Origin of the sequence: Membranihabitans marinus, from assembly GCF_021729155.1 — a bacterium.
GTDB lineage: Bacteria > Bacteroidota > Bacteroidia > Chitinophagales > Saprospiraceae > Membranihabitans > Membranihabitans marinus.
This window is the reverse complement of record NZ_JAJQYA010000012.1, coordinates 57,672-115,342: the sequence shown is the minus strand read 5'-3', so window position 1 is coordinate 115,342 and position 57,671 is coordinate 57,672. Positions and strand designations below refer to the sequence as shown.

Here is a 57,671-nt window from a genome sequence, read left to right as displayed (position 1 = left end):
AACGAAGAAGATGGTAGAAGTATGTTGGTCAACGCATTCGCTTTCGACGTTACCGAAAAAATAGAAAATCTTGAAATAAAAGATTTACTTAATGAGGCGATTTCACAAACCATGTTGGGTAAAGCCTTGTTGGTCTAGAAGATTGGTGTAGGTTTTTTTAGAGTAAGTGACAGACTGTTGTGATAAATTGACACAATGGGAATTAGAAAATTGGAAAGATGGAAAAATTGAAAAGTATAGATATTCCCTTTGATATTCATAAAATACGCGCTGAATTTCCCATTCTTCAAACGGAAGTTCACGGCCACCCTTTGGTTTATCTTGACAACGCTGCTACCACTCAAAAACCTCAGGTAGTAATAGATAGCCTAGTTGAATATTACACCCAATACAACAGTAATGTGCATCGCGGTGTCCATCATTTGAGCCAATTGGCTACTGATGGATTTGAAGCGGCACGACGAACAGCTCAACAATATATTAATGCAGGCTCTGAGTCTGAAATAATTTTCACTAAAGGGACAACAGATGGTATCAATCTAGTAGCTCAATCCTTTGCCAAGGCATTCTTAAAACCCGGCGATAGCATTATTATATCAGCTATGGAACACCACTCCAACATTGTACCTTGGCAGATCGTATGTCAACAATACGGTGCGGAGTTGAAAGTTATTCCAATGGACGAAAATGGAGAATTAATACTCTCCGAATACGATAAATTATTGAACGACAGGGTTCGACTGGTTTCATTGCCCTATGTGTCCAATTCCTTAGGCACCGTCAATCCCGTTGATTTAATCATAGAAAAAGCTCATAAATCAGACATTCCTGTATTGCTCGACAGTGCGCAAGCGATACAACATCTTCCGATCGATGTACAAAAGTTGGATGTTGACTTTCTCGTTTTTTCAAGTCACAAAGTTTTCGGCCCTACGGGAATGGGAATTTTATATGGTAAGGAAAAATGGTTAGACCTCATGCCTCCATATCAAGGGGGAGGTGAAATGATAAAGACAGTAACCTTTGAAAAAACAACGTACAATGAGTTACCGTTTAAATTTGAAGCAGGGACTCCTCATATTGAAGGAGCTATTGGTCTCGATGCCGCATTGAAATACACACAGAGCATTGGTTTGGAAAATATTCAAAAATACGAAGCCCTACTATACCAATACGCTATTGAACAATTGTCCACCATTGATTCACTTCGATTTATTGGACAAGCCAAACACAGAGCTGGTGCTGTCTCTATGATGGTAGGTGATATCCATCCTTTTGACATGGGCGAAATACTCGACAAACTGGGAATAGCTGTTCGTACTGGCCATCACTGTACCGAGCCAGTAATGAATTTTTTCAAAATACCAGGAACAATTCGAGCCTCATTTTCATTTTATAATACATTTGAGGAAGTAGACCGATTGGTTACTGGGATTAAAAGAGCCAAAGCAATGCTTTCGTAAATCGACATAAGACATGAATATTGATCAAACACAAGCAGAAATAGTTGACGACTTTTCTTTTTTCGAAGATTGGATGGATAAATACGAATACATCATTCAACTCGGTAAAGAATTGCCCATCATCGATGCCGCATATAAGACCCCAGAGCATTTAATCAAAGGCTGTCAATCTCAAGTATGGATGCACGCTGAAGAAAAAGACGGCAAAGTCTACTTCACTGCAGACAGCGATGCATTAATTACAAAAGGATTGGTAAGTTTAGTGATCAAAGTTTTATCCGGTCATCCTGCTGCGGAAATAGCTCAATCAGAATTGACATTTATCGAAAAGATTGGACTTAAAAGCCACCTGTCTCCTACCCGATCCAATGGATTGCTGTCCATGGTCAAGCAAATGAAATTATATGCCTATACTTATATGGCACAACAACAGTTAAAATCTCAATAATTATGTCTAGCATTAGAGACCTCGTCATAGAACAACTTCAAACTGTATTTGACCCTGAACTTCCCGTAAACATCTATGAATTGGGATTGGTTTATGAAGTCAATGTAAGAGAAAACAATGAGGTATATATAGTGATGACTTTGACTGCACCGGCCTGTCCTGTGGCTGGAGAAATAGTATTTGATGTAGAAACCAAGGCTAAATCAGTGCCAGGGGTATCTGCTGTGCACGTAGACTTAACCTTTGATCCTCCTTGGACCAAAGACATGATGAGTGATGAAGCAAGATTGGAGTTAGATATGTTCTAAACTTTTACATTTAAATGTCAAAGTTTGGAATTTTTTCAACTTTTTCAAAAGTTAGGTGTACTTATAATGGTATCTAACCGTTTCTATTAATAGGAATTACAAATAAATATGAAATACTCACTATTACTACTCTCTCTGTTGGCTATATTTTCATGTGTGGGCACAGACTATACCGAAGAAGCTCTTATATTGAATCAAGCCTCAGTAAAACTAAGTCCCGAAATATTTAATATAACCATAGGTCAAGACTTTCAAATTAGCGCAGAAGTAAAAAATATTAAAGGAGAAGTAATTACTACTGAAGTTGACTGGACTTCGACCCAACCCACAGTAGCTACTGTTAATGAAAGCGGTTTAGTTACTGCAGTGGCAGAGGGTACGACATTTATTATTGCCCAATACGAAGACGAACTCAATGGCCTTCAAATCGACAGTAGCCAGATTACCGTCATTCAAGACAATAACAATCAAGGACCTATTATCGGGGGAATTGCTATTACCAGTGAAATAGCCACCCTAATTCCCGGGGGTACAGCTTTGTTTAAAGCCATAGTACGGTCTACAACCGGAATAGTACTCAATGAAACCGTGGTTTGGAAATCCTCTGATCCCGCAGTTGCCAGTATCGATAACAATGGGAAGGCTACGGCTCATGCAGCAGGGGAAACAAAAATTACTGCTGAAATAGATGGTATTGTCTCCAATGAATTTCCGTTGGCAGTTAAAGAAAACCTCGGATATAGCGGAAGTTTTGTCGGCAAAACTGGACACAGAGTTTCTGGCTCTGTTGTAGTATCAGCCGACTCTAAAACGCTGACATTGCAAGAAGATTTTTCTACACAATCCGGCCCTGGGCTTCAAATATATTTAAGTAAGTCTGCCGATTCTGGATCGGGAGGAATTGACTTGGGTGCAATAAAATCAAATTCGGGTACTCAAACTTATACCATTCCCGACGGAGTAAAAGTAAGTGATTACAAATTTGTCCTAGTCTATTGTAAACCTTTTAGCGTAGTCTTTGGTGCAGCAGAACTTAAATAAAAAAGTAATAAAATGAAAAAATATTCCCTCCTCACCTCGCTATATATATTGCTGGCCATAATTACCGTCAACTCTGCATATGCAGGCGGTGGATGGCCACAACCCAAAGGAAAAGGTTATTTTAAACTGGGTCAAAGTTTTCTTATCAGTGACCAGTATTTTGGACCAGATGGAAAGAAAATCCCCATTACAACTACCGGATACTACTCCACTTCACTTTACGGAGAATACGGTATAACCGATCGATGGACCATCACAGGTCACATTCCTCTGTTTGCTAGAAATACCTTGAATAATTTAGAATCTAGGTCGACTGGATACATACAAGAAGGCGATGAATTGAATGGTTTTGGTGATGTAGATTTAGGGATTAAGTACGGATTGATAACTGAAGGCAGCTGGGTAGTCAGCGCTTCCTTTGTGCTGGGATTACCTACGGGCAACAATGTAGGTGGACACACTGAGTTGATGCAGACTGGGGACGGGGAATTTAATCAAATGTTGGCTCTGGAAGCTTCTACCAGTATAGGTATTGGATATATTAGTTTATTGGCGGCCTATAATCATAGAGGAGAATCAACATATGGATATCTTTCTGGAGATGTAGTTACCGACTTTTCTGACGAAATCCGATTTGGTGCTGAAATTGGTACTACGATAAATGACCAATGGTTTCTAGCTCTGAATCTCTTAAATGTTTCTCCAGTAACCACTAATAATCCCAATACAGAAAGCAATGGCATCTTTGGCAACAATGTAGCCTATCTCTCTATAACACCCAAAATAGCCTATTCTATTAATGATCAATGGGGTATAGAAGTTTCAACCTCGTTAGCGGCTTACGGTAAAAATATTTTGGCCGCACCCAATAGTCAAGTCGGAATTTTCTTTAAACTCTAATGTTATTTTTATAGAAAATAATAATACTATCCAAATATTACACTAATTTGTTACCAAATGTCAGTATCTTGTTGTCGTCTCATTTCAGTAGAAACAAATGAGGACAGCCAAAATAAAGTATCTTATTTAGCATGGTCTTTATTGTTTTGAACATGGATATTGAGATATCTTTATCTTAATCGATGAGGAATGGCTAGAAAAGTGTTAAATCTTTAACTCTTTGAAGACCATATTTTTATTTTTATCGTTTGAATCAAGACATTAAAATTTTGAAATGAAAATTGTTAATGCACCTAGATACAAAAGGAAGTTTTTGTATTATTATCTTTAATTTAACCAAGTCATATATGGGATTTCCACTAAAACGAGCCAGCACAAAGCAAATTATATTTGGATGCATTCTATTAGTTACTATTACTTTTGGTGCCAAGCAAGAAGGTTTCTTTCCTTCATCTAATCAAAACAGTATATTGGTATCTACTTCACTACCCATTACTATTCCCAAGTACGAATTCAATATCAACACATCGGGCTACAATATTGAAGAAGCTGTTATAAAAAACGGCGAGGTATTATCTGAAATTTTTGCAAATATTGGGGTAGACAATAGTACATTATTATCGATTTTGGATGCCAACAAAGATGTATTTGATGTACGCACACTTAGAGCCGGTAAAAAATATAAAATCTTAAAGGATTTAGATACCGATGAAGCCAAGTATTTTATCTACGAACCAGATAAGATCAATTACTTGGTATTCGATCTCGAGGGAAAATCCGAAATTAAACCGGGACAACGAGCAGTAGATACGGTAAGAAAAGAATTTGTAGGAGAAATCAATTCTTCTTTGTGGAATGCTTTTTCGGATTACGATATCGAATCGGAACAAATACCTGTCCTCACCGCGAAAATGGAGGACGCTTTAGCTTGGTCAGTGGATTTTCACCACATTCAACCCAAGGATCAGTTTAAACTCATCTATGAAGAATTATATGTTGAAGGGGAACTGGTAAGTATTGGTCAAATGGAAGCCGCATGGTTTTCGGCTAGCGGCAAAGAATACTACGCTATAGGATTTGACAATGGTCAGTACGACGGATATTATAACCTTGAGGGTCGACCTATGAAAAAAGCCTTTTTAAAGGCCCCAGTAAAGTTTTCTAGAATATCTTCCCGTTACAACATGAATCGATTCCATCCCGTTCTCAAGACCAGAAGACCCCATCTCGGAACTGATTATGCGGCACCATACAACACTGAAATATATGCGACGGCCAACGGCGTTATTGAAAGAATTGGACGAACAGGTGGAAATGGAAACTACATAAAGATCAAACACGACAAAACCTACTCTACTCAATATTTACACATGAACAAATTTGCCAAGGGTATGAAAAAAGGCGTTCATGTAAAACAAGGCGAAGTCATCGGTTATGTAGGATCTACTGGCTTGGCTACCGGACCTCATGTATGCTATAGATTCTGGAAAAATGGCAAGCAGGTTGATCCTTTAAGAGAAAACCTCCCAGAACCTGCCGTTATGGACGATAGCTATATGCCAGCCTTTAACAAGGTTAAGGAAGAATACAAAAAACAATTGGACAATATTTCATTAGACAGATTGCCTTCTTAAGATAGGTTATATATGATAGTATCTATACTGTCGTTGGGATTTAAATACCAATTGCGGTAATAGTTGTCGGTTACATTTATCGGTTATTTTTCCAACTATTTGAAGATTATACATCGAAAGATGACCGAATGAAGTTGCTCAATAGAGCAACCATTGATCCTAAATATGACTGAACGTAGTTGCCCTTTAGGGCAACCAAAGGTCGTAAATCGACCTTTGGTGAAGATGACCGAATGTAGTTGCTCTATAGAGCAACCCGATGGACTAAATGTCCATCGGATGAGGGAACCGAGGCCACTGTGCTCCGGCGTGACTGCAACATAAATCCTATGGAAAATTCCACTGTGTCGAGGCGTGATTACACCGTCCATCGACAGCAAACATAATTTTTCTATCAAAATCACAGATTTATGTGAATTGATTGATACCATGAATGGTTATGCTCATGGATTTGTCACACTTTTTGCCGAAATAATCATATTATATCTAGTATCATTGAATTAAAACAATGATTATCTGTCCAAGAAAGCCTATAGAGCAAAAAGTCCGCCAAATCAACATTGTTTGATGCCAATACCGTGGGTTTCACCCACGGCTATTAGACTACGTCCTTTCAGGACTTATTTATAAAGATGTCTGGGTATGACTGAGTATTCTATGATAGAACCTAATTAATTAAGCTGTTCATTTTACAAAAGGTTCATCTCGATTGATTACTGCATAAAGACGTAGTTGCTTGGTCGCTTACCTTTTAATTCATTTTGAGGACATGACCGAATGAAGCTCGAAGAGCCAAATGCCTTAAATAGGCATTTGATGAGGGAACCGAGGCTAGATGCCGAGGGTGGGTTGGCCGTGCGTCTCATATATTATTTTTGGAGACGCAAGGCATTGCGTCTCTACGTTAAGGCGTGACTGCAACGTAATTCGATAGGTTTTTGGCCAATGTTCCCGGCGTGATTGATCTATAATTCATCATTATATGGTCTAAAGTACTGAAAAAATTTTCACATGGATTTGTCACACTTTTTGCTCAATTTGTCCTCCTATATAATTACAAAAATTGAAAATATTATCTCTTCAAGTCAGAAGATTGACAATGCAAAAAGTCCGCCAAATCAATGTTGATTAATCTCCAATACCGTGGGTTTCACCCACGGCTATTAGACTACGTCCTTTCAGGACTTATTTATAAAGATGTCTGGGTATGACTGAGTATTCTATGATAGAACCTAATTAATTAAGCTGTTCATTTTACAAAAGGTTCATCTCGATTGATTACTGCATAAAGACGTAGTTGCTTGGTCGCTTACATTGTCAGTTATAAACGCATTTTACATTAGATACACTAAAAAAGCCCCAAAGAATAACTCTTTGAGGCTTTTCAATATATTTTAATTTGATATTACAACTCTTGTACTACCAAATCTTTCCATCTTACTTTAATACCACCACCACTGTGGATTTGAAGGGCAATTCTACCTGAAGCGGAACCGATTAAGTCATCCTTTAAGGATGTCATCAATTCTCCATTTAACCAAGTATTTACTTCGTCACCCTGAACTTTAATCCTCATGGTATTCCATTCTCCCATCTTCAAGAATCCCTCCTTGTCTTCAGGAATTTGATGCAACCATCCTCTTCCGTATGATTCGTAGATACCACCGCTATCGTGTCCCGGAGGAGCTACTTCCACCTGCCATCCAGAAATCTTAACTTTGTCCTCGATAAATGATCTAAAGAAAATTCCACTATTGCCATTGGCTTCTTGTAAAAACTTTACGCTTAAATCAAAGTCATTGAAATAACGCTGTGTTGCAAGATAACCATAAGCTTCATCAGGTCCACTTTCGCATACCAACTCTCCATCAGCTACATACCATTTTTCAGTACCGTAAACTTCCCATCCACTGAGATCTTTCCCATTGAACAAGTCAAATTTTTGTGGTTTACGGGGCAATTCTTTCACCTTCATATTGCGATACCAAGTTTTGGCACCGTGATCTTGAATTGAGAAATGACCTCTGTGAGCCAATCCATATTCACGAGCATTCTCCCATTTTCCAGAATTCTTACGCTCAAACCAATCTTTAGTCCACGCTTCGAACTCTACAATTTTTTCGCCGTTTAACCAGTGCTCTACATGGCCGTTATCAAATACAATTTTAGAAGTATTCCATTTTCCTACTGGCATCAATTTCTTTTTCTCGGGATCGGCAACATGCATGGCATAATCTGCACCAGTCAACTGCCAATCTTCCAATTCAGCTGGAAAGCCAACATCGTCTAATACTTGGTATTCAGGTCCTGTAACATAAGGGACTTTATATTGCGGTCTCTCTAAGGCATGATAAATAACTCCACTGTTGCCACCTTCTGATATCTTCCAGTCAAAAGTCAATATAAAATTTTCGTATTCATCTTCTGTAACCAAGTAACCGTTGCCATCACTCCCTTTGCCCAATGCGATGAGTTGACCATCTTCAACCGTCCAAGGTCCACTTACACCTTCTCCTTGATAGTCTCTCCAGCCATCCAATGATGTACCATCAAACAATAATTTCCATCCTTCTTGTTGCTCCGCTTCTGTCAATTGATTTGGCGCTGGTTCGCTACAGGCGAAAAACATTCCACTTATAGCTATAAGGAGAAAAAATAATCCTCGCGTTCGTTTCATAAGTTAAATTCTTTTTAAAGGTTACAATTAAATTATTTTTAAAAGTAATTAATTTCTTAGTTATGTTGGCAGAAATCGTTAAAAAAACTAGACATAACCTTGTCTATAACTACTTCTTCTGCATTTTGGACCACGAATCTTTAAGAGTAATTGTTCTATTAAAAATCAAATGATCATCGCTAGAGCTCGGGTCTAAAACAAAATATCCCTTTCTGAAAAACTGAAAATAATCACCGAGCTTAGCTTTGGCCAAGGCCGGTTCCACCAAAACATTTTCTACAATACTTAAAGAATCTGGATTGACAAATTCTAAAAAATCTCTATCACCGTGTCCATCAGGCACTGGATCCATAAACAATCTATCATAGGATCTTACTTCGACCTTTTGGGCATGTAAAGCGCTTACCCAGTGCAATGTTCCTTTGGCTTTGATGCCTGAGGTATCAGAACCACTTTTACTCTCGGGCACATAGGTACAATGCAATTCTTTTACCTCCCCACTCTCATCCAATATATAATCATCACAATGTAAAATATAGGCATTCTTCAACCTCGTATGTCTGCCCTTGGCCATTCTAAAATATTTTTTCGGTGGATCGATCATAAAATCGTCACGCTCAATAAATATTTCGCGACCAAAAGGAACCAATCGGCTACCGGCATTTTCATCCTCTGGATTGTTATCTGCTGGCAACCACTCTTCTTCTCCCTCAGGATAATTGGTAATCACCACTTTGAGAGGATCCATCACAGCCATGACACGAGTAGCTATGGCATTGAGATCGGCTCTCAAACAAAATTCAAGCAAGGAAATATCGATGGCATTGTCCCTTTTCGCTACCCCTACTTTCTTGGCAAATTCTCTAATAGAAGCTGGAGTAAATCCCCTCCTACGCATCCCGCTAATGGTAGGCATTCTCGGATCATCCCAACCTGAAACAATTCCCTCTTCCACCAATCGAAGCAATTTTCGCTTACTGGTAATCATATAATCGACATTCAACCTTGCAAATTCGATTTGTCGAGAAGGGAATACCCCGAGTTGTTCAATAAACCAATCGTATAACGGTCTATGATTCTCAAATTCCAAAGTACACAGTGAATGGGTAATGCCTTCTCGAGCATCAGACATACAATGCGCAAAATCGTACATTGGGTAGATATTCCAATCATTGCCCGTTCTGTGATGGGCCGTCTTTTTTATTCTATACATGACAGGATCCCTCATATTCATATTGGGACTAGTCATATCAATCTTGGCTCGCAAAACCTTACTTCCCTCATCGTAGACTCCGGTTTTCATTCCCTCAAATAATCTCAAGTTCTCTTCAACCGATCTATCTCTATAAGGACTATTCTTTCCAGGTATATTTACATCGCCTTTTTGTTCGGCCATTTCTTCTGAGGTAGAATCATCCACGTAGGCCAACCCTTTTTTAATGAGTTCTATAGCGTATTGGTACAAATCATTGAAATAGTCTGATGCGAAATACAAACGATCTTCCCAATCAAAACCCAACCATTGGATATCCTTTTTGATACTTTCTACGTATTCCGTGTCCTCAGTTGTTGGATTGGTATCATCAAATCTCAAATTCGTAATACCGTTGAATTCCTCTGCTATTCCAAAATTAAGACAGATAGATTTGGCATGGCCAATATGTAAATAACCATTGGGCTCTGGAGGAAACCGCGTAATGACTTTACCACCGTGTTTGCCATTGGCAATATCCTCATCAATGATTTGTTGTATAAAATTTCTAGACTCTTCCATCCTATTAATATTTTTTATATAATTTACATTTTATCGGGCATTTCAATCCCCAATAATTTCATTGATCTTTCCAATACCTGAGCCACACCTTTACTCAATTCAAGACGGAACAATTTCGCGTCCTCTGATTCTGCAGACAAAATGCGATGTTCATTGTAAAAACGGTGATATGTTTTGGCCAATTTATAAGCAAAATTAGCAACTATTGACGGATCGTATTCCTGAGCTGCCTTGTTTAATTCAATCGGATACTCAGACAACAATACCAATAATTCCTTTTCTAATGAAAAAGGTAGGTAATCGACATTTAATCCATTGTCAGACACTTCATCCATTTTTCTAATAATAGACTTAATTCTCACAAAGGCATTTTGGATATAAGGTCCAGTCTGACCTTGCATATCTACAGATTCTTTGGGATCAAATATCATTCTCTTTTTAGGTTGAACTTTGATCATGTGAAACTTCAGCGCTCCCAGTCCTATTTTCCCAAAAATTTCTTCTTGCTCCTCCACTGGCAAAGTCCCGATCTCCCCTTTGTCCGTCGCTATATTTTTTGCCTCTTGCTTCACTTCCTGCATCAAATCATCGGCATCGACTACTGTCCCTTCTCTCGACTTCATCTTACCCGATGGCAAATCCACCATACCATATGACAAATGGTACATACCTTCGGCATAGGGTTCTTTCAATATTTTACTGATTTGAAACAACACATCGAAATGGTAATTTTGCTCATCGGCCACTACATAGATCATACGATGGGCTTGATAATCTTTATACCTCATATGAGCTGTTCCCAGATCCTGGGTGATGTAAACCGAAGTCCCGTCACTTCGCAACAATATCTTTTCATCCATTCCGGCATCGGTTAAATCCACCCATACCGAACCATCTTCTTTGCGATAAAACTGTCCACTATCTTCCCCTATCTGAACGATTTCCTTACCGTACAAATAAGTGGATGATTCATAATAAACCTTATCGAAGCTCACGCCTAATTCTTCATAGGTTGACTCAAATCCTTCGTATACCCATCCATTCATCTGTTTCCACAGACTGATGGTCTCTTCGTCATTGGCCTCCCATCGCAAAAGCATATCCTTGGCCGCTCTTCCCAATACGCTGTATTGATTAAAATAAATATTCTTAATCCTTTTGTAAAAACCCTCGGCTTCTTCTCCTTCTTTTTTATCCTTACTATATACTGCTTTGCCCTCATCGGACTCTTGCCAGGCTTTGTATTCTTCTTGAAACTTTTGTTCGAATAGCACATAAAAATCACCGACAAAATGATCTCCCTTCACTCCCGAGTCAGCAGGACTTTTACCTTCTCCCCACAGCTGCCATGCCAACATAGACTTACAGATGGCAATACCTCTGTCATTGATTATTTGGGTTCTAATCACTTCGTAACCCCGCTCTTTTAAAATGCTGTATGTAGACCAACCCAATAATATGTTTCTTATATGGCCTAGGTGAAGTGGCTTATTGGTATTGGGCGATGAAAACTCTACAATGACTTTTTCGCCATTAGCAGGAGCACTTCCATAGCCCTCTGTTTGACACACATATTGGATAAACTCTGTCCATAACTGAGGATTTAAGGTTAAATTTAAAAACCCTTTTACCACATTGTAAGACTGGATTATCCCTTTGTTTACTAATTCATCTCCAATTTCACCCCCCATGACTTCGGGTTTTTTCCGAACCTTAGGAATTAAGGGGAATAGCACCAAGGTATATTCGCCTTCGAACTCCGTCCTTGTAACATTCAATGTAGGACTGATATTGTCCCCGTCTAATTGATATAATTGAACCAGCGTTTGAAGAATTTCTTTTTCTAATATTTCTCTAACCCACATAAATTAAAATTATTTAAAAAGCAAAGGTAAAATATCCAATGACAATCGACCTTTTAAGCTTAAACTTTTTACGATAGTATACTTACTCCTCTTCTTCTTCGACATCATCGAATGAAAAAAATGAAAAATAGGTTCCTCCATATTTTCTCACCTGTTCAAAATGAACTTCATTCTTGAAATCGTGATCTTGATTGTGTTCCAATACAAATAAGCCCCTGGGCTTTAACAATCCGTGTTTAAAGATTAAGGGTGGAATTTCTGGGATTCTTTTTAAGGGATAAGGCGGGCCGGCAAATATAAAATCGTATGACTTATTGATGGATTGAATAAATTTAAACACATCGCTCTTGACTACGGTAATATTTTCTTCTACTCGAAAATCCTTTGCCGTCTTTTTTACAAATTGAACACAGGGTCCATGTCTATCTACATAAGTCACCTGTGGACAACCTCTCGATATAAATTCATAGCAGTGATTGCCAGTTCCTCCGAATAAATCCAACATTTCTACTTCAGAAAAATCAATCCTGTGTTGTAGTATATTATATAGACCTTCCTTAGAAATATCTGTAGTCGGTCTGGTAGGCCAATTGTTAGCCGGTGGATAAAATTTGCGACCTCTTAGAGATCCACTAATAATTCTCATAAACTTTCTATTGCTATTTCCGGAAAATAGGGGTATAGCGATTTGTGAATGGGTATCTTATTCAATGCAATATCCTCTGGGGTAATTAATTCCTGATCGGGAAAATTACTATTTAAAAATTCTGGTAATTCCTCTAACTGCAAAAGATCTCCAGAAACAAATATTGATTCCAATTCGGCCTTATTGGACATGGTAGATTGTGCATTGAACAATATATAATAGAAAACATCCATAGTTTTACTGACGACAAAACTCGTAGCCGTGAGCATAGATCTACCCTTGCTAATGGATATAAACAAAATATTTCTTCTCAGGTGGAACCAAATTAGGTGTCCCCCTTGCAGTTTAAATAAATTTCTCGAAAGATAACCATGCATTTGTTCGACTACATGATGATGAGAAACCGAACATTTAAAAAATTCTTGATGGTAATACAACAAACTAGGCAATCGATCTTGGTTGTAGTTTAATACTCCATCTTTTAAAAGCTCAAAATTCTGGTCGGTAAAGCAGAGATTCACTTGACTAATAGAGGAGAAGTCGATTTTACTCTGGGTATAATGTTCTTCGAGGATGGATCCTATGCTTTTATTAAGATTTTCACCATCTTTTAGAGAAACCACATCCAAGGCTTGACTATTAGATCGACTATATAATATAGAATATAGGCTATCATTAAATACAATTAATGATAGCCTATTCTGATAAGTATTCGTTTTTGTAGACGTATACTTCATTTATCTATCCCAGCTACCAGCTGTGGTTGGTTTAGTCATGTCACCAAACTTTATAACATTATCTGGGCTGTACCTTTGATCGTACTTGCTGTATTTGATATCAGCATAAGGTCCCATAAAGTTTTTGTAAGGTGTTTTTACTTCAATTACATTTACCAATGTAGATTTGAAAGTCATAGTATCGGCATCCATATCAAAGGTCTTACCCTCACTATAAGGTACATATTTCAATGAATCGAGATTTAAGCCCAAAGCTTTAACCGTATCGATGGCATTTTTATAAGTAGTATCCCTTACCAATTGTGTAGGGTCAAAATTAGGATCATCTGGATCACCTACAATGTTGATAAATCTCAACTTTCCTGTAGTTAATGTGTCTTTCAACTGACCCCAGTCTTTGGCATATGAACCATTGGTTACGTCACGGTACAATTCCTGTGCCGTACGAATTTTCATTAATTTTCGGATGATTACAGATTCCCTTTTATCCAATTCTGCTTTGAAATCAATAGGGGTTCGAATACTAGAGTATGTCAAGTATCCGAAAAGCACTACGGCGGCTAATAGAAGAAGGTTAATTACAATTCTCATTTCAATTTTGATTTTGTACGATCAATTTATGCAATAATAACATTTTTATTAAAAAAATTTAAAATTGTTCGCTGCGATTCATGATTTATTTTTCTAAAATGATGATTTTTACACCTCATTAAGATTAATAAATTATGTCTACCATTATACTCGGCATAGAATCATCGTGTGATGATACCGGAGCGTCTATTCTTATAGATGACAAAATTGCCTCAAATGTTGTATCAAGTCAAATTGTTCATAAAAATTTAGGTGGTGTAGTCCCAGAACTCGCTTCCAGAAAACATATTGAGAATATAATTTATGTCGTAAATCAAGCGATCGACCAAGCTCAAATTAAAAAATCAGACCTCTCGGCCATCGCATTTACCAGAGGACCTGGATTAATGGGTTCATTGTTGGTGGGGGTATCCTTTGCCAAATCCATGGCGGCGGCACTGTCCATACCCATTATTGAGGTCAATCATATGGAAGCCCATATACTGGCTCTTTTTATCGACGAACCTCGACCGTCCTTTCCCTTTCTCTGCCTAACCGTATCTGGCGGACACACACAGATTGTCCAAGTCAATGGACCGTTGGAAATGGAAGTATTGGGTAAGACCATTGACGATGCAGCAGGAGAAGCCTTTGACAAAGCGGGTAAATACCTAGGATTACCTTATCCCGCTGGTCCTCATATAGATCGATTGGCACAGACAGGGCAAGCAAAATATACCTTCCCCAAACCTCAGGCAGGGGGATTAAATTTTAGTTTTAGCGGGTTAAAGACGGCTGTACTGTACTTTTTGCAGAGAGAAATGAAAAACAACAATGAATTTATTTCTGAAAATTTGGCCGATATCTGTGCTAGCTTACAATCGACCATCGTCGATATACTAACTGAAAAACTCGTAGAAGCCAGCGCCATTACAGGCATTCGCTCCGTAGCCATCGCAGGTGGAGTCAGTGCCAATTCCGGATTGCGAACCAGACTGAATGATATGGCAGAGAAAGAAGGCTGGAAAGTATACATCCCCAAACTCGCCTATTGTGTGGACAATGCAGCCATGATAGCCAAAGCTGGACAATTTAAATATGAGAAAAAATTATTTTCCAACTTCGATCTTACTGCCGATCCAAGGCTAAAAATAGTTTCTCCATAACTGAGTTAATGTGAATATTTATCAAGATCATTAAACAATTTATACAAAATAAGTATTCATAGTCTATCATTAGATAGTAGGATTATACGTTATTGTTTAATACCTTTATTAATATTATGAGTTGTGAATAATAAAATGAAACACAATTCTTCTGTTTCCCTGTGGATTTTTATTAAAATAATAGATGTAAGCTTTTATGAAATACACATTTTTAGAGACTCTTTTTAAGGAACACCAAAGACTTAGGAAAATGCCTTCACCAGATGTGGTGTGCAAGCTAATGAATATGTCTTTAGAAATGTTGTTTCCGGAATTATCCAACCAAGAATACAAAAGTCTTGAAGAATTCAAAGGCCAAATGGACGAATTACATCAGGACTACATCTCAATGTTTCAATCCCTTCATTTAGATACTTCTCCTGAAGAGTTGGCACAGAAGGTATTCGATCAAATTCCAGTATTAAAGGCCAAATTAGAAATGGATGCCGAAGCCATATGTAAAGGGGATCCAGCGGCCACAGACACCAAGGAGGTCAAACGATCTTATCCCGGATTTTATGCCATTGCTGTATATCGTTTTGCTCATTTACTTCACAGTTTGAAACTTCCTTATATACCGAGGATACTCACTGAATACGCACACAGTAAAACCGGAATAGACATTCATCCAAATGCAGTAATTGGAGATAGTTTTTGCATTGATCACGGATCTGGCGTAGTTATCGGAGAAACTGTAGTCATAGGCAATCATGTAAAAATATATCAAAATGTGACCCTTGGAGCATTGAGTGTCGACAAGACCTATGCGTCTATCAAGCGTCATCCAACTATAGAGGATCATGTCATTATATATTCTGGCGCCACCATTTTGGGAGGAGAAACCATTATCGGTGAGCACAGTATTATAGGAGGTAATGTATGGCTCACAAAGAGTGTACCTAGTCATTCTAAAATATACTATCAACCCAATTTAAAAAACAATTCGAAACATTCAATCAGTAATTCTTCCAACATACTAAGCGATTAAAAACTACTATAATATGCAAGGCATTTTAGACCTCATAGGCAAAACACCTATGGTTAATATAAAGGACAGTAATATTCCCAATGATATTCAATTATTCGCCAAACTAGAAGGCCAAAACCCCGGCGGCAGTGTCAAAGATAGAGCAGCCAAAGAAATGATTATGGCTGGATTAGAGTCTGGCTTACTCAACTCCCAAAGTCATATTGTAGAGGCCACCTCTGGTAATACTGGTATTGCTTTGGCTATGATAGCCAAATTGGTAGGTTTGGATATTACCTTAATTATGCCAGAAAATTCCACCGTTGAGCGCGTCCAAACCATGAAGGCATATGGTGCCAATGTGATTTTGACTCCAGCCGAAAAAACAATAGAATACAGCAGAACCCTGGCGGAAGAAATGGCTCAAAAGGACAATTACGTTCTCCTCAATCAATTTGGAAATCCAAACAACTATAAAGCTCACGTCAAAACCACGGGACCGGAAATCTGGGAAGACAGCCAACATAAAATCACTCATTTTGTAAGCAGTATGGGAACTACAGGAACGATAATGGGAGTATCTAGATATTTAAAATCACAGAACAACGATGTTCAAATCGTCGGTGTTCAACCTTCAGCTGGCAGTAGTATTCCGGGTATTCGCAGATGGTCTCCAGAATTTTTACCTGCAATATATGAAGCGGATCGAGTTGATACTATCATTGATGTTTCTAAGGAGGAAGCCATAAGTCATATGCACATACTTGCTCAAAAACACGGTATTTTTGCCGGCATGAGTTCAGGCGGAGCATTTGCAGCAGCCTTAAAACTTATTCAACAACTAGATGGACCAGCTACCTTGGTATTTATAGTATGTGATAGAGGGGATAGATACCTATCGTCAGGTATTTACGATGTATAGGGTTCTCGGAGATTAATAATGAAGAGGGTTAAGCTTTAGTTTTTTGTGATTTAGTCACCAATTTTTCACGATAAACACCATGAGATTATTCCTCTTCTTCACCGAATAAAAAAGACAATTGACCATCGTCATACATCTGTTTCCCGGTAGTGATAATAAAAGGCAGATACTTAAGCAAAGAGGTTAGCAATCCCGGTTTACTAGCATTGGCTTCTGATTGGTTTGAGTTTTCTGCTTTACTATCTTTGAAGCTATTCATCAATTTGTGAATACCTAGATAAGACAAGCCTACAGCGGCTCCGGGAACAACTATTTTATTAACGGCCAATCGCTGACCATCTTTTTTAATTACATTGATGGAGGTTTTTATTTCTGTTAGGGTTAAATCTGCTTCCCTTTGTAACCTCTGTTTTTCTTTTCGCAGATCCTCCACGCTGCGAATGTTCATGATTTTATTCGTCATCTTTATACAGATCTTTTAATATCAATCTCAAAATAGGTGCCGTCATCAAAGATTCTCTTTTTACAACCAGCAACACGGCCAACAAAACAAATATTATCGTTACGAGGCCAAATCCATATAAAAAAGAATTGAGTGCAATGGACAACCCTATGGCCAATGTAAGTGAAGCAAATAACAAAGTAAAAAGTAAGATCATCAATGCTACTAGGCGGCTAATAATATTGGACAACAATTTGGAAGAACCTTCAACCAATTCCAATTTTATTATTTCTTTCTGTAGTTGTACGTAATTCTTTACGTATTCTGAAGTCTGTCCTAAATTATACAGTAGTTTTTCACTTTCTTTCATAAGGTTGGCGATTGTTTACATAGAAAAGGGTTTACAATTCCTGTAAACCCTATTTCTCTCTTATCGTTATTTTTAGGCACCTTTAGACTCGAGCAAGTCTTCTATTTCACGTGCTTTTTGGTTGATTTTTGCACGGGCTTCTTCTGCACCTTTGTGATATGCACTTTCCGCAGAGTCTATCACATTATTTGATTGTTCCTCAATACTTTTGATCTTTGACTTTACCGTTTCTTTTGCCTCAGACAATACATCTTTGCTTTTTTCAAGCGCCTGATCAAATCCAGTTTTAAGCTGCTCAATACCGTCTTTGGATTTTAATTCTGCTTTTTTCGCCAATTCTGAGGCTTTTTTAGAAGTCTCTGTTCTCAATTTTTTACCGCTTTCCGTATTTAAATAATATCCGGCAGCGGCTCCAACAGCTGCACCTAGTAAAAATAATATTCCCGATTTCTTCTTGCTTGCCATAACTTACTTTTTATTTACAGTTTAGTGAACAAAATATAAATTGATCTTGAATTTCAATTATCTCCTTATTTCAGAATAAAACAATATACATCTTCAATAAGTTCAACATTAAATTGATAATTAATTTTCGGTTTGTTTTCCTTAAAACAGACCACTTATATAACGGAATATCCCAAATTTTATTCTATATATCAAAGAAAATCTAAGCAATCTCCCCTGATTTTTTGTACACTAAGTGATATTCACAAAACGATGGTTGGATATTCGATGATATTATAAATAAACTGCCATTTCTTCTTGCAATTTCAACGCTTCTGCCCGTGCAGCATCGGCAAAATCAAGTTCGGAACTAGCATAAATAATTCCTCTTGAACTATTGACCAATAGACCACATTCGTTTTTTACAAAAGCAGCTTCGGCCACATCTGACACTCGACCTCCTTGTTTACCTACTCCTGGTATCAGTAAAAAATGATGAGGAAGCATCTTTCTTATGCCCGCCAATTGTTCCGGATGAGTTGCTCCTACTACAAACATAGTATCTTCTTCACTCCCCCATTGACTAGCTGTCTCAATAACTTGCTCAAACACATACTGACCGTTTTCTAATTTTTGCATCTGAAAATCCTGACTTCCAGGATTTGAGGTTAAGCCTAAAATAATAACCCATTTGCCTGCGGAACGAAAAGGCATAACACTATCTCGCCCCATATAGGGAGCTACAGTAATACTGTGATAATGATAGGTATCGAAAAATGTCTTGGCGTATCTCTCAGAAGTATTGCCTATATCTCCTCGTTTGGCATCGGCTATTAAAAACTGATTTTTCGGAATATAATCAATGGTTTTTTCCATGGCTTTCCATCCCGGGATACCCAGAGATTCATAAAAAGCAATATTCAATTTATAAGAAACGCATAGATCTTGCGTGGCATCGATGATGCCCTTGTTAAATTCAAAAATACCATCTTCCTTTCCCAATAAGTGAGTTGGCAACTTTAAAGGATCAACATCCAATCCAACACATAAAAACGACTTTTTCGCCTTAATTTGATCGATTAATGCTGTTCTATTCATGCTACATCCAATCCGTTAATCGCTACTACTTCCACAATAGATGGCACTTTAGAAATAATAGCTCTCTCAATTCCAGCCTTCATAGTCATCGCAGACATAGTGCATTGTTGACAATTGCCCAACCATTTTACTTTAACTTTTAAATCGTCGGTTATTTCAACAACTTCCACATCTCCACCATCCACCATCAAATGCGGCCTCACGGAGTTGAGTGCTTCATCCACTTCTCTAAACAATTCTTCTTTATTCATTAATCATTAATTATAACTCAAAATTACGATTTAATTTTAACTATCCGAGTAGGATCGTCTGTCTTATTTCGTATTCCTACATAGTAAATACTCCTTTCTACTATATTGTTTAAATAGGGATAAATCGCAGCCTGTTGGTCTAAAATCGCCGGCTTCCCTGCATCGGCCAATTCACCGACTTCAGACACCAATGGAACCTGTCCCAGTAGAGGGGCTTCACAAAATTCAGCTAACCGCTTTCCCCCACCCTTTCCAAAAATAAAATACTGATTTTTGGGCAATTCGGCTGGAGTAAACCAGCTCATGTTTTCCACCACTCCAATGATGGGTACTCCTATGCTATCCAGTCTAAACATATTGGCAGCCTTGACAGCATCATCTACGGCTACGGCTTGTGGTGTAGTCACTATTATCGCACCAGTTACTGGAGCAGTCTGCACCATTGTCAACTGGATATCCCCTGTTCCCGGAGGTAAGTCCAAGAGTAAATAATCCAGTTCAGGCCATAAAACATCATTGAGAAACTGTTTGATGATTCCCCCTAATCGAGGACCTCGAAGTACTACAGCTTGTTCGGCTTCCAGAATAAATCCGATCGACATCAAATAGACTCCATGAGCCTGCAATGGAACCAACAATTGTCTACCGTGAATCGACTTCACCTTCGGCCTCTTATTTTTCAAACCAAACATGGTGGGAATAGAAGGACCATATAAATCGGCATCGATGAGGCCGACCTTATACCCTTTTTCGGCGAGACCGACGGCCAAATTAGTAGAGACTGTAGATTTTCCAACCCCGCCCTTGCCCGATGCTATGGCAATGATGTTTTTTATATGGGGATAGGGATTCTCTGGCTCTACTGTTTTGTTTTCGAAATGAATATTAACTTCTGCCTGCGGAACTATTTTATACAGTGCTTCGAGCACAGCAAAATTCAGTTTATTTTTGGTCTCAGGATTTAGATTGGTATAGGTCAACACCAAATTCACTTGATTTCCATCTATTTGAATTTTCGCTAGATTTTTTGATTCACTCATGGGTTGTCCGTTAATCGGATCTTGCACGGCCACCAACCCATTTCTTATCGTACTTTCATTCATATCGATTCACTGATTTTTTATAATTTAATTAAACAACAAGCATCGCTTTTGGTTAAAATAATGACGCGAAAAAACTAAAAGAATATAATATTTCCTCGTTATACGACCAATTATTCGTTTATAAATAAAGGGCGAATAGGTCAAACTGCGAAAAATTATACGATAACTTGTTCCAAATTTTGTTTTACGAATTTGAATTTCATTAATTTGCGCCTAAATGTCCGCATTAAAATAAGAGCATTCAAAAAATTTTTATGAAAATATATAAATCCATAGCTGATCTGCCCTCAAATATAGTGAATCCAATCATTACATTTGGGTCCTTCGATGGGGTGCACTTAGGCCATAGTTTTATTTTTGAGAAAATGTCGACCATCGCCCAAAGTCAAGGTGGAGAAACGATTGTAACGACCTTCGATCCCCATCCCAGAAAGGTTATCTATCCGTCGGACACAACGATGAGTCTAATAACAACGACGGATGAAAAAATTAAGTTGTTTGAATCTCTTCATATCGACCATTTGGTCATATTGCCTTTTTCAATAGAGTTTTCCCAAATGAGTCCAGCAGAATATGTTGAGAATTTCATTATCAAACACTATAGACCTCATACCATCGTCATAGGATACGATCATCGATTTGGCCTCAATCGAAGCGGGAATATCAATACCTTGAAAACCTATGCGGAGACGGGCAAATTCGATGTGGTAGAAATTCCTCAAAGGAAGGTGGATTCCATGAAAATCAGTTCAACCATCATACGAGAATCGGTAAAAAAAGGAGATATTAAAAAGACTAACCTCCTTCTAGGTCATCGGTACAAATTATCTGGAACGGTAATTCACGGCGAAAAATTAGGTAAAAAATTGGGGTATCGCACAGCCAATTTAAACCCGATCTCCTCTGAAAAATTAATTCCAGGTCCGGGTATATATGCGGTATTGGTCAATTATGATGAGTTTCAATACAAAGGAATGCTTTACATAGGTCATAAACCGACCATTCGAGAGAATGGCAGTCTGTCTATTGAAGCACACATCATAGAATTTAATGAAATCGTATACGGTAAATTAATTGAAATCGAGTTTATTGATTTTATCCGAGAAGATGCTACATTTGATTCACTTGAAGCACTAAAAGAGCAAATAGATTCAGACAAACAGTCATCCCTCAATATATTAAATGAACTTAATATCACAACCCAATCCAAATGATGAGGATAAATTGGCCATTGTTATATTAAATTACAATGGTCGACATCATCTCGAAAAATATCTTCCTTCGGTCTGTCAACACAAACCGGATTACGCTCGTATTTATATAGCAGACAATGCGAGTACCGACGATTCTGTGGATTGGTTGTGTGAGCATTACCCAGAACTACACATATTGGTCCTAGAAGAAAATACCGGTTATGCCGGAGGTTATAATACCGCGTTGGAGGTGATTGAAGCCGAATACTATTTTCTTCTCAATTCAGATGTTGAAATCAACGCCAATAGTATCGACCCATTGGTAACCTTTCTGGATAATCATAGAGATTATGGAGCATGTCAACCCAAAATTTTATCGTACAATTCACCCCATGAATTTGAATATGCCGGTGCTTGTGGAGGTTGGATTGATTCTTTTGGATATCCATTGTGCCGAGGTCGCATTCTGTCTTACAACGAAGAAGATCATGGTCAATACGACGATGAGCAACCTGTGTTTTGGGCTACAGGAGCAGCTTTGATGATTCGCAATAACGAATTTCACTTTATCGGAGGGTTTGACGAAGATTTTTTTGCACATATGGAAGAAATAGACCTTTGTTGGCGATTACAGCGAATAGGCTGCCGCATTGGTGTCATTCCTTCGGCTACCGTCCTTCACCTGGGTGGAGGAACATTAGATTACAGCAGTCCGAGAAAAACCTATCTCAATTTTAGAAACAATTTATTTCTTCTATTTAAAAACGAACGGGGACATGTCTTAATATGGTTGCTCTTCCTTCGGCTCATCCTAGATGGCATTGCTGGTCTGCGGTTTATAGCCCTTAAAGATTGGAAAAATTTCATGTCCATCATCAACGCCCATTTTGCATTTTATCAAAACATTCCGAAATTGTGGCGGAAGCGCAGAGAATTCCTTAAACTTTTTACCGATTATGGCATTGAGGAACACCAAGCTCTAGATGGACGTTATAAAGGCGCCATAGTATGGGATTATTTTATTTTAAAAAAGAAAAAATTTAGTCAACTTAATATCGATGAAACAAAATAAAAACAACTTCAATATTCTTTATGATCATACAGATTTTGTCATCATTGAAAAAAGCGCAGGTTTGCTTTCTGTACCAGAAAGATTTACGGATAAAACGAGTGCAAAAAAGTTATTAAGAGATCAATACGGTGAAATCTATACCGTCCACCGATTGGACAGAGATACTTCGGGTCTAATGATTTTTGCCAAAAATGAAGAAAGTCACAAGATCTTTAACGCTATGTTTCGCGAGCGTCAAATAAAGAAAAAATACCACGGTTTGGTTATGGGGAGGATGCCAGAGTCTACCGGTATTATGGATTACCCCATAATGACTGTACCGGGTAAAAACAAAGTCATCATCGATAAAAGAGGTAAAGAGTCTTTAAGTGAATATCGGGTTTTGGAAGAGTTTGAATCGTATTCCCTAGTAGAAGTAGAAATTTTTACCGGTAGGACTCATCAAATTAGAATTCATTTACGCCAAATTGGCAACCCATTGATCGTAGATGAGACCTATGGATTAAAGTCGTCTTTTTTGGTATCTGACATCAAGGGCCAGAGGAGATATAATATTGGGAAAGATGAAACCGAAAGACCGATATTAAGTCGAACACCTCTACATGCCACCCATCTTTCATTTAGTTATCCAGGACCGGAAGCCGTGGATATAAACATTGACTCGACTTATCCCAAAGATATGAGAGCTACCATAAATCAACTCCGTAAGTGGGGGAAAAAGAACGTCATTAGTTAATGGTTAAATACTAATTATTAATGGTTAATGGTTAGTGGTTAGTGGTTAATGGTTAATGGTTAATGGTTAATGGTTAATGGTTAATGGTTAATGGTTAATGGTTAATGGTTAATTATTAATGGTTAAGGGTCAGTGGATTGTAAGAATTCATTTCGATATCTAAGATAAGGTATAATGCGAATTACATTTATAATTGATAAGCTCACCCACCGAGGCGCAGTGGCATTGGTGCCTAAATCCTATGTGACTTCATTCAGTTATATTCGGCCATATAATGTATTCGGTCGTACTAGATACTATCCCTCGCTGGCGGCGGTGGATAAAAACACAATGGTAAATTAAATTGACTGCCGATGTAAACTGCTATCACGCCTTGGTACTGTGGAATTTTCCATAGGATTAAGGGTGCAATCACGCCGGTGCGCAGAATTCCTGAAGATTTACGGGGCAATCACGCCGGAACCAGCTTGATAAAAAAGTCCTGAAAGGACGAAATATGTCAGCGTAGGGTGAAACCCTATGAAAGATAGTTTAACCAATTAAGAAGTCCTGAAAGGACGATATAATAAATTAAAATGTAATTCTTACGATATACGGTGCAATCACGCCGGAGTGAACGAGCAAAGTGCAAAGCACCAGAGCCCGTAAATCGGGCTCTGGCGAGATAAGTCGCAGCCACTGCGCTGCGACTAGATTCCATGAAATTCGCTATCGATATACAGTTTAATCACGCCGGAGCCAGTGGCCAAAAACCTATCGAATTATGTTGCAATCACGCCGGAGCACAGTGGCCTACCCACCCACGACACGGTGGTCGTGGTTCCCTCGCCATTGATCCATTTAGGATCAATGGTTGCTCTAAAGAGCAACTTCGCTCGGTCATCTTCGAAAATATCCCCCGCTGGCGGGGGTGCCTGAAAGGCGGGGGTGGATAAAAACACAATGGCAAATTAAATTGACTTCCGATGTAAATTGCAGTCACGCCTTGCGTACTGTGGAATTTTCCATAGGATTAAAGGTGCAATCACGCCGGAGCGCAGAATTCCTGAAGATTTACGGGGCTATCACGCCGGAGCCAGTGGCTAAATTCGCTATCGATATACAGTTTAATCACGCTGGAGCGCAGTGTCTAAATACCTATCGAACTACATTATTGTCACGCCGGAGCCAGTGGCTCCGGTTCCCTCATCAAATGTCCATTAAGGACATTTGGTTGCCCTAAAGAGCAACTGCATTCGGTCATCCTGAAGGGATGATATGTCATAGCCGTGGTTTGAAAAACCACGGTATTGGCATCAAACAATGTTGATTTGGCGGACTTTTTGCATTGTCAATTTTCTGACACGAATAGATCGTATCTTTTCATTCCCTGCAATGATTATAATAGGATAGATTGGGCAAAAAGTGTGACAAATCCATGAGCATCACCATTTATGTTGTCATTCAATTCACCTCAATCATTGAATTTGATAGAAAAATGTTGTTTACTGTCGATAGAAATGAATTCCCTCGTCCCTTCAGGACTTTTTTCTAGGAAGGCATCCTTTTCATAGGGTTTCACCCTATGCTATCAGACTACGTCCTTTCAGGACTTTTTTATTGATATATTAGATTGGTTTGCCCAAAGCCAGTGGCTAAAAACCTATCGAAATACGGTGCAATCACGCCGGAGCACAGTGGCCTACCCACCCACGACACGGTGGTCGTGGTTAAATTCCTGAAGATTTACGGGGCAATCACGCCGGAACCAGCTTGATAAAAAAGTCCTGAAAGGACGAAATATGTCAGCGTAGGGTGAAACCCTATGAAAGATAGTTTAACCAATTAAGAAGTCCTGAAAGGACGATATAATAAATTAAAATGTAATTCTTACGATATACGGTGCAATCACGCCGGAGCACAGTGGCTCCGGTTCCCTCATCTGGCTTACCCACCCAAAGCCAGTGGCTTTGGTGCCTTCGTCATTGGTAGATTGACTACCAATGGTCCTGTGGACCCTACTCAGTTAGATTTAGTCCATCGGGTTGCTCTATAGAGCAACTTCATTTGGTCGTTCTCGAAAATATCCCCCGCTGGCGGGGGTGCCTGAAAGGCGGGGGTGGATAAAAACACAATGGCAAATTAAATTGACTTCCGATGTAAATTGCAGTCACGCCTTGCGTACTGTGGAATTTTCCATAGGATTAAGGGGGCAATCACGACGGAGCCAGTGGCTAAAAACCTATCGAAATACGGTGCAATCACGCCGGAGCACAGTGGCCTACCCACCCACGACACGGTGGTCGTGGTTAAATTCCTGAAGATTTACGGGGCAATCACGCCGGAACCAGCTTGATAAAAAAGTCCTGAAAGGACGAAATATGTCAGCGTAGGGTGAAACCCTATGAAAGATAGTTTAACCAATTAAGAAGTCCTGAAAGGACGATATAATAAATTAAAATGTAATTCTTACGATATACGGTGCAATCACGCCGGAGCCAGTGGCCCACCCAACCACGACACGGTGGTCGTGGTTCCCTCGCCATTGATCCATTTAGGATCAATGGTTGCTCTAAAGAGCAACTTCGCTCAGTCATCCTAGACAATTCCCCTCCTTTGGAGGGGTGTCAGTTTACTGACGGGGTGGTATGGAAATTCTGTAGGAAATATATAAATTTACCTTTTTTCAATCGAACCACCCCGTCTGACAAGTCAGCCAATCCTCCAATTGAGGAGAAGTTCAATGGTGATTTATTCTATCAAATGGACAAGTATTGCCCGAGCAAAACCACTGCACCACACACTATATAAGACGGTGAATTATCCTTTGAAATACAATCGTTACTCTGGCCTTGCCTTAAGGGTATAAATGGCTGAAAATACATGAGAAAGAGAACTCTTGGCATCGTCTTCATTCAGGAAGGCCAAGGCATAATTGATATTTATTAATCCCAATCTCAAACCTATACCCATATTGGGTTGAATAAAATATTCATTGGCATCGGGATTATTGATCTTTCTTCGTTTTTGTATGGATGAAATCCCAGCACGGAGATAAAGAACATCTCTCGAATTGAGTTCCAATCCAAAGTGAGGTTCCACACTCACGGTTTTGGACTGAATCAAGGTATTCCTCTGGCCATCAAAAGTCATGTCGGCATCTAGGGCAAGAGTAATATTCATATCGTCATTCCATTTCAAAACCTTGGCAATACCAACTGAAGCACTCGGTCGAATCACTTCTTGTGCCGACTTGGGAATGGTGTTGCCCAACTGTTGTAAAATAGCTAAATCACTCTCAGAAAATTCATAGGACCACGCATTGACCGTAGTAGATATATCTCGCAATACTGCACCAAATTTAAAACTTTCACCACTATAGGTTGCCGCAATATCAAGGCCACCTCCCCAAGCTTTTGCAAAACTACCCAAGACCCTTCTGATGATTTTTACATTTCCTCCCACTCGCCATGGACTATCCCCCAATTGTCGGCTATAGGTAATCAAACCTGCGTAATCGGCCACGGAAAAAGAACGTATATTGGAATAATTGATTCGCCCATCGGCATCGTAGAGCTGCAAGGTATTGGGGATATCATCTACTCCCATTCTAATCAGTGAAAACCCACCGTATGACTTGCCATCATTGCCCATTTTAAAACCCATGCCCAAATAATCGTAATTCACTACCCCAGAAAACCATACTGCATGCATGGCACTTAGCTGAATAGGACCACCTTGTGTCGTAAAATTAGAGGGATTCCAATAAGCTGCCTGAATAGAATTTTCACTAGCAATCACGGCTTTTCCCATACCTAAGGATCGCGCTCCTACCCCGATATTTAAAAAGTCATTGCTATATATTTGTTGGCCTTCAACACTGACCGTTCCACAAAGCCAACACATCATAAGAAAAAATAAAATCCTATTCATAAACGCAAATTAAGCAATTCCAGTTAAAAACCACAAATATATTCACCTCATAATCACAGCAATACCAGAGAAAACACGACAAATCTCAATCGCTGCAAATCCAATTTTCCCGCTCCTAATTTACAACGTTGCAAATTGCGATTTCAATTGATCCAATTGCCTTAATTTTTCATATAAAACCGATGCTTGACCATAACTCAAGGTCTGTGCTCCATCAGAAAATGCTTTTTGCGGCACTTCATGAACCTCTAAAATCACTCCATCGGCCCCAGCCATCACAGAAGCCATGGCTATCTTATCTACATACTTGCGAACACCTACACCATGTGAAGGATCGGCAATTACAGGCAAATGGGATCGATCTTTTAATACCGCAATAGCGTTGACATCCATGGTATTTCTATACGCCTTTTCATATGATCGAATACCTCGCTCACACAGTAAAATCTTTTCGTTGCCGTTGGAAAAAACATATTCAGCCGATTGAAGCAATTCTTCAATGGTTCCACTGATTCCCCGCTTGATCATCACTGCCTTGTCGATTTTACCCAACGCATCCAACAAATTGAAATTCTGAGAATTGCGAGCTCCCACTTGAAATATATCTACATAATCATGCATTTCCTCTATTTGCTCCACCATCATCACTTCAGTAATTACTTTAATCCCGTTGTCTTGACAATGTTTGTAAAATAGTTTCAATCCTTCCATTCCCAATCCTCGAAATGAATATGGAGAAGATCTGGGTTTGTATACTCCCCCTCTCATTATCGATATGCCACGATCCAACAAATGCTTTACCGTGGATTCGATCTGAGCTTCTGACTCAATAGAACATGGACCAGCCATAATACTTAAAGAACCATCACCAATCACAATATTGTCTCCCAAATCTATGGAAGTATTCTTCAATTTCCATTTCCGCGACACCAATTTATAAGCATCGCTGACCCTGTACACATCATCCACCTCTGTTAAGTGTCCGATTAGCCTAATATCCATATCACCTTTTAAAGGCGCTACTAAATAATGACCATATTGGGTAACTACTTCTGAAAAACCGATACCATTTTTATTGAGCAGAGTTGCAATAGCTGAATCTTCTGAAAGTGTATAATTTGATGCTAATCGAATAATCATAATTATTAACCTTTAATAGAATGTACAAATTGGGTAACCGTAAGATCTAAACTTTCATCGCCAGAAGCATTGGTTAAATGTTTGATAAATGCACTCCCGATTATTGCTCCTGAAGAATAAGAGGAAGCCATATCAAAACTTTTCTTATCCGAAATACCAAAGCCTATGAGACAAGGATTCTTTAAGTTCATATCGGCGATACGTTGAAAATACTCCCGTTGTTCGGATGAAATGTCTCTAGAGTTTCCGGTAATTGAAGAGTCTGACACCACATATATAAAAGCGTCGGAAAGACTGTCGATATACCGAATTCGATCTTCACTAGTCTGCGGGGTAATCAAAAACACAATTTCAATATTTCTCTCCTCAAACATAGCCTTGTAATCCGAACCATATAAGTCAGGCGGCAAATCGGGAATGATTAAGGCCTCAATACCACATTGAACACAAGAGTCTAGGAATTTCTCCTCCCCATATTGCATCATTTGATTGAGATATCCCATAAGGATTAATGGGACTTCAGTTTGTGCACGGGCTGCGGCAACTTGTTCGAATAAAATCTTCAGTGTCAATCCATTCTGCAAAGCTATTTTACTGCTTTCTTGAATCGTAGGACCATCGGCCATAGGATCTGAATAGGGCATGCCCACTTCGATAATATCTGCACCGGCATTAGCCAATGAGGTAATTATCGTTTGGGTATCTTTCAATTGAGGGTAACCCGCTGTAAAGTAAACGTTTAATAATTTCTTATCTCCCTGCGAAAAGGCAGCCTTTAATTTATTCATGGTTTAAGTATTTCATATAAGTTTGAAGATCTTTGTCTCCTCTTCCACTGAGACATATAATGGTTGATTCATCTTTATCTAAAGTCAAATAATCGAGGGCAGCCAAAGCATGAGATGATTCCAAAGCAGGGATAATCCCTTCCAGTCTACTGAGTTCGATGGCGGCATTGACGGCCTCCCCATCCTCTATAGACACTACTTCCGCCCTTCCAGTGGTTATAAGATGTGCGTGTAATGGACCAATTCCTGGATAATCCAATCCTGCAGATATGGAGTGAGGTTCAATAATCTGACCGTCTTTGGTCTGCATCAACAAAGTCTTACTTCCATGAATAATCCCTTCAGTACCCAAAATTGATGTGGCCGCAGAACGACCGGAATGAATACCTTCACCGCCTGCTTCCACCGCTACTAATGTAACATCTTCATCATCCAAATAATGGTAAAAAGCTCCAGCAGCATTAGATCCCCCTCCTACGCAGGCAATAATGCGATCGGGATTGGATCGACCTTCATATTCTTGTAATTGCTCCTTCATTTCACGGCTAATCACCGACTGAAAACGAGCCACCATATCGGGATAAGGATGAGGACCTACTACAGATCCAATTATATAAAATGTATCGACAGGGTTGTTGATCCAATCACGGATGGCCTCATTGGTAGCATCCTTTAAAGTTTTACTTCCACTGGTTGCCGGACGCACTTCGGCACCTAACATCTTCATTCTAAACACATTGGGCTTTTGACGTTCGATATCCACTTCACCCATATATACGATACATTCCAATCCCATCAAAGCACATACCGTAGCTGTAGCCACTCCGTGTTGGCCTGCACCAGTCTCGGCGATGATCCTGGTTTTACCCAATTTTTGAGCTAATAATATTTGACCAATGGTATTGTTGATTTTATGGGCACCCGTATGATTTAAATCCTCTCGCTTAAGATATATCTTAGTCCCATATTTTTCTGACAATCTCTTGGCCCAATACAATGGGGAAGGACGACCTGTATAATGTTTCAACAAACTTCTGAACTCTGTTTGGAACTCCTCTGTTTGTGTTATGGCTAAGTAGTTTTCCTGCAATTCCATAACATTACTATGCAACATTTCTGGGATATAAGCACCGCCAAACTTGCCATAGAATCCCTTTTCATCAATTTTGTAATTCATATATAAATGATTTTATACTTTCAATATTTTTTAATCCTGGAGATTTTTCAAACCTGCTATTGATATCTACCGCAAACAATTGTGGATGGTTCACAGCCTTAATTGCGGCCGCTGAATCACGGTGAATTCCCCCACTTAAGAAAAATGGTATATTGCCTTTGTACTCCTCCAACTTTTGCCAGTTAAATGCTATTCCATTGCCTCCCCGTTCCTCTCCCTTGGTATCGAAGACAAAATAGTCCACTGAGGATTCGTATTCGAGTAAACTGTCAAAATCGAAATTATCATCCACCGATACTGCCTTCATTATCACAACATTACATCTTCTCAATTCAAGACATTGACTGGGGCTTTCGTCACCGTGAAGTTGAACATGAGTTAAATCCCACTTTTCTACCCATTTTAAAATTTCACTATTGTCTTCATTGACAAATACCCCTACCCGATGCAACCCTTTGGTATTAGGCAAGGATTTTTCACTCACATCTCTTTTCGATTTGGGGTAAAAAATAAATCCAATATAATCTACGGGCAGCTGTTCCAGTGCGCGCACATTATCGGGATCTCTCATACCACATACTTTTATTTTCATCTTAGGAGTTTTGATTATTACGACAATGAAAGTACTATGATGGTATCGAAATTTGTTTACGCTTCATTTCAAATTCATCGATCAACAATCGACATGATTTTCCGGGATTATCCGATCTCATAAACTGTGTTCCGATTAAAAAGCCGTCAAATCCTTTTTGGGATAGTGTAATCATATCATCGGCATTTTTAATACCACTCTCAGATATTTTAACCTTATCCGCTGGGATTTTGTCAAACAGATCGATGGAGTTTTGAATAGAAACTTCAAAGTTTTTAAGATTTCTATTATTTACTCCAACTACATTTACATAATCGGTTACTTTGGCGAGTTGGTCTTCAGAATGTACTTCCAACAAAACCTCTAGTCCCAAGTCGTGAGCTGTTTTGGATAGAGACATCACTTCTTCAGCTGTCAATATTTCTGCAATCAATAACACCACATCTGCCCCGATAGATTTGGCTTCCAACAATTGGTATTCGTCGATCACAAAATCCTTCCTCAATATGGGACAGAAATTAAATTTGCGCACCGTTCTCAAATCATCATAAGAACCTCCAAAGAACAAAGTATCGGTCAACACGCTAATAGCGGAAGCTCCAGCTTGCATATAGGCTATAGAGACTTCCTCTGCAGAACCATATTGATTAATAAATCCTTCTGATGGAGATTTTCTTTTAAATTCTGCGATTACTCCAGATTTGTCTGGCCTAGTAATGTAGTGAGAAAATGATACCACTGGGGTATTGAAGTACATTGACTTCTCCAATAACTTGGCTGGGTAGAGAGATTTTTTCTCAGCTACCTCTTTTTTCTTGGCTATGGTGATTTTTTCTAAAATATCCATTATTGTGCATTTAATAAGTTGGTCAATGTTTGTTTTGCCTTTCCCGATTGTAGACTTTCCTCAGCCTCTGCTATACAGTCCGAAATGGATTTTTCAGGACATAGTGTCTGAATGGCTAAACCACTATTCACCAATACTACATTTTTTTGAGCGGAAGTAGATTTATTTTCCAAGACATTTAAGAAAATGGTCTTGGCCGAATCGATGGTATCACCGCTGTAAAGGTCTTCTTGGCCAATTTGTTGAAATCCAATATCAGTAGGAAAAAGAATCTCTTGGCCTTGGGCATTAATCTTTAGAAACCCATCGGTTAAGGAAACCTCATCGTAACCGTCAATATTGTGAACTACGGTAAAACCATAACCTGCTTTTTCCATGACTTCGGCGTAAAGGGAAGCTACTGTTTTGCTATAAGCTCCTAGTAAATAGGCCGAAGGTTGACTTGGGTTTATGGTCGGTCCCATAATATTGAAAAATGTCTTAAATGGCAATGCTTTGCGCACTGGAGCTACTTGGCCCATGGCGGGGTGAAACAGCGGTGCATGCAAAAAACAAATATTAGCTTCAGACAACTGACGATTTAACAGGGACTCGTCATTGGTAAACTGATATCCTAACGACTGCAAGACATTGGAAGATCCAGAAATAGAGGTAGAGGCATAATTACCGTGTTTACTTACCTTATACCCCGCTCCTGCTACTACAAAACAAGAAAGCGTGGATATATTAAAGGTGTTTTTGCCGTCTCCCCCGGATCCGACAATATCAATTCTTTCATCGCCTTCCAAATTCACCTTTTTACACAAGTCGTATAATGCCGTTCTAAACCCTAAAAATTCCATAGTAGATATCGGACGCATGCAAAACACAGTCAACAATGCTGCTATTTCGCCATGACTCAATTGGCCCTGACCAATATTTTCCATTATAGAATAGGTCTGTTCTTTGGTTAAGACTTCTCCTGCAAATAGTTGTTCAAACAGTTGTTTCATTTTAATTTCGGTTTATAAAAGCGGTAGCCAAGGATAAAAAATTAGTCAATATTTGTTTGCCTTGTGGTGTGAGTATTGATTCTGGGTGAAACTGAACTCCATAGACTGGATCACTACGGTGTTGAATAGCCATGATTTCTTGTTGATCATCGATGGCAGTTATTTCCAATTCTTCTGGGGTAGAATCCTTTTCAATTACCCATGAATGATATCGTCCTACCTTTATCCCATCTTCCAAATTGGAAAACAGATTGTCTTTTCTCAAAATAGACAATGAGCAGTCGACACCGTGATAAACGTGATCGAGGTTTTGCAAGTCTGCCCCGTAGGATTCTCCTATGGCTTGATGACCGAGACATACGCCCAAAATAGGTTTTGTTGTTTTGTAAGCCTGAATAATGGCTGGCATATTCCCAGCATCCTTGGGTACGCCAGGTCCAGGAGAAAGAATGATAATATCGTACTGTGCTACATCGGCTACAGAAATTTTATCATTTCTGATTACATCTATTTCAAAATCACTAATTTCTTGTAAAAATTGATATAGATTATAGGTAAACGAATCGTAATTATCGAGGATAATGACTTTCATAATCAATGGTATTTTTAATATTTGTCAAATCACCTATTCGGTAAGATTATTTATTGGATTTCAAAGATAGTTTCCGCTTGTTTAAGCGCCGATTTTAAGGCAGCTAACTTGTTGTTCACTTCTTGCAATTCGCTTTCTTCATCACTGCTAATCACTATTCCGGCGCCCGCCCTACTGTACAATACATTGTCCTTGCTCAAGAAGGATCGGATGACAATGGCCTGAGTGATGTTTCCATCTAATCCGATATAGCCAATTCCTCCGCCGTAAAAATGGCGAATAGAATGTTCGTATTCGTGGATTAATTCCATGGCCTTAATCTTGGGAGCCCCAGACAATGTACCCGCTGGAAAGGTATCTCCATACACTCTAAAAGGATTGTACTGACTGGGCAATTTACCTTCCACGGTAGACACCAAATGAATAACATGACTGAAATACTGTACCTCCATTAATGATTTGACTTCTACTTCTGTAGTATGGCGCCCCAAATCATTTCTGGCCAAATCCACCAACATGGTGTGTTCTGAGACTTCTTTGGCATCTTCTTTAAGAGCAGCTGCTCTTCTCGCATCTTCAGCGTCATTGCCACTTCGTCTATAGGTTCCAGCTATGGGATTAACCCTAGCTGTTTGATCATCGATGATTAGCTGAGATTCTGGAGAAGAACCAAATATACGGTAGGATCCAAAGTCAAAATAATATAAATACGGAGAAGGATTAATGGACCTCAATACTCGATAGACGGTAAAATCATCACCTTCAAAAGGTTGGATAAATTTTCGCGACATCACTATCTGAAAGACATCGCCTACTTTACAGTGATGTTTGCCTTTGACCACTAAGTCTTTAAATTCATCATCAGTCATATCGCTGGATTCAGGACCATTACATTTGAATCCCTTTTCCTCGTAATGTCCCATTAAAAGCAACTTCTTAATTTTCAATATATCAGATGGCTCACCATCGGGTACATTTTCAATGAGGGTCAATTGATCTCGGTAATGATCAAAAACTATTAGATAACGATAAAAGAAGTAGTGAATTTCGGGGATTTCAGATTGATTCTTATTTAAATTAACCGCATCAAAATACCGAACAGCTTCAAAATTGGTATGACCGAAAAACCCATTAATATCAGAATGGTCACCAGAAACCGTTATTTGTTTTCTCACTTGATTGAGTAATTCCGGTAGTTTATGGACGTGAGAACAGGCGATACTTTCTTTTCTGCCCAATGTATTAATTATCAATCGATCGCCCTCGGTATACAATTCGATAAGTGGATCAAAACCCACAAAAGATTTTGAATTTTCAGCCGACTGAGAATCATTGCTCTCGAGAATCATTGGAAACTCTGAAATATCTCTGATTTTCAAATAGGCGCTAACCGGCGTCATTTGGTCGGATAACATTTGAATAGTCTTGGTCTTTAATTTCATAATTTTCTGTAAATTTTGACATAAAAAAAGGCTTGTCGGGAGAACCAACAAGCCTTATATTTCTTTAACAATAGCAAAGCAGTTACCTCCCAGAATAAGTATCCAAGGTCCACCACCAATTTTTGCTATTTGTATTATTCAATTTCATTTATTAAAATGTTCGCAACAAATATATAAAAAGGAATTGGAAATAAAAAAGAGAAATGCCCAAATTTGTCGTTACAAATTCGGGCAATTTCTACTAAGGTCTCAAAACAAGAAAACTACAATCTTTATAATTCAGCTGAATCCAGCATATTTATTTCAAATCTTTAAAAATAATATATTTGTCTTTTAAATATAACCTAAAGGTAGAAAAAATTGTTTCGTAAACTAAAACTTATTTTTCAATCAACAACTGTTTCTATTACAGCAAATATGCTGCCAAAAATACTTTAGAAGGTTTATACTCGAAAATTTTCACAATATTTTTTCCATTCAATGTATAAAACGCTAGATTACAGAATTTTATTCATTTATAATATATATATTTTATAATTTTTTGATACATAAATCAATTAAAACAGCTCAATTATCTAATTTACAACACTTTATAGGCAGATAAAATTTCATTACCTTTGGCCAAATTTTTAGAAGCCTTACATTCCTTATTCAAAAATAGTGACATCCCCTATATGAAATCAATAAAGACCGCATTAAAAAAAGTTCTAGTTATTAGATTTAGTTCCATCGGAGATATTGTGTTATGTAGCCCAGTTTTTAGGACGTTAAAACTTCAAAAAAATGTTGAAGTTCATTGGTTAACTAAAAAAAATAATGCTTTTATCAATGCCCACAACCCTTATATTGATAAAATTCACTGTTACGACAACAATTATAAAACCATCCTCAAAGGATTGCAAAGCGAAAAATTTGACCTAGTCATCGATCTTCACAAAAATTTAAGGTCCTTTCGTTTTCGATCACAATTAAAATGTCCTTCATTTGATTTTAATAAGATAAATATCCAAAAATATATACTCGTCAATTTTCAAATCGATTTAATTGGAGAACCTCGCCATTTAGTAGATCGCTATTTCAAGAGTCTTGAGAGAATAGGCATCGTGAATGACGAACAGGGATTAGATTACTTCTATGGAGAAGAGACCAAGAATCCAATAACCACATATCCTTACATTGTCTATGGAATTGGAGGTACGTACAATACCAAAAAGATGCCGACCGATGAAATTATTCGGCATTTTGGCAACCTCCCCTACCCCCTTGTTCTCCTAGGTGGAAAGACAGAAGAAGCAGCTGCAGCAGAAATTGAATCTGCCCTAGGTGACAAAGTCATCAACATGGTTAATCAATGCAATCTCCATACCTCAGCAAAAATCATTGAGGAAGGACAATTCTTAATATCTCACGATACGGCTACTATGCATATTGGCGCAGCCCTAAACCAAAAGATATTGTCGGTATGGGGAGCCACAGCCCCACCACTGGGCATGACGCCCTATCTACCCCCACAGCTATTACACCAAACTATAGCCTTGGATCATTCAAGTTTGAAGTGTCATCCATGTTCCAAACTAGGCGGTGATCAATGTCCTAAGGGACACTTTAAATGTTTGAGAGATTTGCCATCAGAAATGGTCAACCCCCTAATTGAGGAAATGCTAAAGAAGTAAAAAAGAAGTCATTATTTTTCTTAAATACTCGACGCTAAGTCTTCATTAATACGAAAATGTATCCTAGGTTTTCCTTATACCCCAATATTTCTTCAATCCTCTCAAGCTATTGGAAGAATTCCATATCAATTTTTATTTACACAAAAAATATAAATCCTCTATTCCTCTACCTCATTAAGATGAGAGGAAGTACAAATGAAAACACAAAAAAAGAGGGTTTAAAATTAAACCCTCTTTTTGTCTATAAAGCTGTTATGATGAAAACTAATTTTTCTGTTTATTTTATTTAATATATACCATCTTACCTACTTCAGACCACGAATGTCCGTGTACTCGATAGTAATATATACCTGCAGTGGGCAACTTTTGGCCGGATATAGGAATCTCATTTCTACCAATATTCCCCATATGATTTTTGCGAATTATTTCTCGTCCAGACACATCAAATACCTGTAATGTTAGATTTTCTTCCTCTAATAATTCAAATACAATATTGGTTTGCTCGGTAAATGGATTCGGTATATTGCCCTTAAATACCGCATCATAATTAATATTAGACTGAATTTTAACTCCCAATTCTCCTGCCAATCCCGGATCAATATAGGTTTCCGACCTCATAATAGAATTTGAGGCCGATAATACATCTCTCAACAATACCGATTGCTCAGGGGTAAATTTTAAACTAAATAAAACCTCATCTTTATTTATAGATTGACCATTGATATCGACCCAACTTAGGGTTAAATATTGACCATCAATTATTGCATATTGGTCGGCTTCAATATTTAATCTACCCGGCAATATTTCAATATTTTTGATCGCCTTAGATAAAAATTCCAACTCTAACTGCAGCCCGATTATTTGTTGAAAATCTTCCATTTTAACAGGGATTTCATATTCCTGGCCTGCCAACATATATTGATCTTCAATTACTACACTATTGGAGGCCAGCTGACTTCTACTAGACCTACTTACAGAGCCTGAAAAGTTAACATCACCCACTTTTATACCAATAAAATCAACCATTTCTGCACTTGACTTTAATTCCACACTGCCATAGCCTTTTCCCGAAATGACGTCTACAAATCGGTAACTATCGCTATTGGGGAGCAAATAAGTAGGGCTGAGTATAAGTTGTCGGAGCTGAAGGACATCAAATGGATCGATAACACCATTTTGATTGGCATCGGCTGCAATGCGTTGATAAGGATCTTGAATGATTACCTTACCCAAGACGTCTTGTTTGATCAAAATCAGGTCCAAAGTAGTTACACCTGAACGCAGATTATCTACTTTTTGGGGAATAATGGTCACCTCATCTTTGGAATCAAAACCCAATACAAATTCTCCATCGTCATTGGTCACAGTCTGTCGTTTTATTTGACTCCCTACCGATGCCGTAAGAGAAACATTAGGCAGAGGCTTGGACTGAGGCGTCAATACCTTCCCACTTATCGTATATTTATAATCACTGGCAGAACAATCAATTTGTTTATTTATGAAAATTTTCTGATCATAAGTAATCTTTCCTGAATTCTCAGCTTCTTGACTGCCTATACACCATTCATTGACTATCCAAGTTCTAATAAGCTTTAATTTATTTTCATTCTGATCACCTATTAAGGTATATAAAACATCTTTGTGACCAATAGAGATGGAACTGCAATCCTCAGTTTTTAGATGCTGAGGCATACCTAGTACATCTGGATCTAACAAACCAGTATAATTACCTAATTCGTCTTTTTCAAATTCACAAACATCCACTGTCAATTCTTCGGTAGGCCATTCAAACATAGCCAAGTTAAGGGCACAACCTTTACTGACATAAATCACCTGCTCTTTTTGAATCTTCACTGGCACTCCTTCCCATTCTCCAGTTTCAGGATCTTTACAACCTTTCTCTATCAAAAATCTACGAGTAATTTTACCTTCGCCACAATCGTTTAAATCTATCCAAACGTCTTGCTGACAAGTAACCAAACAATTTACAGCCACAATACCAGTATTGATGTCAAACTCTATATCTGTATATTCTATAGCTGGCTTACTGACGTATTCCCAACTGTATTCACCAGTATGTTCGTTCTTTATATATACCCGCTCACGCTTATTATAGGTCTCACAGATTTGATTTTTCACCGTTACATTAGATTCTGAGGGAACTATAATTTCCCCGTCTTCATTAGTCATATAACCATCCAAATCAATGCATACTTTTTCGTACCCACCGAGGGCAGCATCCAAAGCTTCAAATGCGGCGATTCTTTCTGGATCATTGGGATCTGCATTGTTTAGTGATTGAGCTTTCTCCATGATATCTCGGTAATGAGCATTGTATGTATTACAGGACAAATCCAATTCATTGTCCAATTCTTGAACCACAGACACAGGCTGCTTGTCTTCCACTTTGACCGATAACCAGCCTTTTCCAAAATTACACCAGTAATCGATGACCAATAATTCAACGTCTACAAATTGACAAGCATCTTCACAACAGAATGGAACCTTTTCCATCCAGCCACCACCTATATAAGGAGGCAGACCATCATACAGGACATTTCCATGTTCATCTATCGGCGCACAATAATAAGCTGAATCCAAAAGCCATTCTTTATATAATGTATCGGAACATGTTTCTCCATCTATTTTCAGCCATTCCAAATAATGGGCATATTCTGCCTCTACTGGATTTATTTTGGGATCGGTTTCTAATCCGTCGCAAAGATTAACACCACATGAGGTGGCCCAATTTTTTCTTCTCCCCAAAACTTTTAAGACGGCACAATTGTCATAACTATCTTCATCGAAAGAAGTGGCGTCGATCCAAGTCACCTTGCTCGTCAATCCGACAATCAAATCATCGTTACTCACTACGGTAGGACCTGTAATATCCCTAACCACAACATAAAATGAATCCAATGAAAACAGATTGCAGCTATCGCTTGCTTCTATATAAACTTTATATACGTTCTCAGATTCAGAAAATTTATCAAAATCGGGAATATCATCTACTATTTTATCGAGATCTTCTATAGTATTAAATGTATATGGTCCTCCTCCCATAGGTAGATATAAAGATTTTTCAGGAACATAATATCCATTTCTGAGGACCAATTTGGAAGTAAAATGATCTTTCACACTCAATTTCAATTGACGTAAACCAGACCATTTATCAGTAATGGTAATATCGGGCAAAACCAATCTCGCTTCACAATCGTGTGAGCCTACGGTGTTGACTATAGCCATGGTATCGATATCTATCACTGGTGGCAGGGTATCAATATCCAAAACCCAAAAAGTACATCGATATTTATTTTTACCTAAATCTTCAAAACCTTTATTCCTCATCATCATCTGCGGCTCTTCATAGAAACATTCCTGTGAAAATTCTACTTCTACCTTGTACAAATTTTCACACCTAGTATCATCTATTAATTCATAACTAACCTTATTGGTTACTTGGCAATACTCTTCTATAGATGTCGGCAAAAACTCTAGAGATTGGTCATCGTTTACCTTTACTTCAACAAGGGGATGAATTATTTCCTCCATAGTCACAGGGTGCTGAAAAATAATTTTGGGACCAAAATCATCATTTACCCCACAATATAAGGTATCGGTTTCTGCGCATATAAAGTCTTCAGGATAAATCTTAGGAAATTTAAGCACGACAATAGTGTCCTTGGTTTCAAATCTTCTACCAAACTTGTCATAACCTTCCAATAATCGATATACTACTTTTAAAGTATCGTTGGAATAATCGTCGCAATCGTATTTTTCTACCCAATCTGCTGCTACTAAGGTGTCAATGGTTTTTAAACAACCAGAATATATGGGAGGAAATTCATTCCCTATAGGACGTTGATTGAGCAACAGAGAATCATCGCACAAAACCGTAGTTTTTCGTCCTTGCATGGTCGGCAATTGAGGTATTCCAATATGTAAAGAATCAGAACAAGCACCAGCAGCATTTTCAATGGTAAAAACCAAATCTCTTTCGATATGATCACATATATTCAAGGTAATCACATCATCCAAACTCTGGTGTTCCGCTTGGTATAATTGACTTAAGCGCAAATCTCGAATGGTGATTTTGATAGGGAGCTGAGCTTGATTAACGATCAAATCACTAATGCTTATCTGTATCTCCCCATCGGCATTAATACCTGGGTAGAGTGATGTACATATCGGCCCCTGTGCTTTTACCTCCACCGATGAGCTCAGCATCATCACCAGCATGAACAACATCCCCGGGATTATTGTAAATTTTGATTGCATATTAATTAAGTTTTTCATTAAACATCACTTTATATGAGTGAATAGGCTTTTAGACATTCATATGCAATACAATAACCTTGCCAAATTATGATTTTTTATAATATATTAATTACTACAAAACAGTAAACAATACTTTATGAAAACATTTAATTTAAACAAACACTAATAATTTTCACCTGCAACAACGAGTCACAATCAATTGATTTTCAACCATCAATATCATAAAACCCAAAATAAATATGAAATTCTTGACAAAAAACGATATCCGTTTACCCTCTTAAATACATGGTTATCCTAAATTTATTCCACAAGACAGGTCTTTATAATATCCACAAATTCCCTTCGATGAACAATATATAATTGGACGACCTGGGTTCTCTGGATATAAATATTAGAATATGAACGGATGAAATTATTCACGATATTACTTGAGAACAATAGGGTAATGATAAACTAAAGGCAACAATACTCTGATATTCAAAGATTTTGACGGATTGAACATTACCGTCATTTAGATTGTGATATTGGGAAAATTATATATCATTGAACAAGAAGAATCATTTAATGACCAATGCATTCTTCCCAAAAATAAACTCCGATATATATTAAAATATAAACTTTGACATTTAATCCGTTTTCATTTTAATAGAAAATATCTTACAGTTATGGATAAAAAAAAACCCAGAGCAAATGGCACTCTGGGTTAAATTTATTTGTATTTGAACAAAGGAGATTAAGCCTTTTTGATCCAACCATAGGTATCTTCTATGCGCCCATTTCTCAGATCTTCAATATATGATTTTAATTCTGGCGCAATTTTGGCCTTATCGCTTTCAAAATGAATGGATTCTTCTCCATAGGTGATTTGTTCCACAGTAGTAGCAACAGCAGCTGTTCCACTACCAAATACTTCGATTAATGAACCATTTTTACCACTTTCCATCACTTCTTCTATAGATATATGTCTTTCACGTACATCATAACCTCTGTCCTTCAAGAGCTGGATAAAAGACATTCTGGTAATACCTTTTAATATAGCTCCATCGGCCAAAGGCGTGGCAATATGATCGTCAAAAACGAAAAATATATTCATGGTCCCCACTTCTTGGATCAAGGAGTTATTGACGCCATCCAACCACAATATCTGGTCATATCCCTTGGATTTGGCCAATTTTGAAGGATATAGAGAAGCGGCATAGTTTCCACTGGTCTTGGCCTCCCCTGTTCCGCCTTTTACCGCTCTTACAAATTGAGGATCGGCGATCAGTTTAACGGGTTTGTCGTAATAAGGCCCTACTGGAAGCAATAGAATAACAAACTTAAAACGTTCTGACGGCGCCACACCTAAAAATTCATCCATAGCAAACATCAATGGTCGAATATACAGTGAACTTCCCTCCATATCTGGAATCCAGTCCTTGTCTATATTGACCAATTCTGAGACCACTTCCAAAAACAAATCTTCTGGAAAATGTGGCATACACATACGATCTGCAGATCTATTCAACCTTTTGATGTGTTCATCCGGTCGAAAAAACAAAGGTTGTCCATCAGCATTTTTAGAGGCTTTCATGCCCTCAAAAATAGATTGACCATAATGCAAGGCCAGATTAGATGGATGTAGAGAAAAATTTTCAATACCTTTGATTTCCATTTGAGTCCATTCCCCATCAATGTAATGAGCGATAAACATGTGATCTGTGAAAACTCGACCAAAGGGGATGTCCTGTAAATTGGTTTTACTGAGTTTTGATTCCAAAACTCTATTAATTTTTATATCTGATGAAATTGTACTCATATTTTCTAAATTTACTAACCTAAACAAAATTGGTTATGTCTTCGATACATCCATTTAACGAATATTTTAAATACAAAACTAACACCTTAATTGCTAAAAACCGTTTAAATATTTCAAAAAATGTAAAGATTTTATCAATTATTCCAAGTTCTTCTAAAAATGAAATTGAATTTGTAAACAAAGTCATGCAGGCCCTACAACTGGAGAGTGCCCAATACCAGTTGCTCACCGTTGAATCTGGACATAATATACCATTCACCACAATACTCGAGGATAAACCGCACGAAATCACACTGTTATTGATGGGAGTCAGTCCACACCAATTGAGTTTTCATAACCAAATAAACTATTTCTCCATTCAATCAATAGGTCCATATAAAATAATATATACTCCGAGTCCAGCAAATATTATGGAAGACAAAGAGCTTAAATCAAAATTATGGAACCTTCTCAAAACCAATGTAAGCCATGAAAAATAAATTAATCTTTGCCACCGGCAATCCCAATAAATTAAAAGAAGTTAGAGAAAAGTTAGATTCTATTTATGAAATTAAAGGATTGGACAGCATAGGATTTGATGGTGACATTCCCGAAGACAAAGACACTATCAAGCTCAATGCCATTCAAAAAGCCGAATATATTTACGCAAATTTTAATTGTAATTGTTTTGCAGAAGATACTGGATTAGAAATAGACAGTCTCAACGGAGCCCCTGGAGTATATTCTGCGAGATATGCTGGCCCTCAAAAGTCGGATTCAGACAATATTGCCTTGGTATTGAAAAACCTAAGTGGTCAATCCAATCGCAATGCCAGATTTAGAACCGTCATCGCCTATATAGAAAATGGAAATGTCTATACATTCGAAGGAGTATTAGAAGGTGAAATTGCTCACCAAATCAGTGGAAATAATGGTTTTGGTTATGATCCCATATTTATTCCCAAAGAATACCGCGAAAGTTTTGGAACATTAGACCCCCAAATTAAAGCCAAAATCAGTCATCGGTCAAAAGCCGTTGATTTATTTGTTAAATTTTTACAGAGTCGACAACAACAACAACAACAACAACAACAACAACAACAACAGCAACAACAACAACAACAACAATAGGTTATCAATACTCGTTTGATCGGGCTCTGGTGCTTTGCACTTTACTCGTTCACTCCGGCGTGATTGAACCGTAAATCTTCAGGAATTTAGCCAATGGCTCCAGCGTGGTATTTTAATTCATTTTGAGGACGTAGAGACGCAATGCCTTGCGTCTTATCTGAGATTATTTGGAGACGCAAAGCATTGCGTCTCTACGCCGAGGCGTGATTACAATTTACATCGGAAGTCAATTTAATTTACCATTGTGTTTTTATCCACCCCCGCCTTTCAGGCACCCCCGCCAGCGGGGGATATTTTTCTAGGATGACCGAGCGAAGTTGCTCTTTAGAGCAACCATTGATCCTAAATGGATCAATGGCGAGGGAACCACGACCACCGTGTCGTGGGTGGGTAGGCCACTGTGCTCCGGCGTGATTGCAACATAATTCGATAGGTTTTTGGCCACTGGCTCCGGCGTGATTAAACTGTATATCGATAGCGAATTTCATGGAATCTAGTCGCAGCGCAGTGGCTGCGACTTATCTCGCCAGAGCCCGATTTACGGGCTCTGGTGCTTTGCACTTTGCTCGTTCACTCCGGTGCGATTGAACCGTATATCGTAAGAATTACATTTTAATTTATTATGTCGTCCTTTCAGGACTTCTTATTTGGGTAAACTATTTTTCATAGGGTTTCACCCTACGCTGACATATTTCGTCCTTTCAGGACTTTTTTATCAAGCTGGCTCCGGCATGATTCCACCCTAAATCTTCAGGAATTCTGCCCTCCGATGTGATTTCACCCTATATCGATAGGGTTTTAGCCACTGTGCCGAGGATATTTAACCGAAGCCACTGTGCTCCGGATGGATTTGCCAGGATGAAGGAAGACGACCACCGCGTCGTGGATGGGTGAGGAAAGATTGTAAATCGACCTAGGGTCAAGAAGACCGAGCGAAATTTTATCCGCCATAATAAAATGTAATTGGAATAAGGAATTGATAGGACAGAATTGTAGCATTCCCTCCATCTCGCTATCCCAGCAAAAGAGATAGAAGAAAAATTTAACCTATTTTAAAAACACAAAAAGGTAGCCTTGAAACAAGACTACCTTTTTGCACTTTAGGAATTCGGGAATGAACCCCAATTATTTTTTTTCAACCAATCCTTCTAAGATCAATACGATAGAAGACGGATCTGTATTAGCTGTAACTGTAATCGATTTGGTTTGAGCACCAGATTTACCAGCGGTGTCAAAGATTGCCTCAATTTCAGATGATTCCCCTGGAGCAATAGGCTCTTTAGGCCAAGATGGAGCAGTACATCCACAAGATGCCTTAACATCAGATATAATCAATGGCTCACTTCCAGTGTTGGTAAATTTAAATACATTCTTTACCTTATCACCAGAAACGACATCACCAAAATCGTATCTTTTACTTTCAAATTCTACCGTCGTCGTAGGTCCTCCAAAAGGATCCACTTCAGCTGCCATAGTGCCACTCGCACCTGGAGTTACCACTGTAGCATTCTCTAAGCTCGAACGAGCTTCATCTCTTAAATCTGCATCTTTACCTGAATTACAAGCACCTAGACCCAAAATTATAACAAAGATAAATAACCAATTAATTTTCATTTTTTCTTAATTTTGTACGGATTTAAAAACGCAAAGTTAATACATCTTGGTATAGATAAATGTAAATTTTGCATTTTATAATAAAATTAATACCGGTAGAACGTTAAAATACCTCATAAATGACACGAAACATTGTAAAATCTACTGCTTACATAGCAATCGCAGTTTTGTTTTCTATAACCTATTTTTCATGTGCCAATCAAACCGAAACTAATCAAAATACTGGGGAGGGTCCCAAAATAATCCATCATTATACAGGGTCCATCGACCACCTAGAATACGATTCTATATACAACGACTTAATTTTGTACGAGGATGGCACATTTTTCTTATCCCAAGTTGATCGGATTGCAGAACACCACCTCAATGAAAAATCTACCGGCGGTCAATACAATTATTTGTCCAATAACAAACAAATAGGACTGTTCTTAGACGATGGAACCTTAATTATGAGGTTTGTGATCAAAGACGACAACTTATTAATGACTTACCTCGATGGATCTAGTGTCATCAATGAAAATCGGGTTTGGCGAGATAAACTGTAAACTTCTATCTCTATCCTTTATTAAAAACATATAGCTATCGAAGAATATTATCAAGAATCCACCTATCAAGTTCCCCCCAAGGAAATTATGGAACTTGCCGACGCTCCTCTTCCACCAGCCATTCGCATAGATTCCAAGGCCAAGTACTTAGTCATGCTCGACCGGAAAAACTACAAAGAGCTGTCGGAGTTAATGGAAGTCGAAATGAAATTGGCAGGATTGCGGATTCATCCCAAACTCAATATGAGCAGTCGGGAATCGTATTTTACAGGAATTCAGATTAAAAACCTTGAGAGTAAAACCACACATCAAGTCACTGGACTGCCTTCATCAATGAAGATTGGCTACATTAGATGGTCACCAGATGAAAAATATCTATCCTTTACTTTAATTGAGGATGAGGGATTGTCATTGTGGGTCATATCTATCGACAACATGGAGGCTCGACAAATATCCTCCCCTAGTCTCAATGCCAATATTTGCAGTCCCTATATATGGTCACCTTGCAGCCGGTATGTAATGGCCCTACAAGTATTACCAGACCGACCATCACTCATCGACAAATCTACTATAAAACCCATTGGTCCAACCATATTGACCAGTAATGGCCAGAAATCTCATAATCGAACTGTCCAAGATCTATTAAAAGATCCATACGATGCCTTTAACTTTGAAACACTGATTACCTCACAGTTGGTCAAAATTGACCTCGAAGGTCACATCAGTCCATGGTTAGACCCCAATATGTACGCTGGTCTATCATTTTCACCTGATGGTCAATATGTAAAAGTTGATACCATACAAAAACCATTTTCCTACGTTGTACCTGTGTCCAAATTCCCTAGGAACAGCGACTTGTACTCCAGTGATGGCAATTGGATTAAAAACATAGCTTCCATTCCAATTTTGGAAAACCTAGCCAAAGGATTTATGGCTGTTCACCCCTATAAGCGATCCATCGGTTGGAAACCCAATGATGGGGCAACTTTGGTATTTGCCAAAGCTCTTGACGAAGGCAATCCCGAGAATAATACCGAATTTAGAGACGAAATATTCTTATGGCCAGCTCCATTTGATCAGCCCGCCATCTCTCACTTTAAGACGACGAATCGATTTAGCCATATTCTGTGGGGGAAAAATCAATTATCCCTAATTACCGACTACTGGTGGGACAATCGAAACACTGCGACCTATGCTGTATATCCCGATGAAAAAGGCAGGATGCTGTCAAAGAAAATCATCGACAGAGACTTCCAAGACAAATACCGCGATCCCGGTCATTTTATAATGGAGAAGAACCACTACAATCGCTCTGTGGTCGCCGGTCAAATCGATGAATTATTTCTACAGGGCGAAGGATATTCTTCCAAAGGTCAAAAACCATTTATCGAAAAATGGAATATTATTACCGATAAAAAAACTAAACTCTGGGAGGACGATGATGGAGAATTATTGATTCAAATTGCAGCGGTTATTGATATTCAAAAAGGATGGGTATTGATTAGAAAAGAAGGACAAACTACATTTCCCAATTATTACAAATCCAATATATTCGACCACGAGAAAGAAGAGGCAATTACAAAGTTTAATAATCCCTTTGAATCACTGTCTGTCATTCACAAGGAAATAGTACAGTATACTAGAAAAGATGGGGTAAAACTCCACGCTACATTAATGTTGCCAGAAAACTACGATAAGTTAGCCCATCGTTCTATCCCCCTAATTATGTGGGCCTATCCCAATGAATTCAAGGACAAAGATATTGCGGGACAGATCACCTCGTCCAAAAATCAATTTATTTACCCTTGGTATGGTTCTCCCATCTATTGGACTACTAGAGGTTATGCTGTTTTGGATGATGTGTCCTTTCCCATCATCGGAGTAGAAGATGAAGAACCCAACGATACATTTATCGAACAATTGGTCGAAAACGCCTCTGCTGCCATAGACGCAATGTCGAGATGGCCACAAATAGATCCTTCTCGAGTAGTAGTGGGTGGTCATAGTTATGGAGCCTTTATGGCAGCCAATCTACTTACTTGGTCTTCATTATTTGTTGCAGGTATTGCACGCAGTGGTGCATACAATAGAAGTCTTACTCCATTTGGGTTTCAAAGCGAGCAAAGAAATTATTGGGAGGCCAAAGAGACCTATCACAAGATGTCTCCATTTGACCATGTAGACAAAATAAAAGCTCCAATATTGTTAATTCACGGAGAAGACGACAATAATTCAGGAACCTTCCCCATGCAAAGCAAACGATATTTTGAGGCTTTGAAAAGTGTGGGCGCTACAACTAGACTCGTATTATTGCCCAAGGAAAGTCACGGCTACCAAGCCAGATCATCGATTCTACATATGTTGTGGGAACAAGATGAATGGTTGCAAAAATACTGTAAGCCATAAAAAAAGTCCTTATCCTATATGAGATTTATCGGTAGAAAAAAGTTGATAAATACTGTGGTTAGCTATTCAAAAAATCACTAACCATCACAAGGGATAAGGACCATAGGTTGGTATTATACGAATTACATTTATAATTAACGGTAATCTTTCGATTTATTAGAAGTTTTACTTCGTTTAAAATACTCGCCGTAGCTACGGCTATGCCTGTGTTTTTAGCCTCGTCAAACTTCAAATACTCTCGAAATCTTTTCCGTCATTATAAAATGTAGTTCGTATTAAATCGGATTATCCGATGCTCACCAACTCGATATCGAAAATTAAATCTTTTCCTGCCAAGGGGTGATTGGCATCAATAACGATACTTTCTGCTTCCACTTGGGTCACCACAACAGGGATGGATTGCCCACTTGGATGTTGCATAGATAATTGTTGTCCTACTTCTGGCTTTATCTCACCTGGCAATTGATCTTTTGGTATAGTGATTATCATTTCCTCATTGGCTTCACCATAGGCTTCAGCAGCTGGAATTTCCGCTACTTTTGACTCTCCTATTGCCATGCCATCAACGGCTACATCAAATCCGGCTATCATCATACCAGCCCCTAATTGAAATTCTAATGGCTCTCTTTCTCTTGAAGAATCGAAAATTGATCCATCCTTCAATTTACCGGTGTAATGTACTTTTACCGTATCTCCTTTTTTAGCAATACTCATAAACTAAGTTATTAATTTTTTTTAAATTGTTGATTCTCAATAGCCCGCAAAAGTAGGCTTTTCTAATTGAAATCCCCATAAACAAAGTCAAAAATTAATATTTAGCCGAGGATAGCCTATTGTCTCTCCATATAAGCCCTCACCATGCGCAACTCAAAAAAACTTACGTCAAAGGATATTTTTCTGTGAATATCAGTCAATGTCTCTTCTTTTTTACCATTTTCAAAAAAAGGTAAAATATTGACCAACTTTTCTTTGCTTACAAAGGGGTGAATATCTAATTTTTTCTCTTTGTATAGGGACAATACATGACTCTCAATAGTAGAAGCCTTCAATTGACGCAGGGCAGCGACTTCGTCTACGCCCATACCTCCTTGCAACAATTTCAGACTTACCTCAGCTGTGGTTTCTTTCTTTTTGGCCTTGACAAGATTGGTTTTTGACCATTCTTCCGGCCGCTTGTATTGCTCACCCTGATAGAGGGATTGTCCATAGAACTCAACCGAATATAATCGATCCATCAAATCCCAACATCCAGCCAAAAAATCAATGGTACTGTGCTGGATTTTTTTCATTCCTGCGGTGTGAGCGATTTTTTCGTAAAAGGCTGTAACACTTGAAATACAGTTTTTATAAAGCCGATCACTATAGTATTCCACCCCTTTCTGCACCCTAGATTTTAATGGAATCATGTCGTCTTCAGAAATAAAATGACGGGCGTATAGATCCAATTGTCCGTAAAATTTAAGAGAAATATTATGCATATCTTGAATTTCTCCAGCAATTTTGGAATAAGAAAAAGGCGGCAAATCGTTTTCCTTTCTCTTCTTAATCTCGCTCTGCCACTGTTCAAACTTTAAATTCAATGGATGAAAATCAAAATATTTTTGCAAGACTTTAACGGCAAACTTTTCTTTGGCAGCGTGTAACCGTAGATCATAATCGACTTGAGACTCTTGCTCAGAATATCTCAATATGGTCTGATCCACTTTAATGTTTTCCAATTTTAGTTTAGATTTCAACGATATACCTTGGAGGTCGACACATCGACTCAGCGCTACATAAGCCTGCCCATAAGCAAAGGAATTCCCCAAATCCAATACTGCGTTTTCAAAAGTCAAACCCTGACTCTTGTGGATGGTTATGGCCCAGGCCAAACGAAGGGGAAACTGGGAAAAACTGCCCAACTTCTCTTGCTCTACCTCCTTGGTTTCGGGATTGAGTTTATAGGTATAATTTTCCCATTGTATGGCTTCCACCTCAATGACTTCACCATCGTCGAACTTTACTTTGACACTTTCCTTCTTCAAGTCGACTACCTCTCCTATCTTTCCATTAAAATATTTACCGCCTTCGCTATCATTGCGGGTAAACATAACTTGAGCCCCAATCTTTAGCTCCAACACAAATTCTACTGGATAGGCATTTTCATTAAAGTCGCCCTTAACACTAGCCTTGTATTTCATGACTTTGGTATTGAGGGCTCTCATTTTAGTGAGATTAATTTGTTGTGCCTTTTGGTTGTGGGTAGTCAACACAATATGATTGGAGGGAATATCCTCTTCTTGGGCCACGTATTTTTCATTTAATTTCTGAATATCTTCCTCTGTAGGATTACCCACCCTAACCCTATTGAGAATAGCAATAAAATCGGCATTGGTTTGTCGATATATATGCTTGAGTTCTATCATTACAGGATTGGATTTTTTCCAACTATAAGCATCAAAAAAATACCCACTCCTATAATAAGGCTGCAACTGATACCAGATATCTTGTTTTATCACTGGGGAAAGCTGATAGAGATCACCGATCACGATCAACTGCACACCACCAAAAGCTTGGTCTGACCGTCGAACAAAACGCAATGCGTAATCAATGGCATCCAAGATATCTGCCCTCACCATGGATATTTCATCGATGACTACCAATTCCAATTCTCGCAACAAATTTCTTTTTTCACTGCGATACCTAAAGTGTTTGCTGAGAGAGAAAAGATTATTGGCCAAATTGTGATCCACCGGATCATTGGCTGGTACAAAGGCTTTGAGCGGCAAGCCAAACATGGAGTGAATGGTTGTCCCACCGGCATTGATGGCTGCCACTCCTGTAGGCGCGACGACGATAGATTTTTTTCGGATTTTGTGAATAACTTCCTTGAGAAAGGTGGTTTTACCTGTCCCTGCCTTTCCAGTTAAAAAAAGATTCTGATCGGTATTTTGCACAAATTCTCTCGCAATATCTAGTTCGTAATTGGACATGGCTTTTCCTCTTCCCTATTTGATCAATATAAATAAATGGATTCCTCAAGTTCAAAGATCTCCTATTTCACTTAAATACCAAAATTGACTAAAATAAATAACTTGAATTACTTGCTTACTTTTTGGTTAAAAAACTAACAGGACGATGATGGAGAAGGATTAGAGATTCGAGATAAGGCCAGAAAAACTTCAAAATACTTCCCAACAATTAAATGGTCGAAAAAGGCTTTGCCGATACAAACAACTAATTCACAACACGATAAGAATAAATCAAATCCAATTGCTAATAAAATCAAAACAAAATTGCCATTATTAACCCTAAAATTTAAAAAACCTGATATTGTGAAATATAAACTTTACAAGGGCAATCATTACAATTTAAAAAAGAAACCATAAATTGTGGCTTTTTTAAATCAGCCCTCTGATGATGGCATTTTAAATTTTTAAATACCAATTACAAGATGGAACAAATCATTAAACTATCGATCGACACTATCCGGACACTTTCTATGGATGGAGTTCAAAAAGCAAATTCAGGTCACCCTGGTACGCCAATGGCTTTGGCCCCAGCAGCTTATGAGCTTTGGAGAAACATCATGAAACACAATCCCAATAATCCAAATTGGTTTGATAGAGATCGATTTGTATTGTCCAACGGACATGCATCTATGTTGATATATAGTATGTTGCATCTGACTGGTTATGATTTGTCATTGGAGGAATTAAAAAATTTTAGACAATGGGGCAGTAAGACTCCAGGTCACCCAGAACACGGGCACACCGCTGGGGTAGAGACGACTACGGGTCCATTGGGACAGGGTCTGGCTCACGCCGTGGGAATGGCCATTGCAGAAAAACATTTGGCAGCCAAATTCAACACTGCCGATCACAATATAGTAGATCACCATACATATGTATTTTGTGGAGATGGAGATTTAATGGAGGGAATTTCTCATGAAGCAGCATCAATTGCTGGTCATTTTGGATTGGGTAAACTCATTTGTTTATTTGACGACAACGAAATAACCATTGAAGGAAGTGCAGAATTGAGTTGTACCGACGATATCGCCAAAAGATTTCAAGCCTATGGATGGGAAACCATTGATTTAGGAGACAAAGGCAACGACATTGCCGCTATCGGCGATGCCATCAAACAGGGAAAACAAAACGACGACAAACCCACACTTATATTGTTGCGCACCCATATCGGATATGGAGCCCCTGAATTGCAAGACACTTCAGCAGCTCACGGATCTCCTCTAGGTGAAGAAGAAATAAGAAAAACCAAAGAATTTTACAATTTCCCTTCGCAAGAACCATTCTTTATTCCCGACGGTGTAATGGAACACTTTAGTGTAATCGGGAAAAATGGTTTAGAAGCTGAAAGCAAATGGAATGATTTGCTAGCGGACTACGAAGCCAAAAATCCAGAAAAAGCAGCTGAATTTAAAGCGGCTTTGGAACAAAAGCTGCCTGAAAATTGGGCCGACAAATTGCCCGTATACACCGCCGACCAAAAAGCCATGGCGACCAGATCTCTCAACAGTGTATTTATCAATGCTGTAGCTGAAGATCTGCCTTATTTAGTGGGAGGAAGTGCAGATTTGGAGCCTTCGACTAAGACAAAAATAAAATCATCTGGTTATTTCCAGAAAGACAGTGCAACCGATAGAAACTTTGCATGGGGTATTCGAGAATTTGGTATGACAGCAGCTACTTCGGGGATGCAATTACACGGAGGTTTGCGAACATTTGCATCTACCTTCTTTGTATTTACCGATTATGCCAGACCAGCCATTAGATTGGCCGCTCTTATGAAGTTGCCAGTTATATATACGATGACTCACGACAGTATTGGATTAGGAGAAGATGGCCCTACTCACCAACCGATTGAGCACTTGGCTTCATTGAGAGCAATGCCTGGACTTACGGTCATCAGACCTGCCGACGCCAATGAAACCATAGAAGCTTGGAAAGTGGCTGTCGAAAGAAAGAATGGACCTACTATGTTGGTATTAACTCGACAAAATTTGACCATTTTTGAACGAAATGAAGAAAACGCTGTTTCCAATCTTGCTAAAGGAGGATATATTTTGTCTAAGGAGGCTGGCGATAGTCCAGATGTGATCCTAATGGCCACTGGATCAGAAGTAGAATTGATCATCGAAGCACAAGCTGTACTCAAAGATAACAATATCGATGCACGAGTTGTCAGCATGCCTAGTTGGGAATTGTTCGAAGAGCAATCTGCTGAGTATAGAGAATCCATACTCCCCGATGATGTCACTTCAAGAATAGCTGTAGAAACTGGTTCGAGCATGGGATGGCATAAATATACGGGAAGCAAAGGCGAGGTAATTGCCATCGATGAATTCGGTGCAAGTGCTCCTTACAAAGAACTCTATGCACACTATGGTATCAGTGTAGAAAACATTGTAGCAAAAGCCAAAGCCATAGCACTGGTAAAATAGGAAGTAGGCTAGTTAATAATATATTATAGGATGTTTGGCGACATCATTCAGAAATGAAGAAGGATTATCAGAGGATGTGCTGATGAATCGAATAAATCATTTCACCGTTAAATATTGAATACATGAAAGACAAAAAATACGAATTGGGACTCATTGGCTTGGGAACCATGGGACAAAATCTATTGATGAATATGGCCGACAGCAATTTTGCTGTGGCCGGTTATGACAAGGATGGAAGCAAGGTAGATGCCCTCGATGAAGCCACCAAAAAATACGATATTTTTGCGGCTCACAATATCAAAGAGTTTATCTCCGTACTAGAAAAACCACGTGTGGTGATGCTTCTGGTACCGGCTGGTAAAATAGTGGACTATGTAATAGAAGACATACTTCTCATGCTGGAACCAGGCGACATCATAATCGATGGAGGAAATTCACATTTTTCTGATACCAATAGACGCGTTCAAAACCTAAAAGATACCGGTATCCACTTTGTGGGCATGGGTATCTCTGGAGGAGCTGAAGGTGCCAGACTGGGGCCGAGCATGATGCCAGGTGGACATCCAGAGACTTGGAATAGAATCAAAAACATATTTGAAGCCACTGCAGCCAAAGCCGACGGTGAACCATGTGTAGCCTATATCGGCGAAAAATCTGCTGGTCACTATGTAAAAATGGTGCACAACGGAATTGAATATGGATTGATGGAATTGTTGGCCGAGGCCTACGACTTTATGAAAAATGTCCTCGGTATGGACAATGCCTCCATTGGCGGTACTTTTAGAAAATGGAATGAGGGTAGATTGAAATCTTTCTTGGTCGAAATTACGGCGGAAATCTTTTTCCAAAAAGATGATTTAACCGACAACGACTTAATCGATATGATTCTTGATGCTTCGAGATCAAAAGGTACAGGTAAGTGGACTTCCCAAGATGCGATGAATCTTCAAGCGCCCATTACTTTAATAGATACAGCAGTATCTATGAGAGAATTATCAGGAGCATTAGAAGAACGCCAACAAGCTTCTTCCATGTATTCTGCTCCGGACATGGTTAAGATAACGGACACGGACAAAGTGGTTGATCAATTAGAAGATGCTATATATTTTTCATTTATCACGGCTTACGCTCAGGGCATGGGACAATTGACTAAGGCCTCCAAGGAATACGAATACAACCTAAACATGGAGTCTATTGCCGCTATTTGGCGGGCAGGTTGTATTATTAGAGCATCATTATTAGAAGATTTTAGAGCGGCGTATCAAAAGAATGCAGATCTCGAAAACTTACTTTTAGATGCCGATATCGCTAAGACGGTAGATAGTTTACAAAACAACGCCAGAGCCATAGCGCAAATGTCTATACAATCAGGTGTATCCATGATGGGATTGAATAGCGCCGTATCATATTTTGATGCCTATCGATCTAAGCGACTTCCAGCCAACTTAATACAAGCACAGCGCGATTTTTTTGGTTCACATACCTATGAAAGAATAGATAAAGAAGGGAAGTTTCACTCCAACTGGGGATAAAACAGAGAAACTCTCACTACACAATATTTAAAATAAGAGAATGAACGTAAACAATGCACAACCGACCATAATTACCATTTTTGGCGGTAGTGGTGATCTGGCCAATAGAAAATTGGTACCTGCTTTGTACAATTTATTTACAGACGAACAATTACCAGAACATTTTGCCATTATTGGTCTGGGAAGAACCTCCTACACCAATGAAAGTTTTAGATCGTATTTACACGATGGCTTAACTGAGTTTTCTAGAAAAGGAAAACCAGTAGCAGAAGATTGGGAAAAATTCAAAGACAATATACATTATTTAGTTTCTGATATTGACAACGATGAATCCTATCAAAATCTCAAATCAACCATAGAGGGAATTGAAGAAAGTTGGGGGATAGAATCCAACCACCTTTTTTATTTCGCAGTGTCGCCGAGATTTATTGCTCCTATCGCTACCAAGATCGGAGAAAATAAACTTTGTATCGACGAACACAGAACGAGAATCATCGTTGAGAAACCTTTTGGGAATGATTTAGAAAGTGCAGTGAAATTGAATAACCTATTGAAAGGAATATTCAAGGAAGAGCAAATATATCGCATCGATCACTACCTAGGCAAAGAAGCCGTTCAGAATATGTTGGCCTTTAGATTTGCCAATATACTATTTGAACCCATCTGGAACAGAAACTATATAGAACACGTACAGATTACCGCTTCGGAAACCGTAGGAGTAGAAGACAGAGGTGGGTATTACGACCAAGCTGGTGCCCTCAAAGACATGATTCAGAATCACGCTTTGCAATTGCTTTGTTTTACGGCTATGGAAGCTCCAGTCCACTTCAATGCCGATGAGATAAGAAATAGAAAAGTAGACGTCTTGCGTGCCATTAGGAAGTTTTCGGGAAAAGAAGTATTTGAAAACTCTACCAGAGGTCAGTACGGAAAAGGTTGGATAAAGGGAAAACAAGTTGCTGGTTATCGAGAAGAACCCAAGGTAAAGAAGAATTCCAGTACAGAAACCTTTGCCGCCATTCGGTTCTTTATTGACAATTGGCGTTGGCAGAGTGTACCTTTCTATGTGAGAACAGGAAAGTGTATGCCAGAGAAGAAATCGGTAATAACCATCCAATTTAGATCTGTGCCTCACCAAATGTTTCCCAATGAGACTTCAGACCATATGTTGCCCAATCGATTGGTCATCTATATATCGCCTTCAACTGGGATAAAAATCCAGTTTCAAGCCAAGAAAATAGGTCTCGACATGCAATTGAAACCGGCAGAGTTTACTTTTGATTATTCGGGATCATACGAAGAAGAGCAACCAGAAGCATATGAGAACCTTCTCCACGATGTAATCACTGGCGATGCCACCTTGTTTATGCGTTCAGACGAAGTAGAAGAAGCTTGGAAAGTAGTCATGCCTTTTGTGCACGGATGGGAAAATCATCCACCGAGCAGTTTCCCTAATTACTCTGCTGGCAGTTGGGGACCGGAAGAAGCTGAGGCCTTGATCGCAGAAAACGGATTTCACTGGATTAGTTTACCCACAGAATAAAGAATTAATTAAATGGCTGCAAATATTCATATATTAACAAGTAATACACAGTGGGAATTGTCCATTGTTGAAGAATTGGTAAGATTGATCAATACTTCGATCAACCAACAAGGTCGATGCAGTATTAGTTTAGCTGGAGGCAGCACACCTAAATCGGTTTATGCCCTACTCGCTTTACCTACTTTTTCGGATAAAATTGACTGGTCAAAAGTCTATCTCTTTTGGGGTGACGAACGAAGTGTTCCTCACAGCCATAGTGATAGCAATTACAAAATGGTCAAGGAATCCCTTATCGATCATATCGATATACCGGCAGAAAATGTACTTGCCTTAATTGAGCCCGACCAACCTCAATCTTCGGCTTTGGCCTATGAGGAAACC

General features: G+C 38.6%; 49 protein-coding genes (2 of these 49 cut by a window edge). 22 read left to right on the top strand and 27 right to left on the bottom strand.

Annotation, left to right across the window (positions count from 1 at the left end):
- The 7 genes from sufD to LVD51_RS09785 form a co-directional block, all read left to right on the top strand.
- On the top strand, window positions 1-138 hold the 3' portion of the coding sequence (gene sufD, locus LVD51_RS09815; protein ID WP_236971053.1) for a Fe-S cluster assembly protein SufD. Its footprint begins 1,191 nt before the window's first position; only the last 138 of its 1,329 coding nucleotides appear in the window; the start codon falls outside the window, past its left edge; it ends in the stop codon at window positions 136-138.
- Between the two features lie 80 nt (window positions 139-218).
- Entirely contained in the window at window positions 219-1,463 is a 1,245-nt protein-coding gene (locus tag LVD51_RS09810; RefSeq protein ID WP_236971052.1) for an aminotransferase class V-fold PLP-dependent enzyme, read from the top strand.
- Between the two features lie 13 nt (window positions 1,464-1,476).
- Window positions 1,477-1,911: a SufE family protein gene (locus LVD51_RS09805; protein ID WP_236971051.1), complete on the top strand. Its 435-nt coding sequence runs from the start codon at window positions 1,477-1,479 to the stop codon at window positions 1,909-1,911.
- Between the two features lie 2 nt (window positions 1,912-1,913).
- Window positions 1,914-2,219, top strand: a complete 306-nt coding sequence (locus LVD51_RS09800) for an iron-sulfur cluster assembly protein (RefSeq protein ID WP_236971050.1) — start codon at window positions 1,914-1,916, stop codon at window positions 2,217-2,219.
- Window positions 2,220-2,327: 108 nt separating this feature from the next.
- A complete protein-coding gene (locus tag LVD51_RS09795; protein ID WP_236971049.1) occupies window positions 2,328-3,260 on the top strand; it encodes a DM13 domain-containing protein in 933 nt (310 codons plus the stop codon).
- 12 nt (window positions 3,261-3,272) lie between these two features.
- Window positions 3,273-4,160 (top strand): hypothetical protein, encoded by an 888-nt coding sequence (locus LVD51_RS09790; RefSeq protein ID WP_236971048.1) that lies wholly within the window; start codon window positions 3,273-3,275, stop codon window positions 4,158-4,160.
- Window positions 4,161-4,507: 347 nt separating this feature from the next.
- Window positions 4,508-5,794, top strand: coding sequence for a M23 family metallopeptidase (locus LVD51_RS09785; RefSeq protein ID WP_236971047.1), 1,287 nt, complete (start codon window positions 4,508-4,510; stop codon window positions 5,792-5,794).
- A 1,405-nt stretch (window positions 5,795-7,199) separates the two neighbouring features.
- Here the strand turns inward: LVD51_RS09785 and LVD51_RS09780 are convergent.
- The 6 genes from LVD51_RS09780 to LVD51_RS09755 form a co-directional block, all read right to left on the bottom strand.
- Entirely contained in the window at window positions 7,200-8,471 is a 1,272-nt protein-coding gene (locus LVD51_RS09780) for a 3-keto-disaccharide hydrolase (RefSeq protein WP_236971046.1), read from the bottom strand.
- Window positions 8,472-8,580: 109 nt separating this feature from the next.
- Window positions 8,581-10,245: a glutamine--tRNA ligase/YqeY domain fusion protein gene (locus LVD51_RS09775; RefSeq protein ID WP_236971045.1), complete on the bottom strand. Its 1,665-nt coding sequence runs from the start codon at window positions 10,243-10,245 to the stop codon at window positions 8,581-8,583.
- A 23-nt stretch (window positions 10,246-10,268) separates the two neighbouring features.
- The gene (gene argS / locus LVD51_RS09770; protein ID WP_236971044.1) at window positions 10,269-12,110 is read right to left on the bottom strand and encodes an arginine--tRNA ligase; all 1,842 of its coding nucleotides are present in this window, start codon (window positions 12,108-12,110) and stop codon (window positions 10,269-10,271) included.
- An 82-nt stretch (window positions 12,111-12,192) separates the two neighbouring features.
- Window positions 12,193-12,756: an RsmD family RNA methyltransferase gene (locus LVD51_RS09765; protein ID WP_236971043.1), complete on the bottom strand. Its 564-nt coding sequence runs from the start codon at window positions 12,754-12,756 to the stop codon at window positions 12,193-12,195.
- Complete coding sequence (locus LVD51_RS09760; protein WP_236971042.1) at window positions 12,753-13,493, bottom strand: hypothetical protein; 741 nt, start codon at window positions 13,491-13,493, stop codon at window positions 12,753-12,755. Before LVD51_RS09760 ends, LVD51_RS09765 begins: the two co-directional genes overlap by 4 nt.
- Window positions 13,494-14,084 carry a hypothetical protein gene (locus LVD51_RS09755; RefSeq protein WP_236971041.1) on the bottom strand — a complete coding sequence of 197 codons (591 nt, stop codon included), beginning with the start codon at window positions 14,082-14,084 and terminating at the stop codon, window positions 13,494-13,496.
- 134 nt (window positions 14,085-14,218) lie between these two features.
- On the opposite strand from LVD51_RS09755, the gene tsaD reads away from it, so the two are divergent.
- From tsaD to cysM, 3 genes are all read left to right on the top strand, one after another.
- The gene (tsaD, locus tag LVD51_RS09750) at window positions 14,219-15,229 is read left to right on the top strand and encodes a tRNA (adenosine(37)-N6)-threonylcarbamoyltransferase complex transferase subunit TsaD (RefSeq protein WP_236971040.1); all 1,011 of its coding nucleotides are present in this window, start codon (window positions 14,219-14,221) and stop codon (window positions 15,227-15,229) included.
- Window positions 15,230-15,425: 196 nt separating this feature from the next.
- Complete coding sequence (locus LVD51_RS09745) at window positions 15,426-16,256, top strand: serine O-acetyltransferase (RefSeq protein ID WP_236971039.1); 831 nt, start codon at window positions 15,426-15,428, stop codon at window positions 16,254-16,256.
- Between the two features lie 13 nt (window positions 16,257-16,269).
- Window positions 16,270-17,157 (top strand): cysteine synthase CysM, encoded by an 888-nt coding sequence (gene cysM, locus LVD51_RS09740; protein ID WP_236971038.1) that lies wholly within the window; start codon window positions 16,270-16,272, stop codon window positions 17,155-17,157.
- 85 nt (window positions 17,158-17,242) lie between these two features.
- On the opposite strand, the gene LVD51_RS09735 is transcribed toward cysM, so the two are convergent.
- The 6 genes from LVD51_RS09735 to LVD51_RS09710 form a co-directional block, all read right to left on the bottom strand.
- A complete protein-coding gene (locus LVD51_RS09735; protein ID WP_236971037.1) occupies window positions 17,243-17,620 on the bottom strand; it encodes a hypothetical protein in 378 nt (125 codons plus the stop codon).
- Window positions 17,610-17,969: a phage holin family protein gene (locus LVD51_RS09730; RefSeq protein ID WP_236971036.1), complete on the bottom strand. Its 360-nt coding sequence runs from the start codon at window positions 17,967-17,969 to the stop codon at window positions 17,610-17,612. Before LVD51_RS09730 ends, LVD51_RS09735 begins: the two co-directional genes overlap by 11 nt.
- A 72-nt stretch (window positions 17,970-18,041) precedes the next feature.
- Window positions 18,042-18,434, bottom strand: a complete 393-nt coding sequence (locus LVD51_RS09725) for a YtxH domain-containing protein (RefSeq protein ID WP_236971035.1) — start codon at window positions 18,432-18,434, stop codon at window positions 18,042-18,044.
- Between the two features lie 273 nt (window positions 18,435-18,707).
- Window positions 18,708-19,511: an orotidine-5'-phosphate decarboxylase gene (gene pyrF, locus LVD51_RS09720; protein ID WP_236971034.1), complete on the bottom strand. Its 804-nt coding sequence runs from the start codon at window positions 19,509-19,511 to the stop codon at window positions 18,708-18,710.
- Window positions 19,508-19,762 carry a NifU family protein gene (locus LVD51_RS09715; protein WP_236971033.1) on the bottom strand — a complete coding sequence of 85 codons (255 nt, stop codon included), beginning with the start codon at window positions 19,760-19,762 and terminating at the stop codon, window positions 19,508-19,510. Before LVD51_RS09715 ends, pyrF begins: the two co-directional genes overlap by 4 nt.
- 23 nt (window positions 19,763-19,785) lie before the next feature.
- Window positions 19,786-20,865: an Mrp/NBP35 family ATP-binding protein gene (locus tag LVD51_RS09710; RefSeq protein WP_236971032.1), complete on the bottom strand. Its 1,080-nt coding sequence runs from the start codon at window positions 20,863-20,865 to the stop codon at window positions 19,786-19,788.
- A gap of 254 nt (window positions 20,866-21,119) precedes the next feature.
- Between LVD51_RS09710 and LVD51_RS09705 the strand changes: the two genes are divergently transcribed.
- Genes LVD51_RS09705 through LVD51_RS09695 form a run of 3 tightly spaced genes read left to right on the top strand, consistent with a single transcriptional unit; the run spans window position 21,120 to window position 23,866 of the window.
- Window positions 21,120-22,079 carry a bifunctional riboflavin kinase/FAD synthetase gene (locus tag LVD51_RS09705; protein WP_236971031.1) on the top strand — a complete coding sequence of 320 codons (960 nt, stop codon included), beginning with the start codon at window positions 21,120-21,122 and terminating at the stop codon, window positions 22,077-22,079.
- Complete coding sequence (locus tag LVD51_RS09700; RefSeq protein ID WP_236971030.1) at window positions 22,048-23,130, top strand: glycosyltransferase family 2 protein; 1,083 nt, start codon at window positions 22,048-22,050, stop codon at window positions 23,128-23,130. Before LVD51_RS09705 ends, LVD51_RS09700 begins: the two co-directional genes overlap by 32 nt.
- Window positions 23,117-23,866 carry an RluA family pseudouridine synthase gene (locus LVD51_RS09695; protein ID WP_236971029.1) on the top strand — a complete coding sequence of 250 codons (750 nt, stop codon included), beginning with the start codon at window positions 23,117-23,119 and terminating at the stop codon, window positions 23,864-23,866. The genes LVD51_RS09700 and LVD51_RS09695 overlap by 14 nt, the downstream gene beginning before the upstream one ends.
- Window positions 23,867-26,686: 2,820 nt before the next feature.
- Here the strand turns inward: LVD51_RS09695 and LVD51_RS09690 are convergent.
- From LVD51_RS09690 to LVD51_RS09650, 9 genes are all read right to left on the bottom strand, one after another.
- Window positions 26,687-27,778 carry a putative type IX sorting system protein PorV2 gene (locus LVD51_RS09690; protein WP_236971028.1) on the bottom strand — a complete coding sequence of 364 codons (1,092 nt, stop codon included), beginning with the start codon at window positions 27,776-27,778 and terminating at the stop codon, window positions 26,687-26,689.
- 120 nt (window positions 27,779-27,898) lie between these two features.
- Window positions 27,899-28,918, bottom strand: a complete 1,020-nt coding sequence (gene aroF, locus LVD51_RS09685) for a 3-deoxy-7-phosphoheptulonate synthase (RefSeq protein ID WP_236971027.1) — start codon at window positions 28,916-28,918, stop codon at window positions 27,899-27,901.
- Window positions 28,919-28,923: 5 nt separating this feature from the next.
- Window positions 28,924-29,706, bottom strand: a complete 783-nt coding sequence (gene trpA, locus LVD51_RS09680) for a tryptophan synthase subunit alpha (protein WP_236971026.1) — start codon at window positions 29,704-29,706, stop codon at window positions 28,924-28,926.
- Window positions 29,699-30,883, bottom strand: a complete 1,185-nt coding sequence (trpB, locus tag LVD51_RS09675) for a tryptophan synthase subunit beta (protein WP_236971025.1) — start codon at window positions 30,881-30,883, stop codon at window positions 29,699-29,701. The genes trpA and trpB overlap by 8 nt, the downstream gene beginning before the upstream one ends.
- Complete coding sequence (locus LVD51_RS09670; RefSeq protein WP_236971024.1) at window positions 30,867-31,475, bottom strand: phosphoribosylanthranilate isomerase; 609 nt, start codon at window positions 31,473-31,475, stop codon at window positions 30,867-30,869. The genes trpB and LVD51_RS09670 overlap by 17 nt, the downstream gene beginning before the upstream one ends.
- 34 nt (window positions 31,476-31,509) lie before the next feature.
- Window positions 31,510-32,322: an indole-3-glycerol phosphate synthase TrpC gene (gene trpC / locus LVD51_RS09665; RefSeq protein ID WP_236971023.1), complete on the bottom strand. Its 813-nt coding sequence runs from the start codon at window positions 32,320-32,322 to the stop codon at window positions 31,510-31,512.
- On the bottom strand, window positions 32,322-33,314 hold the full coding sequence (gene trpD / locus LVD51_RS09660) for an anthranilate phosphoribosyltransferase (RefSeq protein WP_236971022.1): 993 nt from the start codon (window positions 33,312-33,314) through the stop codon (window positions 32,322-32,324). Before trpD ends, trpC begins: the two co-directional genes overlap by 1 nt.
- A gap of 1 nt (window position 33,315) precedes the next feature.
- Window positions 33,316-33,906, bottom strand: coding sequence for an anthranilate synthase component II (locus tag LVD51_RS09655; RefSeq protein ID WP_236971021.1), 591 nt, complete (start codon window positions 33,904-33,906; stop codon window positions 33,316-33,318).
- A 50-nt stretch (window positions 33,907-33,956) separates the two neighbouring features.
- Entirely contained in the window at window positions 33,957-35,348 is a 1,392-nt protein-coding gene (locus LVD51_RS09650; RefSeq protein ID WP_236971020.1) for an anthranilate synthase component I family protein, read from the bottom strand.
- Between the two features lie 674 nt (window positions 35,349-36,022).
- Between LVD51_RS09650 and LVD51_RS09645 the strand changes: the two genes are divergently transcribed.
- Window positions 36,023-37,021: a glycosyltransferase family 9 protein gene (locus tag LVD51_RS09645; protein ID WP_236971019.1), complete on the top strand. Its 999-nt coding sequence runs from the start codon at window positions 36,023-36,025 to the stop codon at window positions 37,019-37,021.
- Between the two features lie 282 nt (window positions 37,022-37,303).
- Here the strand turns inward: LVD51_RS09645 and LVD51_RS09640 are convergent, their stop codons facing one another.
- On the bottom strand, window positions 37,304-41,299 hold the full coding sequence (locus tag LVD51_RS09640; protein ID WP_236971018.1) for a T9SS type A sorting domain-containing protein: 3,996 nt from the start codon (window positions 41,297-41,299) through the stop codon (window positions 37,304-37,306).
- Window positions 41,300-42,032: 733 nt separating this feature from the next.
- A complete protein-coding gene (locus tag LVD51_RS09635) occupies window positions 42,033-43,097 on the bottom strand; it encodes a branched-chain amino acid aminotransferase (protein ID WP_236971017.1) in 1,065 nt (354 codons plus the stop codon).
- Between the two features lie 35 nt (window positions 43,098-43,132).
- On the opposite strand from LVD51_RS09635, the gene LVD51_RS09630 reads away from it, so the two are divergent.
- Together LVD51_RS09630 and rdgB are read left to right on the top strand one after the other, a co-directional pair.
- Window positions 43,133-43,576: a hypothetical protein gene (locus LVD51_RS09630; protein ID WP_236971016.1), complete on the top strand. Its 444-nt coding sequence runs from the start codon at window positions 43,133-43,135 to the stop codon at window positions 43,574-43,576.
- Entirely contained in the window at window positions 43,566-44,207 is a 642-nt protein-coding gene (gene rdgB / locus LVD51_RS09625; RefSeq protein ID WP_236971015.1) for an RdgB/HAM1 family non-canonical purine NTP pyrophosphatase, read from the top strand. The genes LVD51_RS09630 and rdgB overlap by 11 nt, the downstream gene beginning before the upstream one ends.
- A gap of 236 nt (window positions 44,208-44,443) precedes the next feature.
- On the opposite strand, the gene LVD51_RS09620 is transcribed toward rdgB, so the two are convergent.
- Both LVD51_RS09620 and LVD51_RS09615 read right to left on the bottom strand, forming a co-directional pair.
- Window positions 44,444-44,695: a hypothetical protein gene (locus LVD51_RS09620; RefSeq protein WP_236971014.1), complete on the bottom strand. Its 252-nt coding sequence runs from the start codon at window positions 44,693-44,695 to the stop codon at window positions 44,444-44,446.
- 637 nt (window positions 44,696-45,332) lie between these two features.
- Window positions 45,333-45,821: a DUF1573 domain-containing protein gene (locus LVD51_RS09615; RefSeq protein ID WP_236971013.1), complete on the bottom strand. Its 489-nt coding sequence runs from the start codon at window positions 45,819-45,821 to the stop codon at window positions 45,333-45,335.
- Window positions 45,822-45,940: 119 nt separating this feature from the next.
- Here LVD51_RS09615 and LVD51_RS09610 point away from each other — a divergent pair, with 119 nt between their 5' ends.
- Window positions 45,941-46,366, top strand: coding sequence for a hypothetical protein (locus tag LVD51_RS09610; protein WP_236971012.1), 426 nt, complete (start codon window positions 45,941-45,943; stop codon window positions 46,364-46,366).
- Window positions 46,367-46,453: 87 nt separating this feature from the next.
- Window positions 46,454-48,772, top strand: a complete 2,319-nt coding sequence (locus tag LVD51_RS09605; protein WP_236971011.1) for a S9 family peptidase — start codon at window positions 46,454-46,456, stop codon at window positions 48,770-48,772.
- A 285-nt stretch (window positions 48,773-49,057) separates the two neighbouring features.
- Here LVD51_RS09605 and LVD51_RS09600 read toward each other — a convergent pair whose 3' ends face one another.
- Both LVD51_RS09600 and LVD51_RS09595 read right to left on the bottom strand, forming a co-directional pair.
- Complete coding sequence (locus LVD51_RS09600; RefSeq protein ID WP_236971010.1) at window positions 49,058-49,486, bottom strand: FKBP-type peptidyl-prolyl cis-trans isomerase; 429 nt, start codon at window positions 49,484-49,486, stop codon at window positions 49,058-49,060.
- A gap of 116 nt (window positions 49,487-49,602) precedes the next feature.
- Window positions 49,603-51,744, bottom strand: coding sequence for a helix-turn-helix domain-containing protein (locus LVD51_RS09595; protein WP_236971009.1), 2,142 nt, complete (start codon window positions 51,742-51,744; stop codon window positions 49,603-49,605).
- A 461-nt stretch (window positions 51,745-52,205) separates the two neighbouring features.
- Between LVD51_RS09595 and tkt the strand changes: the two genes are divergently transcribed.
- The 4 genes from tkt to pgl all read left to right on the top strand — a co-directional run.
- Complete coding sequence (tkt, locus tag LVD51_RS09590; protein WP_236971008.1) at window positions 52,206-54,215, top strand: transketolase; 2,010 nt, start codon at window positions 52,206-52,208, stop codon at window positions 54,213-54,215.
- 122 nt (window positions 54,216-54,337) lie between these two features.
- Entirely contained in the window at window positions 54,338-55,747 is a 1,410-nt protein-coding gene (gndA, locus tag LVD51_RS09585; protein ID WP_236971007.1) for an NADP-dependent phosphogluconate dehydrogenase, read from the top strand.
- A gap of 40 nt (window positions 55,748-55,787) precedes the next feature.
- Window positions 55,788-57,290: a glucose-6-phosphate dehydrogenase gene (zwf, locus tag LVD51_RS09580; RefSeq protein WP_236971006.1), complete on the top strand. Its 1,503-nt coding sequence runs from the start codon at window positions 55,788-55,790 to the stop codon at window positions 57,288-57,290.
- A gap of 12 nt (window positions 57,291-57,302) precedes the next feature.
- Window positions 57,303-57,671 carry the 5' portion of a 6-phosphogluconolactonase gene (gene pgl / locus LVD51_RS09575; protein WP_236971005.1) on the top strand. The gene runs 354 nt beyond the window's last position, so the window shows 369 of its 723 coding nt (coding positions 1-369); its start codon is at window positions 57,303-57,305; its stop codon lies off the right edge, out of view.

Excerpts from the sequence above, each read along its gene's own strand:
- pyrF (WP_236971034.1), bottom strand. The coding sequence starts at position 19,511 with ATGAATAGAACAGCATTAATCGATCAAATTAAGGCGAAAAAGTCGTTT.
- rdgB (WP_236971015.1), top strand. The coding sequence starts at position 43,566 with ATGAAAAATAAATTAATCTTTGCCACCGGCAATCCCAATAAATTAAAA.
- LVD51_RS09785 (WP_236971047.1), top strand. The coding sequence starts at position 4,508 with ATGGGATTTCCACTAAAACGAGCCAGCACAAAGCAAATTATATTTGGA.
- trpB (WP_236971025.1), bottom strand. The coding sequence starts at position 30,883 with ATGAATTACAAAATTGATGAAAAGGGATTCTATGGCAAGTTTGGCGGT.
- cysM (WP_236971038.1), top strand. The coding sequence starts at position 16,270 with ATGCAAGGCATTTTAGACCTCATAGGCAAAACACCTATGGTTAATATA.
- LVD51_RS09690 (WP_236971028.1), bottom strand. The coding sequence starts at position 27,778 with ATGAATAGGATTTTATTTTTTCTTATGATGTGTTGGCTTTGTGGAACG.
- LVD51_RS09635 (WP_236971017.1), bottom strand. The coding sequence starts at position 43,097 with ATGAGTACAATTTCATCAGATATAAAAATTAATAGAGTTTTGGAATCA.
- LVD51_RS09800 (WP_236971050.1), top strand. The coding sequence starts at position 1,914 with ATGTCTAGCATTAGAGACCTCGTCATAGAACAACTTCAAACTGTATTT.
- LVD51_RS09700 (WP_236971030.1), top strand. The coding sequence starts at position 22,048 with ATGAACTTAATATCACAACCCAATCCAAATGATGAGGATAAATTGGCC.
- LVD51_RS09755 (WP_236971041.1), bottom strand. The coding sequence starts at position 14,084 with ATGAGAATTGTAATTAACCTTCTTCTATTAGCCGCCGTAGTGCTTTTC.
- LVD51_RS09600 (WP_236971010.1), bottom strand. The coding sequence starts at position 49,486 with ATGAGTATTGCTAAAAAAGGAGATACGGTAAAAGTACATTACACCGGT.
- zwf (WP_236971006.1), top strand. The coding sequence starts at position 55,788 with ATGAACGTAAACAATGCACAACCGACCATAATTACCATTTTTGGCGGT.
- LVD51_RS09790 (WP_236971048.1), top strand. The coding sequence starts at position 3,273 with ATGAAAAAATATTCCCTCCTCACCTCGCTATATATATTGCTGGCCATA.
- trpA (WP_236971026.1), bottom strand. The coding sequence starts at position 29,706 with ATGAATAAATTAAAGGCTGCCTTTTCGCAGGGAGATAAGAAATTATTA.
- LVD51_RS09640 (WP_236971018.1), bottom strand. The coding sequence starts at position 41,299 with ATGCAATCAAAATTTACAATAATCCCGGGGATGTTGTTCATGCTGGTG.
- argS (WP_236971044.1), bottom strand. The coding sequence starts at position 12,110 with ATGTGGGTTAGAGAAATATTAGAAAAAGAAATTCTTCAAACGCTGGTT.
- LVD51_RS09655 (WP_236971021.1), bottom strand. The coding sequence starts at position 33,906 with ATGAAAGTCATTATCCTCGATAATTACGATTCGTTTACCTATAATCTA.
- tkt (WP_236971008.1), top strand. The coding sequence starts at position 52,206 with ATGGAACAAATCATTAAACTATCGATCGACACTATCCGGACACTTTCT.
- LVD51_RS09795 (WP_236971049.1), top strand. The coding sequence starts at position 2,328 with ATGAAATACTCACTATTACTACTCTCTCTGTTGGCTATATTTTCATGT.
- LVD51_RS09630 (WP_236971016.1), top strand. The coding sequence starts at position 43,133 with ATGTCTTCGATACATCCATTTAACGAATATTTTAAATACAAAACTAAC.
- LVD51_RS09780 (WP_236971046.1), bottom strand. The coding sequence starts at position 8,471 with ATGAAACGAACGCGAGGATTATTTTTTCTCCTTATAGCTATAAGTGGA.
- trpC (WP_236971023.1), bottom strand. The coding sequence starts at position 32,322 with ATGGATATTTTAGAAAAAATCACCATAGCCAAGAAAAAAGAGGTAGCT.
- LVD51_RS09610 (WP_236971012.1), top strand. The coding sequence starts at position 45,941 with ATGACACGAAACATTGTAAAATCTACTGCTTACATAGCAATCGCAGTT.
- LVD51_RS09650 (WP_236971020.1), bottom strand. The coding sequence starts at position 35,348 with ATGAAATTAAAGACCAAGACTATTCAAATGTTATCCGACCAAATGACG.
- LVD51_RS09715 (WP_236971033.1), bottom strand. The coding sequence starts at position 19,762 with ATGAATAAAGAAGAATTGTTTAGAGAAGTGGATGAAGCACTCAACTCC.
- aroF (WP_236971027.1), bottom strand. The coding sequence starts at position 28,918 with ATGATTATTCGATTAGCATCAAATTATACACTTTCAGAAGATTCAGCT.
- LVD51_RS09745 (WP_236971039.1), top strand. The coding sequence starts at position 15,426 with ATGAAATACACATTTTTAGAGACTCTTTTTAAGGAACACCAAAGACTT.
- trpD (WP_236971022.1), bottom strand. The coding sequence starts at position 33,314 with ATGAAACAACTGTTTGAACAACTATTTGCAGGAGAAGTCTTAACCAAA.
- LVD51_RS09705 (WP_236971031.1), top strand. The coding sequence starts at position 21,120 with ATGAAAATATATAAATCCATAGCTGATCTGCCCTCAAATATAGTGAAT.
- LVD51_RS09805 (WP_236971051.1), top strand. The coding sequence starts at position 1,477 with ATGAATATTGATCAAACACAAGCAGAAATAGTTGACGACTTTTCTTTT.
- LVD51_RS09695 (WP_236971029.1), top strand. The coding sequence starts at position 23,117 with ATGAAACAAAATAAAAACAACTTCAATATTCTTTATGATCATACAGAT.
- LVD51_RS09810 (WP_236971052.1), top strand. The coding sequence starts at position 219 with ATGGAAAAATTGAAAAGTATAGATATTCCCTTTGATATTCATAAAATA.
- LVD51_RS09730 (WP_236971036.1), bottom strand. The coding sequence starts at position 17,969 with ATGAAAGAAAGTGAAAAACTACTGTATAATTTAGGACAGACTTCAGAA.
- LVD51_RS09620 (WP_236971014.1), bottom strand. The coding sequence starts at position 44,695 with ATGAAATTCGCTATCGATATACAGTTTAATCACGCCGGAGCCAGTGGC.
- LVD51_RS09595 (WP_236971009.1), bottom strand. The coding sequence starts at position 51,744 with ATGTCCAATTACGAACTAGATATTGCGAGAGAATTTGTGCAAAATACC.
- LVD51_RS09670 (WP_236971024.1), bottom strand. The coding sequence starts at position 31,475 with ATGAAAATAAAAGTATGTGGTATGAGAGATCCCGATAATGTGCGCGCA.
- LVD51_RS09710 (WP_236971032.1), bottom strand. The coding sequence starts at position 20,865 with ATGAATGAAAGTACGATAAGAAATGGGTTGGTGGCCGTGCAAGATCCG.
- gndA (WP_236971007.1), top strand. The coding sequence starts at position 54,338 with ATGAAAGACAAAAAATACGAATTGGGACTCATTGGCTTGGGAACCATG.
- LVD51_RS09605 (WP_236971011.1), top strand. The coding sequence starts at position 46,454 with ATGGAACTTGCCGACGCTCCTCTTCCACCAGCCATTCGCATAGATTCC.
- LVD51_RS09775 (WP_236971045.1), bottom strand. The coding sequence starts at position 10,245 with ATGGAAGAGTCTAGAAATTTTATACAACAAATCATTGATGAGGATATT.
- LVD51_RS09645 (WP_236971019.1), top strand. The coding sequence starts at position 36,023 with ATGAAATCAATAAAGACCGCATTAAAAAAAGTTCTAGTTATTAGATTT.
- tsaD (WP_236971040.1), top strand. The coding sequence starts at position 14,219 with ATGTCTACCATTATACTCGGCATAGAATCATCGTGTGATGATACCGGA.
- LVD51_RS09615 (WP_236971013.1), bottom strand. The coding sequence starts at position 45,821 with ATGAAAATTAATTGGTTATTTATCTTTGTTATAATTTTGGGTCTAGGT.
- LVD51_RS09725 (WP_236971035.1), bottom strand. The coding sequence starts at position 18,434 with ATGGCAAGCAAGAAGAAATCGGGAATATTATTTTTACTAGGTGCAGCT.
- LVD51_RS09735 (WP_236971037.1), bottom strand. The coding sequence starts at position 17,620 with ATGACGAATAAAATCATGAACATTCGCAGCGTGGAGGATCTGCGAAAA.
- LVD51_RS09765 (WP_236971043.1), bottom strand. The coding sequence starts at position 12,756 with ATGAGAATTATTAGTGGATCTCTAAGAGGTCGCAAATTTTATCCACCG.
- LVD51_RS09760 (WP_236971042.1), bottom strand. The coding sequence starts at position 13,493 with ATGAAGTATACGTCTACAAAAACGAATACTTATCAGAATAGGCTATCA.